The organism is Bradyrhizobium sp. S3.2.6 (assembly GCF_040546885.1).
Classification (GTDB): domain Bacteria; phylum Pseudomonadota; class Alphaproteobacteria; order Rhizobiales; family Xanthobacteraceae; genus Bradyrhizobium; species Bradyrhizobium cytisi.
Genome location: NZ_JBEPOS010000022.1, coordinates 1 through 57002 on the forward strand (window position 1 = coordinate 1; position 57002 = coordinate 57002).

Here is a 57002-nt window from a genome sequence, read left to right on the forward strand (position 1 = left end):
GCATCGGCATCCGCAACCGGCTTCGACAGGTCGGTGGTGAAGTCGAGCCGCTTGGCCTTCACGTTGGTCGCGACCAGCTCGTCGAGGCCCGGCTCGTAGATCGGGATCTCGCCGCGATGAAGGCTAGCGACCTTCTTCTCGTCCTTGTCGACGCAGGTGACGTCGTGACCGAAATCCGCAAAGCAGGCTCCGGACACCAGTCCGACATAACCCGTGCCGATCATCGCGATGCGCATGAGAATCCCTGTTCCAGCTTGGTTAACGAAACCCCAATCCGGGGGCGGTTTAGCATTTTCCCGTCGGGAAGGAAGAGCCTGCGCTTAGAAACCGGCACGCGATTTGTAGCGGTAAAGAAGTCGGAAACCACCAGGCCCCACACTGCCCCACGCCCACACAGGATCGGGCAAAGCACGGCTCGAAACGGGACACCATGGCACCAGCAGGCACAATCGACGCGAGCGAGGGCACCACGGGCCCGGCTGTCGCGCGTGTCGACTGGGTCGACTATGCCAAGGGCATTTGCATCGTCATGGTCGTGATGATGCATTCGGTGCTGGGGGTCGAGCTCGCCGCCGGCGAGACCGGTTTCATGCATGTCCTGGTGGCCTTCGCAAAGCCGTTCCGGATGCCGGACTTCTTCCTGATTTCGGGCCTGTTCCTGCCGCGGGTGATCGATCGGGACTGGCGGACCTATCTCGACCGCAAGGTGGTGCATTTCGCCTATTTCTATGTCGTCTGGGTGACAATCCAGTTCGGCTTCAAGGCCCCTGCTTTTGCGGCCGAAACCAGCTGGCGCGACGCTGGCCTGCTCTATGTCGAATCCTTCATCGAACCGTTCGGCACGCTCTGGTTCATCTACCTGCTGCCGATCTTCTTCGTCGTCACAAAACTGACACGACCAATCCCGCCGCTCGCGATCTGGCTTGTTGCCGCCGCGCTGGAGACGGCGCGCATCACAACCGGCTGGACTGCGATCGACGAGTTCTGTGCGCGCTTCATCTATTTCTATTCGGGGTATCTGTTCGCGCCTTACGTGTTCGCGCTGTCGGACCGCGCGCGCAGCCACCCCGCGCTGGCGCTGGCAGCGCTCGCGACCTGGGCACTGGTCAATACCGGCCTCGTCGCGCTCGGCGCCAGCGAATGGAAGATCGCGTCACTCATGCTCGGCTTCGCCGGCGCATGTGCCGTCATTACGATCGGCACGCTGCTGGCGCGCGCGCATTGGTGCAACTTCTTGCGCTTCTGCGGCGAGCATTCGATCGTGATCTATCTCGCCTTCTTCCTGCCGATGGCGGCGACGCGCACGTTACTCCTGCACACCGGAATCATCTCCAGCATCGGCACGGTGTCGCTGATCGTCACCATCGTCGGCGTCCTGGGGTCGCTCGCGATCTGGCAAGTTGCGTTGCGGCTGCACGCCGATTTCCTGTTCGAGCGGCCCGATGCGTTCTGGATCGTGCCGAAGAAGGCGGGACCGGTGTTGCAGGCGGCGGAGTAACTGTCATGCCCCGCGAAGGCGGGGCATCCAGTATTCCAGAGACAGCAGTCGTATACCGACAGGCCACCACGTACTGGATTCCCCGCCTTCGCGGGGAATGACAGTGAGGATGTGGAGAATGACGGTGGGGGATATTGGCGCCAACGGCCCAAAAATCCCCCACCCAAGGCTGTCAAAGTCCGTAAAAATTCATACATTGCGGCCATGCCAAAAACCTCCCCGAAGACCTCCGCCAAAGCTGACACCCAACCCGCTGCTACGACAGCTGCTGCCAAACCGGTCGCGGCGAAGGCGGCAGGAAAGGGCGACCACGTCTTCCTGGTGGACGGTTCCTCCTACATCTTTCGCGCTTATCACGCGCTGCCGCCGCTCAACCGCAAGTCCGACGGCTTGCAGGTCAATGCCGTTCTCGGCTTCTGCAATATGCTGTGGAAGCTGCTCCGCGAGATGCCCGAGGACAACCGGCCGACGCATCTTGCGATCATCTTCGACAAGTCGGAAGTCACCTTCCGCAACAAGATCTATCCCGAATACAAGGCGCACCGGCCGCCGGCGCCGGACGATCTGATCCCGCAATTCGCGCTGATCCGTGAGGCCGTGCGCGCTTTCGACCTGCCCTGCCTGGAACAGAGCGGCTTCGAGGCCGACGACCTGATCGCGACCTATGTGCGAGAGGCATGCGAGCGCGGCGCAACTGCGACCATCGTGTCCTCCGACAAGGACCTGATGCAGCTCGTGACCGACTGCGTCACGATGTACGACACCATGAAGGATCGCCGCATCGGCATTCCCGAGGTGATCGAGAAATTCGGCGTGCCGCCGGAGAAGGTGGTCGAAGTGCAGGCGCTGGCCGGCGATTCCACCGACAACGTGCCTGGAGTCCCCGGCATCGGCATCAAGACGGCGGCGCAGCTGATTGTGGAATACGGCGATCTCGAGCAACTCCTGTTCCGCGCTACCGAGATCAAGCAGCCGAAGCGGCGCGAGGCGCTGATCGAGAATGCGGAGAAGGCGCGGGTCTCGCGGCAGCTCGTGCTGCTCGACGACAGGGTCGAGCTGGAGGTGCCGCTGGACGATCTCGCCGTTCACGAGCCCGACGCGCGCAAGCTGGTTGCCTTCCTGAAGGCGATGGAGTTCTCCACGCTGACGCGTCGCGTCGCCGAGTATTCGCAGATTGATCCGGCCAACGTCGATCCCGATCCCGGCTATGCCAGCGGCGCCAGCGTTTTCTCGCCGCTGCCGCCTTCGGACGTCGTACCGGCACCAGGAGCCGGCACGCCGGCGCAGGTTCCGTCGGGCCAGCGCAGCGCATCGGCCACCAAGGAGGACAAGGCCGCGAGCCCGAAGGGCGCGCCGGTTTCTCTCGCAGTCGCGCGCGAAGAGGCTTTGCGCAAGCTTCCGGTCGACCGCAGCAAGTACCAGGCCATCAAGACGCTCGCGGAATTGAACGCCTTCATCGCGCGCATCCATGATACCGGCTATGTCGCGATCGAGATCCGAGGAAATTCGATCGATCCGATGCAGGCCGATCTCTGCGGCATCGCGCTCGCGCTGGGGCCGAACGATGCCTGCTACGTGCCGCTCGCGCACAAGCAATCCGGCGGCGGCGCCGGCCTGTTCGACGCCGGCCTCGCGCCGGATCAAGTCAAGCATGTCGATGCCATCCAGGCGCTGCGGCCGGTGCTGGAATCATCAGGCATTCTCAAGATCGGCTTCGACGTCAAATTCACTGCCGTCATGCTGGCGCAGCACGGCATCACGCTGCGTAACATCGACGATGCCCAACTGATCTCCTACGTGCTCGATGCCGGTCGCGGCTCGCATGCGCTGGAGCAGCTGTCCGAGCGCTGGTTCGGCCTCGCCATGCTGAAAGAGAGCGAGCTGCTCGGCAGCGGCAAGGGCAAGATCACCTTCGACCAGGTGCCGATCGACAAGGCCGCGCCGCTGTCTGCGGAAGATGCCGACATGACGTTGCGCGTCTGGCGCGTGCTGAAGCCGCGCCTCGTCGCCGAGCACATGACCACGGTCTACGAGACGCTGGAGCGGCCGCTGGTCTCCGTGCTCGCACGCATGGAGCGGCGCGGCATCTCGATCGACCGCCAGGTGCTGTCGCGTCTGTCCGGCGAATTCGCCCAGACCGCCGCGCGCGTCGAGGCCGAAATCCAGGAGATCGCGGGCGAGCCGGTCAATGTCGGCAGCCCCAAGCAGATCGGCGACATCCTGTTCGGCAAGATGGGACTACCGGGCGGCACCAAGACCAAGACGGGCGCGTGGTCGACCACCGCGCAGGTGCTGGATGAGCTCGCCGAGCAGGGCCACGATTTTCCGAAGAAGATTCTGGAGTGGCGCCAGGTCTCGAAACTGAAATCGACCTACACCGACGCACTGCCGACCTATGTCAATCCGCAGACCCATCGCGTGCACACGACCTACGCGCTGGCCGCGACCACGACGGGCCGGCTGTCCTCGAACGAGCCGAACCTGCAGAACATCCCTGTCCGTACCGAGGACGGCCGCAAGATTCGCCGCGCCTTCATCGCGACACCCGGGCACAAGCTGGTCTCCGCCGACTATTCGCAGATCGAGCTGCGGCTGCTGGCGGAGATCGCCGATATTCCCGTGCTCAAGCAGGCGTTCCGCGACGGGCTCGACATTCACGCGATGACCGCGTCGGAAATGTTCGGGGTGCCGATCAAGGGCATGCCAAGCGAGATCCGCCGCCGCGCCAAGGCGATCAATTTCGGCATCATCTACGGTATCTCGGCGTTCGGCCTCGCCAACCAGCTCGGCATCGCGCGCGAGGAAGCCTCAGCCTACATCAAGAAGTACTTCGAGCGCTTCCCAGGCATCCGCGCCTATATGGACGAGACGCGCGATTTCTGCCGGAGCCACGGCTACGTCACCACGCTATTCGGCCGCAAGTGCCATTACCCCGACATCAAGGCCTCCAACGCCTCGGTGCGCGCCTTCAACGAACGTGCCGCGATCAACGCGCGGCTTCAGGGCACCGCCGCCGACATCATCCGCCGCGCCATGACGCGCGTGGAGGACGCACTAGCCGAGAAGAAGCTCTCGGCGCAGATGCTCTTGCAGGTGCACGACGAGCTGATCTTCGAGGTGCCGGACGCCGAAGTCGAGGCGACGCTGCCGGTCGTGCAGCACGTGATGCAGGACGCGCCGTTCCCGGCCGTGCTGCTGTCGGTGCCGCTGCATGTCGACGCGCGCGCGGCCACGAACTGGGACGAGGCGCACTGATCTTTTCTTACCTCGCCCCGTTTGCGCCACAAGCACCATGTCTTCCGGCGAAGGCCGGGACGACGCTGAGGCGAGACGCTTCCACTCAATTGTCCTCCGTACAATTGCGCGATGGCTCCGCCGCGCTTCGCATATTAGAACCGGTGCATCCCCTGCATCGGTTCACTCATGCCCCACACCTCCGCCCTGCTCGGCTTCGCCCTCGTCTGCCTCGGTCTCGTGCTTACGCCCGGACCGAACATGATCTATCTGATCTCGCGCTCGATCACGCAGGGGCCGGCGGCCGGCATCGTCTCGCTCGGCGGCGTCGCGCTCGGCTTCGTGTTCTACATGCTGTGCGCGGCGTTCGGCATCACAGCGCTGCTGCTCGCGATTCCCTTCGCCTATGACGCGCTGCGCTTCGCCGGCGCCGGCTACATGTTGTGGCTCGCCTGGCAGGCCGTGAAGCCGGGCGGGCGCTCGCCGTTCCAGGTGAAGAAGCTCGCAATCGACAGCCCGCGCAAATTATTTGCGATGGGGCTCGTCACCAATTTGCTCAATCCGAAGATCGCGATGCTGTATCTGGCGCTGCTGCCGCAGTTCATCGATCCCGCGGCCGGCAGCGTGCTGACGCAGTCTGTGGTGCTGGGCGCGATCCAGATCGCGCTCAGCGTCAGCGTCAATGCGATCATTGCGCTTGCGGCCGGATCGATCGCGCTATTCCTGGCGAACCGGCCAAGCTGGATGCTGGTGCAGCGTTGGCTGATGGGCACGGTGCTCGCCGGGCTTGCGGTCAGGATGGCGGTCGAGGCACGGAAGGTGTGAGCGCAACGCTGTCATGCTCCGCGAAGGCGGGGCATCCAGTACGCCGCGGCTTCTCGGCTCTAACTCAACCGTCTCTGGAATACTGGGTCACCCGCCTTCGCGGGTGACGACAGCCTCCACCTCAATCCAGCTTCGCGTCCATGCCCCGCTTCACCGCCGGGCGCGCCATTAAGGCGTCGTACCAGCGCTTGACGTTGGGGAAGTCGGCGAGCTCGACCTTGTGGCGCGGATGCCGCCAGGCCCAGCCCAAAATGGCGAAATCGGCGACCGAGAGATCGCCGGCGACGAAATCGTGGCCGTCGAGGCGGCGGTCCAGCACGCCGTAGAGCCGGCGGGTCTCGGCCATGAAGCGCTTCAACCCGTAGGCGCGGTCCTGCTCGTTCTCGAGCGCGATGAAATGGTGCACCTGACCCGGCATCGGCCCGAAACCGCCCATCTGCCACATCAGCCATTCGTAGACGGGGATGCGGCCTGCGAGCGATTTCGGCAGGAATTTGCCGGTCTTCTCGCCGAGATAGAGCAGGATCGCGCCGGACTCGAAGATGCTGACGGGCTTGCCCTCGGGGCCCTCGGGGTCGCGGATCGCAGGAATCTTGTTGTTCGGCGAGAGCTTGAGGAACCCCGGCGCCATCTGCTCGCCCTTGGTGATGTTCACCGGGATCACTTTGTAGTGCAGGCCCATTTCCTCCAGCGCGACCGAGATTTTTCGGCCGTTCGGCGTGTTCCAGGTGTGCAGCTCGATGGTCATTTGCCTGTTTCCTTGGCCCAGCTTCTTGCCCGAGGTCTCGAGCATCCACCTACTCCAGAAAGTTGCACCTCCACAACCGGCGGACCGGGATGGCCGATCCCTGTTGACTGGGGACGCTCCCTCTGGAATGTCGCAGCCGTCGCGGATAGATTCCGCCACTCTCAAAACGCTTCCGAGGGACCGCCGTGTCGAAATCAGCCTCCCGCGCCCGCCTGTTCGAAATCATTCGCCGCCGCTCCTTCGGCCGGGGCGAGGTGACGCTCGCGTCGGGCCGCAAGAGCGATTTCTATTTCAACCTCAAGCCGACCATGCTCGACCCCGAGGGCGCGACGCTGCTCGCCGAGCTCACCTATGAGACGCTGAAGGACGACCAGCTCGATTTCATCGGCGGGCTCGAGATGGGCGCGGTGCCGCTGGCCGGGGCGCTGGCGCAGATCTCCTGGATCAAGGGCCATCCGATCGCGGCCTTCTTCGTGCGCAAGAAGCCGAAGGAGCATGGCGCCAAGCTCGCGATCGAAGGCCTGCCGAAGGGCGAGACGCTCGACGGCAAGCGCGTCGTGATCGTCGAGGACGTCACGACGACCGGCGGCTCGGCGATGAAGGCTGTGGAATCCGTGCGCGAGACCGGCGCCGAAGTGGTGCTGGTTCTGACCATGGTTGACCGCGAGGAAGGCGCCACCGACACATTTGGTGCGGCCGGCCTGCCGTTCCGCTCGCTGTACACAGCGTCGGAATTTTTGAAGGCTTGACGAGAGGCCACGGCCCCCTCAACCGCTCATTTACCATCCCGCTTTATGGTGAATCATGTGCTGAGACCCGAGAGGTCCCGGCCGGTTCGGTAGCGTCGGGTGGAGTAAGCGTTGCGTACAGAATTGTCCCATGCGCGCCGGCGGCGTCGCGCGATGCTAGTGGCCGCCACCGTTGCAGCACCGCTGCTTGCAGCTCCGGCCCCGGTTTCGGCCGAAGGCCTGTTCGACTTCTTCTTCGGCGGAGCCCAGCAGCGCCCGCAGCGCGACGTGCCGCAGGCGAACTCCTACGTCGATCCCTTCGCTAGTCAGCAGAACCCCGCCGTTCAGCCGCAATATGTGCCGCCAACCCGCTCGGCGGCGGCCGGGGGCTCCGGCCCGGCCTTCTGCGTGCGCAGCTGCGACGGCAAATATTTTCCGCTGATGCGCGGCCTCGCCTCGCCGGCACAGATGTGTCAGGCTTTCTGTCCTGCCAGCACCACAAAGATCTTCTTCGGCTCCTCGATCGACGGCGCCTATTCGCAGGCCGGCGAGCGCTACGCCGACAGCGAGAACGCGTTCGCCTACCGCAAGGCGTTGCGCGCGGACTGCACCTGCAATGGCCGCGAGCCAGCGGGGCTCGCTCCGGTCGACCTGACGCTGGACTCGTCACTGAAAGCCGGTGACGTCATCGCCACGAGCGACGGCCTGGTCGCCTATACCGGCGTCCGCCTCGGCATGGAACAGACCGCCGAGTTCACCCCCGTCGCCTCCTATCCCGGCCTCACCGCGCAGGTCCGCGCCCGGCTCGGCGAGATGAAGGTGGCGCCGGTTCGCGCTGAGACGGTGGCGGCAGATGCGCCGGCAGCCGAGATCGTGCGCGAGACGCTGCCGGATGTGACGGTGCCGAAAACGCCAGCGAAATCGGCGAAGCGGGCGGGATTGGATTAGAGCCCGGCTTCAAACCAAGCCGTCATTGCTGCGCTATCTCCCGATGATCACCCCGATCACATTCGGCGCCGCCAGATATTTCTCCTCGATCGCCGCGCGCGCGGCAGCACGGTTTTCGGCCGTCATCAGGCCGCGCTTCTCGGCCAGGATCATCCAGCAAAAGCCCCACCAGTCGGTCAACATACCCGTCTCGCTGACGAGGTCGTAGCCCTGCTCGGCCGCGAAGATGCGCGCATGCGATTCGTCCAGCGTGTCGAGGAAATGATGATCCTCGGGCGCGAACAGATCGTCGCTGATGTCGTCGATGGTGTAGCCCCAGATCGACTGGCACACCGCGTTGAACTCGCGGTCGAACCGGTCGTCGTCGACGGCATAGCGCCGCGCCGCCTGGTGCAGCCGCGACAGCGACCGCGCGAAATCGGCGATCCGGGTGAGGGCAAATTGATCGAAGGCAATGGTGGACATGTAGTCCTCGCGACGGCTGTCAGACCCTAGATGTTGTGTCGGCAATGCGCCGAATCACAATGATATATCAAAGACTTGCTAAAGTGTTCTTAATTTGTTCTGATGAACAATGAGGGCGGAGCAACGTCGTCCCGGCGAAGGCCGGGACCCATAACCACGACTGCCAGACGTTTTCAGAAATGGGTGCCCAGCAATGAATGCACCGGCCGCATACTACGTCTACATTCTCGCGAGCCGGCGCTACGGCACGCTGTACATCGGCGTCTGCAACAACATCAGCAACCGACTTGCATTACATCGTTCGGGACGTGGCTCGAAGTTCGTGAAGAAGTATGGCGTGACACGGCTGGTCTACGTCGAGCCGTATGCATCGCCGTCCGAAGCGATCGCACGCGAGAAAGCGCTGAAGGAATGGCAGCGTGACTGGAAGATTCGCTTGATTGAGCGGGATAATCCGGATTGGCGCGATCTCTCGCGCCTTCTCTGACAGCTGTGGTTATGGGTCCCGGCCTTCGCCGGGACGACATCGTTTTCGTTGCACAAGCCGTCCTCAATTCGCCGCCGACATCAACCGATCCCCGCACGCACTCGCATAAAACTTCCCACCGCATTGGTGCTTGATGGCGGCGCAACGCGCGGCGGGAGTTGCATTTTGCGGAACGGCAAAGCCGCAGCTGAGACCGTCGGCGCTGCGCTTGCCGGCGGCGAAGGCAGCGCTCGAAGTGGCGATGCAGATGACAAGAAGCGCTGCAGCGGCGATTTCGATCAGCAGTCTCATGGGGCGTCTCCTCCACACTGATGGCTGAATCTGTGGTCAATGTAGCACCAAATCGGCGTTCCTCCGTGCTGCTCCGGGTTCCCAAAGCGGCCCGTTCCTTGCATAATTTTGCGCCAGCGCAGTGCACGGCCGCGCCAGAGATGGTTCCGGTGCAGGGGCAAGACGCGTAGGGTTCAGTGGTGTTCTCGCGACCAGGAAGTGACGGCCTTGCAAGATCAATCGTTCCAGCCAAATTTCGCCGCCCCCGGTCAGCCCATCGACGAACTCGCGTTATCGGAGATCAAGGGCGCGATCCTGGCGAAGCTCCGCCTTGCCATCGGCAAGGATGCGGGCATGGCGACCAGGCATGACTGGTACCAGGCCGCAGCGCTCGCACTGCGCGACCGCATCGTGCATCGCTGGCTCTCGGCCGAGAAGCGCAGCTACGACGCGGGCCGCAAGCGCGTCTATTATCTCTCGCTCGAATTCCTGATCGGCCGCCTCTTCACCGATGCGCTCAACAATATGGGGCTGCTCAAGATCTTCGAGGTCGCGCTCGGCGATCTCGGCGTGTCGTTGCCTGAGCTGCGCAAATGCGAGCCGGATGCGGCGCTCGGCAATGGCGGCCTCGGGCGCCTCGCGGCCTGCTTCATGGAGAGCATGGCGACGCTGTCGATCCCCGCGATCGGCTACGGCATCCGCTACGATTACGGCCTGTTCCGCCAGATCATCAATCAGGGCTGGCAGCAGGAATATCCGGACGAATGGCTCGGCTTCGGCAACCCTTGGGAACTGCAGCGGCCGGAAGTGATCTACGACATCAATTTCGGCGGCGGCGTCGAGCATGTCGACGACAAGGGCCGCGACCGCGCGATCTGGCATTCGGGCGAGACCGTGCAGGCGATCGCCTATGACACCCCGATCGTCGGCTGGCGCGGTCAGCACGTCAATGCACTGCGGCTGTGGTCGGCACGCTCGCCCGATCCGCTCAAGCTCGACGCCTTCAACAAGGGCGACTATGTCAGCGCCAGCGCCGAGCAGTCGCGCGCGGAAGCGATCTGCAAATTCCTCTATCCGAACGACGAGAGCCCGGCGGGCCGCGAGCTGCGCCTGCGCCAGGAATATTTCTTCGTCTCGGCCTCGCTGCAGGACCTCATCAAGCGGCATCTCGCATCCGACGGCCAGCTGCGCAGCCTGTCGTCCAAGGTCGCGGTGCAGCTCAACGACACCCATCCGAGCCTCGCCGTCACCGAGCTGATGCGCATCCTCGTCGACCTCCACAATTTCCGCTGGGACGAGGCCTGGAAGATCACTGTCGCAACGCTGTCGTATACCAACCACACGCTGCTGCCGGAAGCGCTGGAGACCTGGCCGGTCGAGCTGTTCGAGAAGCTGCTGCCGCGCCATCTCGAGATCATCTACCGCATCAACGTGCAGCATCTGGCGCTGGCCGAAGCGCGCGCCCCCGGCGACATCGACTTCCGCGCCTCGGTCTCGCTGATCGACGAGAAGAGCGGCCGCCGCGTGCGCATGGGCCAGCTCGCCTTCGTCGGCTCGCACCGCATCAACGGCGTCTCGGCGATGCATTCGGACCTGATGCGCGAGACCGTGTTCCACGATCTCAACCATCTCTATCCCGGCCGCATCACCAACAAGACCAACGGCATCACCTTCCGTCGCTGGCTGATGCTGGCCAACCCCAAGCTGACCGATCTCCTGCGCGAGACCTGCGGCGAGGCCGTGCTCGACGATCCGACCCAGCTCTCGCTGATCGAGGCGCGCGCCAGCGATGTCGAATTCCAGCGGAAATTCCGCGCCGTCAAGCTTCACAACAAGACGGCACTGGCGCGCTTGATCGGCGAGCGGCTCGGCATCAAGGTCGACCCGAACGCGCTGTTCGACGTGCAGATCAAGCGCATTCACGAATACAAGCGCCAGCTGCTCAACGTCATCGAGACGGTCGCGCTATATCAGTCGATCAAGGACGATCCCAACGGCAATTGGGTGCCGCGAGTGAAGATCTTTGCCGGCAAGGCAGCGGCGAGCTACCGCTACGCCAAGCTGATCATCAAGCTGATCAACGACGTCGCCGAAATCGTCAACAACGATCCCGCGATCGGCGGCAAGCTGAAGGTCGTCTTCCTGCCCGACTACAATGTCAGCCTTGCCGAAGTGATCATTCCCGCGGCCGACCTGTCCGAGCAGATCTCGACCGCCGGCATGGAGGCCTCCGGCACCGGCAACATGAAGTTGGCACTCAACGGCGCCATCACCATCGGCACGCTCGACGGCGCCAATATCGAGATCCGCGACCAGGTCGGCGTGGAGAACATCGCGATCTTCGGCATGGAGGCCGGCGATGTGATGATCAAGCGCAAGCAGGGGCTGGACGCCTCCGACGTGATCCGGAATTCGCCAAAGCTCCAGCGCGCCATCAACGCGATCGGCACCGGCGAGTTCTCGCCCGGCGATCCCGGCCGTTTCGAATCCATCGCGCATGCGCTGCGCTATCTCGACCACTACATGGTCAGCGCCGATTTCGATTCCTATTACGAGGCGCAGCGCAGCGTCGACGCGCGCTGGCTGGTGGCGCCGGCCTGGACCCGTGCTTCTATCCTCAACGTCGCGCGCATGGCGTGGTTCTCCTCCGACCGCACCATCCGCGAATATGCCGAGGAAATCTGGAACGTGCCGGTCAATCCGGTCACGCCGCCGTTTCAGACGGCAGAGGAATTGCGTGATACGGCGAGCTGATTTGTCTGCACCGTGAAATCGGCTACCCCAGAGGTAATTGCACAAGCCGGCCACGGACGTGATATGACGTCCGTCATTGAACCCCGGACATGACAATGCACGCCAAGCTCCCGCATCCCTTCGACGACGCCACCCGCATCACTGCCGGGGACTCGAGCTGGCAGGGGCACACCAGTGACGACTACTGGGCCTTCGTCGGACCGTTCGGCGGCGCCACCGCCGCGACGATCCTGCGTGCGCTGATCGAGCATCCGCAAGCCGCCGGCGATCCGCTGGCGCTGACCGTCAATTACTGCGCGCCGATCGCCAAGGGCCCGTTCGATCTCGACATCCGGCTGGTGAAGGCCAACCGCTCCAGCCAACACTGGAGCGTCGAACTGTCGCAGGGCGGCGGCGAGGTCGCAACGCTTGCCACGGCAGTGTTCGCCGAGCGCCGGCCGTCCTGGGAGCACAAGGTGGCACAGTACCCGGACGCAAAGCCATTCGAGCAGACATTGCCGTTTCCAACAATCTCGGCGTCCTGGGCCAACCAGTACGAATTCCGCTTCGTCGAGGGCGAGATGCGGATCGGACCGCCGCAGGTGGAGCTCGCCAGCACCTATTCGAAAATCTGGATCAGCGATCGCGAGCCGCGCAGGCTCGACATGCTGTCGCTGATGTCGATGTCGGATGCCTTCTTCGGCCGCATCTTCCACGCAAGGCGCGAGCTCGTGCCGTTCGGCACGGTGTCGCTGACGACCTATTTCCACACTGACAGCGAAGAGCTCGCGGCCGAGGGCATCACACGTGTGCTTGCGACCGCCGACTCGAAGATCATGCACAAGAGCTACGCCGACCAGAACGCCGAGCTGTGGTCGCCGAACGGCAGGCTGCTGGCGACCACGACGCAAATTGCGTATTTCAAGGCGTAGGCGCTTCCACAAACTCGTCATTGCGAGCGCAGCGAAGCAATCCAGACTGTCTCCGCGGAGGGATCCTGGATTGCTTCGCTGCGCTCGCAATGACGGTGGAAATATCTCGCGAAAAAAGGCGGCCTCACGGCCACCCTTTTGCGTTTCAATCGATGCGAGATTACTCCGCCGCGAGCTTTACGTCCGGAGCGGCCGCGCGCACTTCGGCGTCGACCTGGGCCTCGAACTTGGCAAAGTTCTTCTGGAACATGCCGACCAGCGCACGCGCAGTCTTGTCGAACTCGTCCTTGTCCTTCCAGGTGTTGACCGGGTTGAGGATCTCGCTCGGCACGCCCGGCAGCGCGGTCGGGACCGCGAAGCCGAAATATTTGTCGGTACGGAATTCGACATTGCGAAGCGAGCCGTCGAGCGCGGCCGTGAGCAACGCGCGCGTCACCTTGATCGGCATGCGCGAGCCCGTGCCGTACTTGCCGCCGGTCCAGCCGGTGTTGACCAGCCAGCAGTCGACATTGTGCTGGGCAATCAGGTCACGCAGCATGTTGCCATAGACGCTGGGGTCGAGCGGCAGGAAGGGCGAGCCGAAGCAGGTCGAAAATTCCGGCTGAGGTTCGTTACCCAGACCGCGCTCGGTACCGGCGACCTTGGCGGTGTAGCCGGAGAGGAAGTGGTACATCGCCTGCGCCGGCGACAGCTTGGCGATCGGCGGCAGCACGCCGAAGGCGTCAGCGGCGAGCATCACCACGTTCTTCGGCTGCGGCGCACGGCCGGTGCGCGAGGCGTTCGGGATGAAGTCGAGCGGATAGGCCGAGCGGGTGTTCTCGGTCTTGGAGCCGTCGTCGAAATCGACGACGCGGGTGTCCACGTCGAGCACGCAGTTCTCTAGCACCGCACCGAAGCGGGTCGACGCCGCGTAGATCTCGGGCTCGGCTTCCTGCGAGAGCTTGATGCACTTGGCGTAGCAGCCGCCCTCGAAATTGAAGACGCCATTCGGACCCCAGCCGTGCTCGTCGTCGCCGATCAGCGTACGGTTCGGATCGGCCGACAGCGTGGTCTTGCCGGTGCCGGACAGGCCGAAGAAGATCGCGGTGTCGCCGTTGGCGCCGACGTTCGCCGAGCAGTGCATCGGCATCACGCCGCGCTCGGGCAGATAATAGTTGAGCGTGGTGAAGACCGACTTCTTCATCTCGCCGGCATAGTAGGAGCCGCCGATCAGCACGATCTTGCGGGCAAAGTCGATCGCGACGACGTTCTCCGACTTGCAGCCATGGCGCTTCGGATCGGCGCGGAAGCTCGGCATGTCGATGATGGTGAGCTCGGGCGTGAAGCTCGACAGCTCGACCGCCTCGGGGCGGATCAGCAGCGTGCGGATGAACAGCGAGTGCCAGGCGAGCTCGGTGAAGACGCGGGTCTTGATCCGGTAGGCCGGATCGGCGCCGCCATAGAGGTCCTGCGCAAACAGGCTCTTGCCTTCGGCGTGCTTGAGGAAGTCCTGATACAGCGTCTCGAACTGCTCCGCGGTGATCGACTGGTTGCCGGCCCACCACATTTTCTTGTCGGTGGTGGCGTCACGTACCGTGAACTTGTCCTTCGGGCTGCGGCCCGTGAACTCGCCGGTGTCGGCGCAGAGTGCGCCATCCGCGGACAGCACCGCCTCGCCCGCTGAGAGCGAGTATTGATAGAGCTGTGGTGCGCCCAGGTTCCAGTGAACCTGCTTGAGATTCTTTAAGCCGAATTTGTCGGCGCCAAAAGCACCGTTGCGCACGCCCGTCTCTTGCACGAAAAAGTCCTCCTAGAACCCGCGACACATAGCCCGACCTAACCTTGGCGCCATCGCGGTCACCGTGAATTACAGGCCGTCCGGCCTCGGTTGGACGACGTAATACTGATGAACGCCGACGTTGCCAAGCTGATCCCGCAGGATTTGGTTTATTCAAGGACCGCGCCAAACGTCGCGCATGTCAGCCCTGAGCAGGCGTGCCAAAGAATCGCAAATGATCGCGCAACCAAATGCCTGTTTCGGCGTTGTCGGATGTTTTGCGACGCACAATCCTGCGCCGGTCTATCGTACCGCACCTTCGCCGATCAGCGCGAACGGCCCCCACATCGCGGGGTAGGCATTGCGGGGCGACGAGGCGTCATCAACGTACGTTAACATCGCGCGCCGCAGAGCTTCGGCTCTGCCGATTTTTGGTTCGTTCTTGAGCAGATCGAAGGTCGAAATGGTCAAGCGGGTAGCAGCCTCCGAATCCACTGCCCAGTGCGAAACCAGGAGCGCGCGTGCGCCGGCATAGAAGAAGGCGCGCGCCAGTCCCGACAGGGCCTCGGCGCCCGGCTTGTCGCCGGCGATCGTGTTGCAGGCCGATAGCACGACCCAATCGGCATTGAGCTTGAGCTGGGCAACTTCGCTCGCCGTGAGCAGACCATCGTCGAGCTCCGAGGGCTGGTCGGGAATCGAGAGCGCAAGCGATGGCTCGCCCACGCCCTTGATGTCGCCGGCGACGAGGCCGTGGGTCGCAAAGTAAATGATGCTGTATTGAGCAAGCGGTGCACGCTTGAGCGTCGCTTCGCTGGCATCGCGGCCGAGATGAATGTCGGCATCAGTCGCACCGACATCTTTCGCCACGGCACTCAGCTCGTCCGCAGTATCGGGCAGTTGCGGCAGCGCCTGCGCAAGCCGCGCGCGATCGACACCGGCGCCGCGCCAGAAATCGGTATAGGCTGATGTCACGATGCTGCGCGCGGCAACCTTGCCGTTTGCAGCGCGACGATCGCCGAGCCCACCCTCGGCGGGATTGAACACGGGATCGCCAAAGCCGGTCATCGGCTTGACGGCCTGATCCTTGCGCGCAAAAGCGCGCAGCGATTTCAGGCTGGCCACCGATGGCAGCACCGAGACAGCTTGACGGCGCAGCAGCCAGGCGGCGCTGCGATAGCCTTCGAGCGTCTCCGGGATCGCAGCTTGCGGCGGCTCCGTGACGAGCAGATGAAACGGCAGCGCAGTGAGCGCGCCCGACGGCACAGTGAGCAGGCTGCGCTTGTCCCTGGTCAGCGCCTCGACCGGGCCGAGCAGCGTCACATAGAGTTCGTTGGCGAGCGCGAGGTCGAACAAGCCTGATTTGCCGGAGCCATCGCGCGCCTTGCCGACATCGAGACCTCGGCGGAAAGACGTGACCTTTTGCGCAAGCGCGTCTGCGCCAAGCGGAATTTCCTTCCAGTCGGCGCCCTCGCGCGTGATGGCAATGACGTAGCTGCGGTTGTCGACGGCGGAATAGAGCACCATCGCCTCATCGGCCGACAGCAGGGGCTGGACGTCCTTGACCGTCAGCGGCAGCGGGTTGGATAGCGAGGCGTAGTCGGGGAATTCAATGGCGAGCGTCTTCTGCAAGCCGGCGCGCTCGCCTGTGATGGCTGCGATCCGCGCGCGACCGCGCTGCTCGGGGGCAACATCGCGCTGCGCGGAGGGCTTCGACACGGCCGCGATGATCGCCTTGTCCAGCGCCTCGGATTCGGCTGCGAGATCCTGGTCCTTGCGCACCAGCTCGGCGAGCCGGTCGCTGCCGGCGGCGAGCCGCACCGCGAGCTTGCTCACGGCCGATGCAGCGGAGGATTGCGTGCCGCGCTGGATTGCGGCGAGCGCCTCGTCCAGGGCCTTGTCTTGCGGCAGCAGCGATTGCTGGCGCGCCGCAAACAGGACCGGCAGCACCACGCGCAGCTGCGCGCGGCTGTTCGCAAGCGTTTTTTCCGCGAGCGGCAACGCGTCCGCAGTCCGCCCGGACACAAAGAGGAAATAAGCGAGATTGCTGGTGGATGTCGCGACGTCAGGATGATCCGGGCCAAGCGCACGCTCGCGGATGGCGAGCGCGCGGCGATACAGCGGTTCGGCATCGGCATAGCGCTGCTCGTGCTCGTAGAGGCCGGCGAGATTGTTGAGCGAGCGCGCGACGTCGGGATGATCCGGTCCCAGCGCTTTTTCGCGGATCGCGAGCGAACGCTTGATCGGCGCTTCGGCATCGGCGTCGCGGCCGAGATCGCGATCGACCTGGCCAATGTTGTTCAGGACCGTGGCGACCGCAGGATGCTCGGGCCCGGCAGCCTTCTGGTAGATCGCGAGCGCGCGCTGAAGCAGCGGTTCGGCTTCGGCCTGGCGCTGCTGCCTGACATAGAGCGTGGCCAGATTGTTGAGAGCCTGGCCGACATCGGGATGCTCGCGTGACAGGTCCTTCTCCCGGACCGCCAGCGCGCGCTTGAACAGCGGCTCGGCCTCTGCAAAGCGGCTCTGCCGCTGATACAGCGCGGCGAGATTGGTCAATTCAGCCGCGACCAATCCGTTGTCCAGACCGAGCGACTTCTCCATCAATGCGATCGAACGCTTGTAGAGCGGCTCGGCGAGGTCGTCCCGGCCCTGACCGGCATAGACCTGACCGAGATTGTTCAAGGCGGCCGCAAGTTCGCGACCGCTGTCGCTCTTCTCCAGGCTCGCGACCATCGCCTGCGCCAAAGGAAGCGCTTCCGAATATCTGCCGGCCTTGGTGAGATCGTTGATCCTGGCACTCTCCGTCGCAAGATTGCCCTTCTGGGCAAGGCCTGGCGCGGCCAGCGATGCGGTGATCGCCAGCGCCAAACCCGCAACCCATACCAAACGACAACGCGTCATGAACCCTCTCGCTGCGAGACTTAAAACCATCACGGTCTTGGGTCGCGGCGATGGGCAGCGGCGTTCAATTTGTGGCTACTTCGTCTTTGCCCGCGCTTCGCCGGCCAAACGGACCAGCATCTTGCGCAGCGCTGTGCCATCAGTGACCCGCTCCGGAAAGTCCAGCCTCAGCGCAGTCTGGCCATCCTGCATGTCGAGGCCCTCAGGGTCGCAGCCGGTGCAGCGCCAGTCGCCCTCGACCGCACCGAGGAGCTTTGTGGCGTAGAGGCCCATGGCGTCGCGGTGGTCGGCATTCATGTGCTCGACCGCGCCTTCCTCGGCCGCCAGCAATTCCTCGGCGCCGGAGAGGTCCGTGAGGAATTGCTCGGGCTTGAGGTCGACGATCCGGCCAAAGCCGGCGACCAGATGGGCTGCCGTGGGCTGGATCCGGACGAACGAAAAATCCTTAAACGACACAAAGACTTCCGCCGACGGATGGGCATTGAGATACCGCCGTTGGAGAAGATCCTTCTCGGCGTCGGCCTGTTCGGCCCGGCCAGACAGCATGATCCGGGCGCCTTCCAGCGGATCGCCCGCCGCGCGCTCGTCCAGCATCAGCGAGACCCGGCTATCCGCCATGATATTCCTGGTGTGCACGGCCAATCCCGAGATCAGCAGGATCGGGGAACCGTCGGGATGGCTCGCCAGATTGACCAGGGAACAATAGGGATCGCCGCTGCCCGCCATCAACGTTGCAAGTGCGCCCTGCCGCGACCGCCTCAGCAGCGATTTGGCGAGCATTCCGGGGTCGAAATCGGGGGTCGGTTGCATCGGCTTTCTCGGCTCAGGTGGTTGCAAGGAGGGCCTTTTTTCGGGTAAACGAGGGCCGGGGTATGGGTCGACATGCGGCGAATCTGCCGTGTTTCGCGGAACTTGGTCACACTTCAGCCCAGCTTGCATTGCTCGGTGGCAAAGTTCGAATTCCAAGTTCGGGACCCATGTATGCGGCGCATCACTGGATTGCTCGCCGTTTAAGCCACGACCCAAACGGAAAGCAGAAAGCAGAGAGGCTCATGCCCACAATCGCTTTGGTCGACGACGACCGCAACATTCTCACATCCGTCTCGATCGCGCTGGAAGCCGAAGGCTACCGCATCATGACTTACACCGACGGCGCCTCCGCGCTGGACGGTTTCCGCACCACCCAGCCCGATCTCGCCATCCTCGACATCAAGATGCCGCGCATGGACGGCATGGAGACGCTGCGCCGTCTCAGGCAGAAGTCCGACCTGCCGGTGATCTTCCTGACCTCCAAGGACGAGGAGATCGACGAGCTGTTCGGCCTCAAGATGGGCGCGGACGATTTCATCCGCAAACCGTTCTCGCAGCGTCTCTTAGTCGAACGCGTCAAGGCGGTGCTGCGCCGCTCGGCGCCGAAGGATCCGACCGTCGCGCCGAAGGAGAACGACGCCAAGGCACTCGACCGCGGCCTGCTGCGCATGGATCCGGAACGTCATACCTGCACCTGGAAAAACGAGCCGGTGACGCTGACCGTCACCGAGTTCCTGATCCTCCAGGCGCTGGCGACACGGCCCGGCGTGGTCAAGAGCCGCAACGCGCTGATGGACGCCGCCTATGACGACCAGGTCTATGTCGACGACCGCACCATCGACAGCCACATCAAGCGGCTGCGCAAGAAGTTCAAGGTGGTCGACAACGATTTCGAGATGATCGAGACGCTCTACGGCGTCGGCTACCGCTTCAAGGAAGCCTGAGGCGCTCGCGCCTTCACAAAGTGCAGAGTTCAAGCCCGGTTCTGATTCCATCGGAACCGGGATGGCTCTAAAGCGCGATGTGATCGCGCTTCAGGTTATCGTTTGAGCATGATCTTTCGGAAAACTGCTGCACACTTTTCCGGATCATGCTCTAGGATGCGGGAACCGTCGCACAAGCTGTCCTAACGCGGGCGTAAGCATTGCTTGACCGAACGCAGCCTGATCGGAGTTCGAACGCCGAGGACGTTACCGCCCACGGCGCCTCGGAGCATGAGGACAAGCTGGTCGCGCGAGGCTGGGGGCCGCTGAACTGGCTCAAGCGAGCCGGCCAGTTCTTCTTCGCGTTGTCCTTCTCGAGCCTGACCCGCCGCATCGTCTCGCTCAACCTCGCGGGGCTTGTCGCCCTGGTCGCGAGCATCCTGTATCTGTCGCAGTTCCGCGCCGGCCTTATCGACGCGCGCGCGCAAAGCCTGCTGGTGCAGGCCGAAATCATCGCCGGCGCCATCGGCGCCTCGGCGACGGTGCAAACCAACGCGATCACCGTCGATCCCGAGCGGCTGCTCGACCTGAAACTGGGTGAGAGCTACGGCGGAGTGGACGATTCGCTGGATTTTCCGATCAATCCCGAGCGGGTGGCGCCGGTGTTGAGCACGCTGATCTCGCCGACCAAGACCCGCGCGCGGATTTTCGATCCCAATGGATCCGCGCTGCTCGACAGCCGCGATCTCGATAGCGTGCGGGGCATTCCACTGCCGCCGTTGTCGGAAAAGCCGGGCCTGGTCGAGCGCGGCATGGTCGCGGTGCGCACCTGGCTGAATCGCGGCGACCTGCCGCTCTATCGCGAGCTCGGGCGCGAAAACGGCAAGGGCTATGTGGAGGTGGCCGATGCGCTCCAGGGTCAGAAGCGCTCGATGGTGCGGGTCAATTCGCGCGGCGAGGTGATTGTCTCGGTTGCGGTCCCCGTGCAGCGCTCACGCGCCATCCATGGCGCGCTGATGCTGTCGACCCAGGGCGACGAAATCGATCAGATGGTCACGGCCGAGCGCCTGGCGATCCTGAAAGTCGGCGGCGTTGCCGCCGCGGTCATGATCATGCTGTCGCTGCTGCTCGCGAGCACGATCGCAGGTCCTGTGCGCCGGCTCGCCGACAGCGCCGAGCGGGTCCGCCGCCGCATCAAGACTCGCGTCGAGATTCCCGACTTCACCCGCCGCCGCGACGAGATCGGTCACCTCTCCGGCGCGCTGCGCGACATGACCAACGCGCTCTACAAGCGGATCGAGGCGATCGAGATGTTCGCCGCCGACGTCGCCCACGAGCTGAAGAACCCGCTGACCTCGCTGCGCTCCGCGGTCGAGACGATGCCGCTGGCGCGCAACGAGAACAGCCGCGCCCGCCTGCTCGAGGTGATCGAGCACGACGTCAAGCGGCTCGACCGCCTGATCTCCGACATCTCCGATGCGAGCCGGCTCGATGCCGAATTGCAGCGGCAGGATGCGATCCCGGTCGATCTCAGGCGGCTCCTGGGCACGCTGGTTGCGGTCGCCAATGAAACCAAGCTCGGCCACGACGTCGCGGTCGAGGCACGCTTCGAGGGCCGCAGCCCGACCGACATTTTCGCGGTCACTGGCCATGATTCGCGGCTCGGGCAGGTGGTCTCCAACCTGCTCTCCAACGCGCAGTCCTTCTCGGAAGCCGGCAGCAAGGTGCGCTTGACCTGCCGCCGTGTCCGCGGCGAGATCGAGATAGTGGTCGACGACGACGGCCCCGGCATCCGCGACGACGCGCTGGAGCGCATCTTCGAGCGCTTCTACACCGACCGGCCGCATCAGGGATTTGGCCAGAATTCCGGCCTCGGACTGTCGATCTCCAAGCAGATCATCGACGCCCATGGCGGGCGCATCTGGGCGGAGAATCGCGCCGGCCCCGCTGATGAAGACGGGGCGCCGACAATTGCCGGCGCGCGCTTCGTGGTGAGGCTGCCGGCGCTATGAGCGACGGCGGGCCGAGCGTTCACGCCTCCGCGGTCAAGGTCGGCCCCCTGGCGGTGCTGATCCGCGGCCCCTCGGGGGCCGGCAAATCGCGCCTTGCCTTCGATTTGATCATGGCTGGACGCTCGGGCGTGGTCGAAAGCGCCGTCCTGGTCGGCGATGACCGTGTCCATCTGGCGACAGTCGGCCAGGAAATTGTGGTCCGTCCCGCTCCGATTCTGGCCGGGCTGATCGAGATCCGGGGACTGGGAATCCGCGGCTGCGACTTCGTGGAGCATGCGACGGTCGGCCTCGTGGTCGATCTGGACGCTGACGATGCCGAACGCCTGCCGCCGTCGGAATCGCTGAAAACCACCATTTTGGGTGTCGAAATACCGCGAATCCCGGTCAGGCGCGGCTATTCGCCCCTCCCCTTGGTTGTCGCGGCCTTGACTACTACCAAGAGTTAACGTGCGGCTAACCCTTGAGACGATTGTTTGAAGGGAAATGGTAACCATATGAACCCCACACTCGCGACCGAATAGACCGGCGCAGCTCCCCTCATCCATCCGTCTAGATTCAGGGAGATACGCAACATCCCCTCTTGCGCAGGGGCTCTGGATGGTCAAAGTGGCGCGTTCGTGCGGTGCACCAAAAGCGCCCGCGGGAGTTTTCCGATGATTGGTCTAGTACTTGTGACCCACGGGCGCCTTGCCGACGAATTCAAGGCAGCGCTTGAACATGTCATGGGCCCACAAAAGCAAATCGAAGCGATTACGATCGGTGCCGAAGATGATTCCGATCTGTGCCGAAGCGACATCATCGAGGCGGTTAACCGCGTCGATTCCGGCGACGGCGTTGCGATCCTCACCGACATGTTCGGCGGCACCCCGTCGAACCTCGCGATTTCCTGCATGAGCCGGCCGAAGGTCGAAGTGCTCGCGGGCATCAACCTGCCCATGCTGGTGAAGCTTGCCAAGGTGCGGGAGGAGCGTCCGCTGCCCGACGCGATCGCGATGGCCCAGGAAGCCGGCCGCAAATACGTCACCATCGCTAGCCGAGTGCTCGCCGGCAAATGAGCGACGACGCGCCACAAGCCGGGACGGGCGTGCCCGCAGGCGCGATCTCCAAAGAGCTCCTGATCATCAACAAGCGCGGCCTGCACGCCCGCGCCTCGGCGAAATTCGTCCAGGCGGTCGAGCGCTTCAACGCGCAGGTATGGGTCACGCGCGGCGGCGAGACCGTCGGCGGCACCTCGATCATGGGCCTGATGATGCTCGCGGCAGGACCGGGCACGACGATCCGGGTCGCCGCCGCCGGCGCCGATGCGGAAGCGGCGCTCGCGGCGATTGCGGAACTCGTCGAGAGCAAGTTCAATGAAGAGGGGACCTGAAGGTCACTTCTCCGGCGGGGCGATGTAGACGTTCCACGTCATCGACGGGCCGGCCTTGCCGTGGGTGAAGCGGCGCGTCGTCATCACCATGCGCTCGGCGTTCGGCGCGATCTCGGACACCCATTTTTCGAATGCCGGCAAGCGGCCATCGGTCGGATCGAACACGCCGACAAAACCGTATTTCTTGACGTCATCGAGTGTCGTCAGCCCGGACCCCCACGCCTCGTTCGGCGTGAACGCAGCCGGATGATCGGGGCTGTAGAACACCATCGGCTGGATCGATTCCATCGTGCCGGCGACGATCGCCCAGCGCGAGACGAAGCGCGAATGCCAGGCTTGCGTCAGCTCGCGCGCGAGCTCCGAGCGTGCGCCATAGGTCGCCGTGTTGTCCGAATTCACCGCCATCTCGCGTGCGGCGATCCAGGGTGAAGCGACGAGCGTCGCGACGCTGAGCACGAGCCAGATCGCTACGATGTTGAACAGCACGGCGCTCTGCACCCGCAGCGCCGGAATCGCGACCAGTGCAAGCGGCACCAGGAAGAACAGCGAGATGCCCCAATCGGTCTTGATGTAAATGCTGAACGCGAGCGCGCCGAGCGGCGGACCGGCCGCGACGATGATCTGGATGATCCAGATGTTCAGCGCCTGGGAAACATTGACGCCCACATTGGCGCCGCGCGCCCAGGCCCGCGTGACGATGCGCAAGGGAGCGCGCATGAGCAGCGAGAACCACGGCGGCACCAGCGCCATCGCGAATGCGGCGAGCGCCACGGGAAGAGCCAGCAGCGCGGCGTTGTGCAGGACATAGCCGAGCACGAGCTGCCGTACCTGGCCCGCATCCTCGATGCTGTAGGTGTCGCCGGCATAGGTCAGCGGCACGAAATGCGCATCTGCAAGCCAGACGATGTGCGGGATCACCGCCACCGCCAGCGTCACGATCGCGACCCAGGGCGCCGGCGACAGCAGGAATCTCATCCGCTCCGGATGGATCAGTGCGGCGAGCCCGATGGCGCCGATCATGGTCAGCACCCAATATTTCGTCATCAGCGCCAGCGCGCCGGCGAGCCCAAGCCAGAGTCCGGACTGCCAGCTCCGCTTCTCGAACGCGTTGAGATAAGCGAGCACGACGAGCGGCAGGGTGACGAGCTGAAGCAGATCGGGGTTGTACTTGAAACCCTTGAAATTGAAGATCGGATAGAGCGCGACCATCACCACGACCAGGAATGCGCGGCGCGGATCGACCACACGCAGCGCCACCAGCCAGCAGATCACCATGCCGACGCTGACCGTCGCCATCGCCAGCGCATAAGTCGCCCAGTCCGCCGCCGGGAACACCTTGAACCAGAGTCCGGCGATCCAGCCCGACAACGGCGGATGCTTGCCGTAGCCCCACAGGAATTTCTGGCCCCAGCCCCAGGCTTCTGCGACGTCCATGTGAACGTCCTGCGCCGCCTTGAGATTGATCAGGATGAAGGTCCAGATCACGGCATGCAGGATGGCGAGCTGGATCACCAGCCAAAGCCGGGCTGAGGGGTGGGTCGCGTAGGCAACCAGCCAGGCCCGGAAACGGTCAAAGCTGAGGCGGGTCTTCGCGCGCGCCCGGGCGGAGGGGATCGAGGTCGCTGACATCGGCTTTGCGTAGCGCGTTTTGGCTCCGCTTGGAATCAGCTTGGCGTGAAGAAAGGCCCTGAAAATACAGCAATATGGTTGCCGCACGGGGATGTGAGTGGTATCCCGCGCCCATGACGACCGTCCCCATTTCCAACATCCGCAATTTCTCCATCGTCGCCCATATCGACCATGGCAAATCGACGCTGGCCGACCGCCTGATCCAGATGACCGGGGGCCTGACCGACCGCGAAATGGCCGGCAAGGAGCAGGTGCTCGATTCCATGGACATCGAGCGCGAGCGCGGCATCACCATCAAGGCGCAGACGGTCCGTCTCGCCTACCACGCCAAGGACGGCAAGGATTACATCTTCAACCTGATGGACACGCCCGGCCATGTCGACTTCGCCTACGAGGTCTCGCGGTCGCTGGCGGCGTGCGAGGGTTCCCTGCTCGTGGTCGACGCCAGCCAGGGCGTCGAAGCGCAGACGCTCGCCAACGTCTACCAGGCGCTCGACAACAATCACGAGATCGTCCCGGTCCTGAACAAGGTCGACCTTCCGGCCGCAGAGCCCGAGAAGGTCAAGCAGCAGATCGAGGACGTCATCGGCATCGACGCCTCCGACGCCGTGATGATCTCGGCCAAGACCGGCCTCGGCATTCCCGACGTGCTGGAGGCCATCGTCACCCGCCTGCCGCCGCCGAACGGCGATCGCGACGCGACCCTGAAGGCGCTGCTGGTCGACAGCTGGTACGACGTCTATCTCGGCGTCGTTGTTCTGATCCGCGTCGTCGACGGCGTCATGAAGAAGGGCAGCCGCGTCCGCATGATGGGCACGGGCGCGGCCTACGACATCGAGCGCGTCGGCTTCTTCACGCCGAAGATGACGCAGGTCGACGAGCTCGGCCCCGGCGAGATCGGCTTCATCACCGCCGCGATCAAGGAAGTCGCCGACACCCGCGTCGGCGACACCATCACCGACGACAGGAAGCCGGTCACCGAGATGCTGCCGGGCTTCAAGCCGGCGATCCCCGTGGTGTTCTGCGGCCTGTTCCCGGTCGACGCCGACGACTTCGAGACGCTGCGCGCCGCGATGGGCAAGCTGCGGCTGAACGACGCCAGCTTCTCCTTCGAGATGGAAACCTCGGCCGCACTCGGCTTCGGCTTCCGCTGCGGCTTCCTCGGGCTGTTGCACCTCGAGATCATTCAGGAGCGGCTGTCGCGTGAGTTCGACCTCAACCTGATCGCGACCGCGCCGAGCGTCATCTACAAGATGAAGCTCAACGACGGCAGCGAAATCGAGATCCACAATCCGATCGACATGCCCGACGTGGTCAAGATCGCGGAGATCCAGGAGCCCTGGATCGAGGCGACCATCCTCACGCCCGACGAGTATCTCGGCAGCGTGCTGAAGCTGTGCCAGGACCGCCGCGGCGCGCAGAAGGAGCTGACTTACGTCGGCTCCCGCGCAATGGTGAAATACGATCTGCCGCTCAACGAAGTCGTGTTCGACTTCTACGACCGCCTGAAGTCGGTCTCCAAGGGCTACGCCTCGTTCGACTATCATCTGACCGACTACAAGCCGGCCGATCTCGTCAAGATGCAGATCCTCGTCAACAACGAACCGGTCGACGCGCTCTCGATGCTGGTGCATCGCACCCGCGCGGAGGGGCGCGGCCGCGCCATGGTCGAGAAGATGAAGGACCTGATCCCGCCGCACATGTTCCAGATCCCGATCCAGGCGGCGATCGGCGGCAAGGTGATCGCGCGCGAGACCGTGCGCGCGCTGCGCAAGGACGTCACCGCCAAGTGCTATGGCGGCGACATCACGCGCAAACGAAAACTTCTGGAGAAGCAGAAGGAAGGCAAGAAGAAGATGCGGCAGTTCGGCAAGGTCGACATCCCGCAGGAAGCCTTCATTGCCGCGCTGAAGGTCGACAGCTGAGGCTGTTCAACGTTCGGCCCGGGATGTCCTGGGGGCCGGACACCCCAGATCTCGAAAACAACCCCATGCACAGTAGCCGACGCCTTGTCGGCGCTGTGGTTTTTCGATTTTTACGAAAATCGGTTGACGCGTCGGGCAAAACACCGGCAGGATGGCATCATGGCAGTGGTGCAGCCGGCAGGCGACGATGTCCCATCAACCCATCCCCATCACGTTTGCGCTCATCGCCCGAATACCGGCAGAGGGCGTCGCGGACTTCAGAGCCTATGAGGATGCGGTGCTGCCGCTCTTGCCCGAGTTCAACGGGCGCCTGGAGCGGCGGCTTCGAAATGCCGATGGCACGATGGAAATACACATCGTCAGCTTCGCATCCGAAGCGGACTTCCAGAACTATCGGAATGACCCACGGCGAACGGCTCAAGTCTGGCTGCTGGAAAAATCATCCGCCAAGCTGGAATTGGCTCCGATGGCGAACGTCTGACGGCTCAATGATCGCTTCATGATCTGATGAAGGCAGCGAATGCACGCCGCGCCGTTCCATTGGTTCTGGAGGATCGTCGCCATCATGGCTTGAACGCCCATGAACCCTCGTCTGAAAATTTGATCGTCATAAAAACAATCCGAAGGAGATGCCAAGGACGATGGATGCGCAACGCCCGTAGATGTACGGGGAAGCGCGCCGGACGGCAGTCTCGCTGATTGCGCCAGTTGTGCTCGAAACGCGATTTGAAGGTGCAACAGAATCGAATCGCTCTTCGGGGATGAAATTTAGTTCAGCCTCATAATCGTAATGACTCCGACGCAAAAAAAGAAAATAGGCTGCAATCAACAAGAATAAAGGGAGGAGTACATGGATACTGCGGGTCGCCTGCGCGCGATGGCAGTGTTGTGCCGTCAGACAGCCGCGCGTCATCCTGATCGAAGTTGGAAACTGCTCGCCGAAGCTGAGTATTGGGAACATTTGGCCAATGATGCAGCGCTCGATCATTTCGACCATTGCTCGGTTTGCCCACCGCTTCACGGAAGGCGCAGCATTACACAGCCGGCCGCGGCACCCGCGGAGTGATTGCGAAACCAAATAGTTTGTTAGCTTCTGTGTGCCTAACTTGATGAGTGCCGCCCACCGCCGATCGCGGCACATTGGAATGGGAATGCCGGCCCCGGCTGTTACCCCATCCTGCGGCTGGGGCCGTTTTGAACTTTCACAGCATCGTTCAACCCGGTCCACAACCATGATTAGAGGCTTCGCCATAGCGCTATTCGGAATGGGGTTCCTTTCCCAGCTTGATCGCGCGCTCTTCTACGGTCGCAATACAGAGGCCGCGCTCCGGCTCATGCGGGACATCAGCAGAGGCTTCGGACTGTAGGACACCGTCCGTGCGCCTCATTGAGCGGGCAGCGCCCCGACACGGCCGCTACTTCTTCAACAATATTCCTTTCGCTCGCGCCATTCGCCTGATTGATCCGGCATGGCGGCCCAATTCGGCGGCGATCTTCAATGCTCCAACGCCCCGCCGGGCCAGCGCGCCCAACCGTCGAATCTCCTGCTCGGTCCATTGCTTTGGCTTCGGTGTCTTCATGGTGCGGCCCCGCGACCTGCACCACTTAACGACTGCGGCTAGGGGCCAGCACTTGGGAAATTTACGGGTGGCGCACCCGGGTCGATAACCGCTTCTGGCCCGGAAGCAGACATGGCCGAACTCTCGGCTTCAGAGGCGCGCGCTTAACCTCCGCCGACATTGCCCTCACCCAATCGCGAAATCGGCCGCTGCCTCCGCGTGGATCGCTGTGGTGTCGAACGTCTCGACCGATGTATCGGCAGCACCCACCAGCATCGTGATCTCGGTGCAGCCGAGGATGATGCACTCCGCCCCGCGCTTAACGAGCGCGGCCATCACGTCCTGATAGCGGCGGCGCGAGGGTTCGGCGACGACACCAAGGCACAGCTCGTCGTAGATGATGCGGTTCACGTCGGCCCGCTCGTCGGCTGCGGGAATGAGGACATCGAGATCATGCGCGCGCAGTCGATCGATGTAGAAATCTTCTTCCATCGTGAACTTGGTGCCCAGCAGCCCGACCCGCCGATATCCCTTGGCCCGGATGCGCTGCGCCGTTGCGTCGCCGATGTGAATGAAGGGAATGGTCAGCTTCGACGTGATTTCAGGCGCGAGCTTGTGCATCGTGTTCGTGCACAGCACGATCGCTCGCGCTCCGGCGCTTTCGAGCCGCGCGGCCACCTCCGCAAGGCTCGCCGCCGCCTCGGCCCAGCGGCCGGCGTATTGCATCTCCTTGATCTCCTGGAAATCGTAGGAATACAGTAACAGCGGCGCCGAATGCAGCTTGCCCATACGGTCGCGGACGCGCTCGTTGATGAGCTTGTAGTAGAGCGCGGTGCTCTCCCAGCTCATACCCCCGATCAGGCCGATGGTTTGCATCTTGGCGTCTCCGAACAGTGATTCAACCGTATTGTAAACGAGGACGTCGAAGCTCGCCATCACGTCGTCCTGAGGTGCGAGGCCCGCGATGCGAATGCATCATCGGTCTGATACAGTTCGTAGGATGGGTTGAGCTCTTGCGAAACCCATCGCGCTGACCAGCGTACAGCGGGAATGAAATTCGATGGGTTTCGCTTCGCTCTGCCCATCCTACGAGCTATGCGATCGCAAGCGCCTTGGCTGATGCATTGGCGTGGTCTCTTTGCTCGATAAATCTACGAGCGCGAGGGATGGGATCATGCAGATACTGATCTGGTCCCCGCATCTGTCGCTTGTTCAAGTCTGCTGTAGAGAGGAGGTTGAAGTCCACCCTTCGGATTGCGCAGAGCCAACCGTCATATTGACTAGACCATACACGCTTGTGATGCTCCAGGAGCCGGTCACGGATAGAATAGCCGTGATAATCGAACGCAATGACGCCGTTGGTTAGGTAGACATGGGATCCTAAGAAACTTCCGGCCGGGATCACGCGCTCCGCATAAAAGCCAGGAAGCGGAGGCTGATCCAGGAAAACTCCAGCAAGGATATGGCAGGCGCCGTACCCGAAGAAGATACGGTCCGGCAGTGACCACCGCCGATGCGGGTCCGCCTTAACGCCTGGCTTGAGAACGTACATCGTGGTCGCTCGATACTGATTCGCAAGGCGGGAGCGTATCACCAACCGGATCGTATGCGCTGCGTGAGTCCGTTGTGCCCCGAAGCCGACAAGCTAGGCAGCCCGTGGGATTGTTGAGCTCTTGCGAAACCCATCGCGCTGACGAGCGTACAGCGGGAATGAAGTTTGATGGGTTTCGCTTCGCTCTGCCCATCCTACGAGCTAACCCGACGAATGCTTCTCCAGAGCCGCCGCGATTCTCTCCAGGGCGGCGTTCCTGTGCTGCATGTCGGCAATCTGCTGTTCGCAAACCTCGATCATTGTCCGCCCGGACCATCGGCGCGCATACACGCCTGTTCGGCTGCAAAGCCAGCCAATCACGGCCAGCAAGACAATGGTGGCGAGCCATAACAGCAGTTGTCCCGGGCCAAGGTCCGCGAAGGCACGGCGGAAATCGCCCCTGGAAAGGTACGCAGTGGCGCGACTGCTATGGGCGTCGCTATCATTCGGATCAAGCGAGATGATCTGATCGTAGTCGGCGATGGCGCGGTCGACGTCACCTTTGGCTTGATAAGCGTCGCCACGGTAGTAGTAGGCGTCCCTGTATTGCGGATAGAGCGCGATCGCCTGACTACAGTCGGCGATGGCGCGATCGAAGTCACCCTTTTCCCTGTATACGAGGCAGCGGTTGTAATAGGGGGGCGCATATTTCGGATAAAGCGCGATCACCTGATCGAGGTCAGCGATGGCGCGATCGAGATCGCCTTTGGCATGGTAGGCGCTGCCGCGGGCTGAGAGGGCGAAATAGCTGTTGGCATTGAGCTGGATGCTGTCGGTATAGTCCGCGATGGCACGGTCGATGTCACCCTTGGCTTGATAGGCGTAGCCGCGCTCGTCGTATCCGACCCGCTTTCCATAGTCCGACAGGCCGCCTTCGAACGCCCGGTTAACGTCCGCTATCGCCCGGTCGTAGTCATGCCGTTGGTTGTAGATATGCGAGCGGTTGAGCAGTGAGCTCACAGCTTCTGGTTCAAGCCGGATCGCGTCGGTGTAGTCCTTGAGGGCGCGGTCGACGCAATCGGCAAGGCTTGTCCATGACCAGAAGTCGCCGCGCTGATGATACAGGATGGACAGGTCGCGGTCATCGTAGTCTCCGCTTTCAATCGCGCGTGTACAGGCAGCGATGGTCGCGGCAGCGGTTTCCTTCGATCCGTTCAAACACTCCTGTCGATCGTCGGCTGCCGCCGGCCGGCTGACGAAAGCCACCGCTGCGAATACCAGGGCGACCAGCCAGACATGCGCGGAAATCCAAGAGCGCATCCACTTCTCCCCGCGATGCACCGATGTGCGAGCTAACCGGCAGACGGCTTTTCAAGGGCCGCCGCGATCCTCTCCAACAATGTGTTCGTGCGTTGGGTTTCGGCGACCTGCTGCTCGAAGAGATCGACCCAACTCGCCCCGGATGACGCGCGCCCATTCCTGCGCGAAAACCACAGCCAAACGCCCACCAGCGCCAGGAACGGCAACCAGGACACAATCAGACTCACCAACCAGTACGGCGCACCACCGCGTGGTGTGAGCGCAAACCAGGCGAGAAGAACTCCGACAAGAGCGATCCACACGACAACGGGCAGAAACCAAGAGCGAGGCTTGGTCATTCCAGGCACGACAGTCCCCTTGGTTGGCCTCAGGAAGAATATGCTATCATTGGTTGACTTGTCTTTCCATGCTCTCCCCTCTGCAGCCGTCGCAACGTGGTTAGCCGTTCCTTGCGAGATGCCTTGGCCATCACAAGAGGGCTCGGCGCCAGCGAGCGCGCTGGCACCTTTCGCTGCGCGCCATCCTCCTCCGTCCATGATCGGAGGAGGAGCTGTTGCATTTGGCTCCGCTTCCATCGCGTGCTCGACACGCCCTTACGACGTCTTCTGCTTCGCCTCGACGTATCGCGCAAAACTGTCGAGGATCGCCTGCCAGCCGCCTTGCTGCTGCTCGACCGAGTGCGTCTCCTCGCCATCGAACACGACGCGGACGACGACGCCCTTCGGGCCGGGGACGAACTCGACTTCGGCCTTGCGATCGCCGAACGCATATTCGATCAGCTTGTGCTCGACGATCGTCGTGTAGGTGCCGGCGAAGTCAAAACCCATGCTGCCGTCCTTGGCCTCCATGCGGGACGTGAACACGCCGCCTTCGCGCAGGTCGACCGTCGCTTTGGTCGTATGCCAGTCGTCCGACGCGGCGTTCCACTTCACGATGTCGGCAGGCGTCGTATAGGCACGCCAGACCTGATCGATCGGGGCGGCGACGCTGGTTTCGACGGTGATCCTCATGGGTATTGCTCCAGTTCGATTTTGACGGCTCGAGGTGGCGACGTCACTTCCGGTGTGCGGGGTCCATGTCCAGCACGTCCGGGAGGTGTCCACCCAAGGACGGTCGAGACCGGCCGTTGCCGACATGGCCGGGCCGTCAATACGAAAAAAATCGGATGCTGGGGAGGAGTCCTGGATGGATTAGAACCGACCGCCCTCTTACTTTCGCATGAAGCGCAGTACAGGCATTGCTCGCTGGAAAAGCGGGTCGCCGCCGACACCTCAATCAATCCCTTGAAGCCGCGGGCACGATGTAGCGATCCAGCAGGTCGAGCTCGGGCGCAACCATGTTTTTGGATTGCCGGGACGCGTTGAAGACGACGACCATGTCGAGCGCGGGGATGATGATGGTTTTCTGGGAATTGAAGCCCTGCGCAGCGATCCATTGAACTTCGCGATTCCCCTCCAGTGTTCGACCAAGCCACCACTGATAGCCGTAGGATTGCGGCTCCTCGGTCGTGATCTGCTCCGCCGTCGATTGATCCACCCAGGACGCCGGAACGATCTGCCGGCCTTCCCAAGAGCCACGGTTGAGAACGAGCTGGCCGATTTTCGCCCAGTCGCGGGGGCGTAGATTCAGCCCCGCGCTCGACATGGCAACGCCGCTGAACGGCGATTTATGCCATTCGACGTCGTTGATGCCGAGCGGTGCGAAGAGTTCTTCCTGAGCCAGGACATCGACGGTTTTCCCGGTGACCTTTTTCAGGATGGCGCCAACAAGCTCTGTTTCGCTGTCGCTGTACCGGAAGGTGACACCGGGAGCCCTGTCGGAGCCCAATCCCGCCGACATCGTCAGGAGATGGCGCAGGGTTATGGGATCCTTGTCAAGCATACGGAGATCGGCATTCTCTGGAAGATAAAAAAAGGCCGGAACGTCTACGTCCTTGATCAGGCCGCGCTCCATGGCGATGCCGACCAGCAGCGACACAACGCTCTTGGTCATCGAATTACCCCGGTGCCGCGAGGTCGCGTCGAAATTGAGCTGATGAGGATACGCAAAATAGCGCTCGTAGACGAGCACGCCATGCCTGATGACGACGATGGCGTCGACATTGGCGAGCTTGCCGCCGCTGATGCCGTCATCCATCGCGCAGAGCAGCGCCGCGTTCAGCCCCTGTTGCTCCGGCGAGGTCATCGCCCATCCGTCATGGATGTCCTGCGGAATGCCGCACCCGGATGAAGGTTGTGCGCTGACGGGACTCAAGGCGAAGGCACACACGGCTGCAACGACGGCAATCCATCTCCGCATGTCAGGCACTCCCTACTATTGCCAGGCCAATCGCATATGGCATTTTGCACGACCCGAGTGCGCGCCTCGTCCTTCGAGACGACCGCTTCGCGGTCTCCTCAGGATGAGGCTAAGCGGCATCGGTGCTCGTCAAAGCTACGGCCACACGCTCGGTCCTCATCCTGAGGGCCCGCCAGCGGCGGGCGTCTCGAAGCATAGCCACAGGGGAATCGCTCCTATATGCGCTTGCCCTGCCACCATTGCCCGTGATGAGCAACCCAAGGATGCCGTTCGGTGTGTGACCGTTTTGCGGCGTGGCAGGTTGTGAAACAGCCTTCATTGTAGGCAGACGCATGGCGGTGAGGCAGAGCCGGCGATAAAACAGCGCTTACGAGACACTGGCCACAAACCCGTTGGAAACAAGACGATGGCTTTCTGGATTGTAGGCGTACTTGGATTGGTGATCGCCTATTTCCTCGGCTCGATCCCTTCGGGCTATCTGGCGGGGAAGCTCCTGAGAGGCATCGATATTCGCGAGCACGGCTCCAGATCCACCGGCGCCACCAATGTGCTGCGGACCCTCGGCAAATGGCCTGCGCTGGTGGTGCTGATCGCCGATGTGCTGAAGGGCGTGGCGGCCATCCTCGTTGCCCGCTGGTTCTGTCCCTGGCTCACCACCGAATTGTCTCCGACGCCGCCGACGGCGTCCGATCTGCAAACCTGGGGGCCATGGGCGGTGTGCCTCGCCGGAATTGCCGCGCTGCTCGGCCATGGCCGCTCGATCTGGCTGAATTTTACGGGCGGCAAGTCGGCAGCGACCGGGCTCGGCGTGCTGCTGGCGATGTCCTGGCCGGTGGGACTGGGTGCGGCGGCCGTGTTTGGCGTGGTGCTGGCGATCGCGCGGATCGTTTCACTGAGCTCGATGCTCGCGGCGCTGACGGCCATCGTTCTCGTCTGCGGTTTCGAGCACCCTCTGCCCTATCGGCTGCTGGTGATCGCAGGCGGCCTCTACGTGATCATCCGCCATCGCGCCAACATTCAACGGCTGCTGGCGGGGACGGAGCCGCGGCTGGGACAGGGTCGCCCGGACGCGAAAGCAGAAGCGCAGCTCTGATGCGGGATCAATTCACCGCCTGAAGCGCGGCCGTGAAGGTGGCGAGGTCGGCGCGCGCCATCTCGTCGGGCGCCCATTTCGGAAGGTCGGCGAGCTCTGCGATCACGCGGGCCCGATCCTGCGGCAGCAGAAAGCCTGCCCAGACCTCGCGCGTGTCGCGCAGCGCAGCCGCCACCAGGCGCGCGTTGGCGGGCTTGCCGGCGCCCTGGATCGCCGCGCAGACCGTGGTCAGAATGTAGACGGCGCTGTTCTTGCGGAAGCCGGTAAAACCCTCCTCGCGGATGCGGGTGCGTTGCTCCGGCGCGAGCTCCGCCCAGAACAACTGGCCCGCCACCGCCTCGCGCGCCATGCCGCGGATCATGAAGCTCATCGCCACCGCGTACTGGTCGCCATACTCGGTCATGTTGCGCTGGAGCGCCGCAAGATCAGGCTCCAGACCCGGCTTCGCGCCATAAAGAATGAACAGCTTATGGGTCGCGTTGGCGGCGTTAGTCCAGTCCATCAGCCAGCCCATATCGCTGGCTTGCGCCGGCCGCAGCGCCGCGAGGGCGTCGAGATCGAAGATATGGCCGAGCAGCGTCGCGACCTCCGGCCGGGTCAGATCGGGCCGCTCGCCCTTCTTCGCGACGGCATCGACATAGACCTTGAACGCCTTCGCGGCATCGCGCGCAGCGGCCAGATCGCGTGCGCCATCCTGCGCGAGCGCGGGCCAAGTAAGCGCGGCCGAAGTGAGCGCGAGAAGAAGCAGGAGGATTCTGACGATCGGCATGGGAGACCTCAAGCGGGCGCCATTCGTGACGATGGCGGTTGTTGGTCGCCGCGCGCGCCGCCGAGGTTCAGAGCGCCGGCAGGCCGGGCGGCGGCTTGCGCATGTTCGAGGCCTGCTCATAGGCGTAGGCGAGGCGCAAAAGCTTGTGCTCGCTCCAGGCACGGCCTGCGAAGGTGATGCCGAGCGGATAGTCCGGCGTCTCCTTGTCGCCGGCCCCTGAGATGAAGCCCGCGGGCACCATGACGCTGGGATAGCCCGCCTTCGCCGAGATCACGCAGCCGCTGCTGCCGGGAAACAGCACCGCGTCGAGCTTGTGCTGGTTCATGTAGGCGTCCATGCCGCGCGTCCTGGCGGCGAGCAGGTCCATCGCGCGCGCCGATTTGTACTCGCGCTCGCTTAAGTCGCCTCTGGTGAGGTCGGCGGCGAGAAAGAGGTCCTGGCCGAAGCGCAGCGCTGTCTGCGCGTGCGCCGCGTTGAAGGCGATGATGTCGGCCATGGTCTTGATGTCGGTATTGGTCGCCCAATTCTTCAGATAGAGATTGAGACCGTGCTTCAGCTCGTAGAGGAACACGATCGGCGAGCCCGTCGGATTGCCTTTGTTGCTGCTCAGCGGGTTGCGGTTGAGCACGGCCATGCCGGTGCCGGGCCCGCCGAGCCAGCCTCGCGTCGGAATGTTGGCGCGCACGATGACGGCGCCGAGATCCTCGAGCACCTTGATCGCATCGGTCATCACCCTGGCCCATCCGGGTTGCAGCTTGCCGTAATAGCGATCGTTCAGCGGGTCGGTCGGGTCGCTCGGCACGCCGATGCGCGCGCCCTTCATCGTATCGCGCGAGAGGCTCGCGGTGTAATCGGCCGGCCGCTTCTGCCGCTGTGTCGCGGGATCGCGCGGGTCCTGAGCCGCCAGCACATTCAAGAGTATCGCTGCGTCGCGCACCGTGCGTGTCATCGGCCCTGCGGTGTCCTGGCTGTGCGCGATCGGCACGATGCCGGCGCGGCTGATCAGGCCGACGGTTGGCTTGACGGTGACGAGCCCGTTCATGCTGGCGGGGTACAGCAGCGAACCCGACGTCTCGGTGCCGATCGAGGCGGCGCACAGGCCGGCCGCCACGGCGACCGCCGATCCCGCGCTCGAGCCGCCCGGAGACACCAGCGGGATGTCGTGATCGCCCATCAGCGCCGGCGCATAGGGATTCTTCACCTGACCGCCCAGCGAGGAATAGCCCGCGGGCATCTCGATCGCGAGGATGTTGGCGAACTCGGTCAGGTTCGCCTTGCCGAGGATCACCGCGCCGGCCTTGCGCAGCAGCTTGACGACCGTGGCATCGCGCCTGGCGCGCGCGCCTTCCAGCGCCAGCGAACCCGCCGTGGTCGGCTGCTGGTCGGAGGTCGCGATATTGTCCTTCAGCAGGATCGGCACGCCGGCCAGCGGCCGCCTGGCCGACGGCCTGATGCCGTCGAGCCTGGCTGCGATCGCAAGCGCATTGGGATTGAGCGCGCGGATCGCGTTCAGCGCCGGCCCGGCACGATCGTAGGCGGCGATCCGCGCGAGATACGCCTTGGTCAGCGCCGTCGCGGTGACCTGCCCGCCGGCGAGGGCATCGATGATGTCGCTCATCGGCGCGTGCTCGAGCCTCAGCTCGGGTGGCGCCGTGCCGCGGACGGCAGCCGCGGCGCGACGGGCAGGCTTCTTCATGACGTGCCTCTTGGACGGAGATATGCTACAGCATGTAGCATTTATCTCGCTTGCGCGACAAGCAGATCACCGAGTCTGACACGAGCGGAACGATGCGTCGCCGTCCCACCGCCTTGATCGTCCCCACCAAATAGACCACCATCGCGTGATCGACCGCTCACAGCAAGAATGGGCGAGGAAACGCTGACATGAACGCAACTCCGGGGTTTGACCTGGTCGAGCGGGCGCGGGCCATCGTGCCGCTGATTGCTGACGAGGCCGACCAGATCGAGCGGACGCGGCGGCTGACGCCTGATGTCGTCAACGCGCTGATCGAGAACGGGCTCTATCGTGCGCTGCTGCCGCAGAGCCTGGGCGGGTCGGAAGCGCCGCCCGACATCTTCATGCAGATGCTGGAGGAGATCGCGAAGGCCGATGCGTCCACCGCCTGGTGCCTCGGCCAATGCAGCGTCTGCGCGATGATCGCAGCCAGCCTCGACCACGACACCGCGCACGAGATCTTCAACACGGCCCCGGGCATCCTCGCCTGGGGCGCGGTGGCGCACGAGGCGCGCGCGGTCGAGGGCGGTTACCGCGTCACCGCGCGCTGGGATTTTGCCTCGGGCTCGCGGCAGGCGAGCTGGCTTGGCGCGCATGTCCGCATCGTCAATGCCGACGGCACGCCGCGCAAGAACGCCGACGGCTCGCCGGAGATGCGCACCATCCTGTTCCCGCTCGCGAGTGCCGTGATGCACGACGTCTGGCAGGCGATCGGGCTCGCCGGCACCGGCACCGATTCCTACGAGGTGCATGATCTCTTCATCCCCGATCGCTTTGCCGCGTTCCGCGACGTGGCCGAAGCCTTGCGCGAGCCGGGCCCGCTCTACCGGCTTCCGACCGGCTCGACCTTCAGCCTCGGCTTTGCCGCGGTCTCGCTCGGCGTCGCGCGCGCGACGCTGGATGCGGCGATCGCACTGGCGCGCGCAAAGCACCAGTCATTGGCGGCAAGCGCGATGCGCGACAACCAGGCTGTCCAGGGTCTGATCGGCCGCACCGAGGCGGATTTGCGCGCCGCGCGCGCCTATCTCTATGCGACGGCACATGCGATGTGGCGCGACCTCTCCGCGACCAAACTGTTCAGCCCAGCGCAGCGCAGCGCCGTCCGCCTCGCCGCGACCTGGACCATCCAGCAATCGGCAAAAGTGGTCGACACCGCCTATCACATGGCCGGCGCCACCGCCGTGTTCCGCAGCAATCCGTTCGAGCGACGGTTTCGCGACATGCATGCGATCACCCAGCAGATCCAGGCCCGCGACACCCATTACGAGGATGTCGGCAAGATGATCCTCGCCGAAAACCGCTAGTCGCCGCCGCGCGAAGCTGCAGCGCTTTGTCCCTGCTTGCGACAAACGATCAGCCTCTCCATGCGCTTACCGCATTGAGTCATGCAAAAGGATGGTAGCGAATCCGTTGAAACACGGAGGCGATGCTGCCCTGTTGTTAAGCAATTTCTGAGACCGTTCGGCAAAACCAAGAATCAATCTTTTGGAATGCCCGGGAATTTTCGATGTTCATGCTCAAGTCGATTGCGGCCCGCCTGATTCTCACCATCGCGCTCACCGTTGCGGTGGCCTGCGCCATCCTCTCCGGTTTCTCGATCACCCAGCAGCGGGCGCTGACACGGCTGGCGCTCGATCAGCAGCTCAAGCTGCAATATGAGAGCGTGATCGCGGCGATCGACTATGAGGGACGTTCGGCACTCGCCGTCTCCGCCGTGATCGCGGCGCTGCCGCCGGTCGGCGACGCCATCGCCAAGGGTGACCGCGACGCGCTCGCCAATCTGCTCGGCGACGCCAACAGGGCGCTGAAAGCGCAGGGCATCCCGCTGATCACCTTCCAGCTGCCGCCGGCGCTCTCGTTCTATCGCGTTCACGCGCCCAAGACCTTCGGCGACGACGTCTCCGGGCGCCGCGCCACCGTGGTCGAGGCGCTCAAGACCGGCCGCCAGATCGTCGGCGTCGAGCCCGGCCGCGAGGCGCTCGGCATCTTCGGCATGACGCCGATCGTGCGCGACGGCAAGACCCTCGCCAATGTCGACGTCGGCGCCGCCTTCGGCAAGGAATTCGTCGACCGCGCCAAGAAGCGGTTTGGCATCGACCTCGCGGTCTATTCCGTCGACGGTTCGTCGCTGAACAAGCTGTCGTCGACCTTCGGCGAGAACGCCGTCGCCAAGCCGGACGAGCTGAGAACCGTGATCAACGGCCCGCCGCTGCTGCGCGAGGCCGAGCTCGACGGCCATCCGGCCGAGGTCTATGCCGGGTCGATCAGGAACTACGCAGGCCAGCCGGTCGGCGTGCTCGAGATCATCAAGGACACGAGCGAATACGAGGCCGCTTTCGCCGCCTCCGAACGCAATCTGATCCTCGGCACGGTCGCGATCCTCGCCGCCGCCATCGTGCTGGCGTTCCTGCTCGGGCGCGGATTGTCGCGACCGCTCACCGCGATCACGGCGGTGATGAACCGGCTGTCGAGCGGCGACACCAGCGTCACCATTCCCGGCAGCGAGCGGGCGGACGAGCTCGGCACCATGGCCAAGGCGGTCGAATTGTTCCGCCAGAGCATGCTCGAAGCGGGCTCGCTGCGCGAGGCGCAGGAGGCCGACAAGGCCAAGGCGGAGATCGAGAAGCAGGCGCTGCAGCGCCGGATGGCTGATCGGTTCGAGGCCGACGTCAAGGGCGTGGTGTCCGCCGTCGCCGAGGCCACCGAAGGCATGCAGCATGTCGCCGGCGAGATCACCTCCAGCGTCACCGGCACGTCACAGCGCGCAACCGCTGCCGCCGCAGCGTCCGAGGAGGCTTCGACCAGCGTCAATGCGGTCGCGGCTGCGACCGAGGAGCTCGCCTCCTCCGTCACCGAGATCGGCCGCCAGGTCACCCATTCCAGCCAGGTTGCGAGCAACGCGGTGGTCAAGGCCGCCGAGACGACCGAGATGGTCACGAGCCTTGCAGCTTCCGCCGAGCGGATCGGCGACGTGCTGCGCCTGATCAGCGCGATCGCGAGCCAGACCAATCTGCTCGCCCTCAACGCCACGATCGAGGCGGCGCGCGCGGGCGAAGCCGGCCGCGGCTTTGCCGTGGTGGCATCCGAGGTGAAGGAGCTGGCAAGCCAGACCGCAAAGGCGACCGACGAGATCGCGAGCCAGGTTGCCGCGATCCAGGCGGCCACCGGCAATTGCGTCACCTCGATCTCCGACATCAGCAACACCATCCGCGAGATCAGCGGCATCGCCACGACGATCGCCGCAGCCGTCGAAGAGCAGGGCTCGGCGACGCGCGAGATCGCCCGCAGCGTGCAGCAGGCCTCCACCGGCACCACCGAAGTCTCGGCCAACGTCGCCGGCGCAAGCCAGGCCGCCGACCAGTCGCGTGCGCTCGCTGGCAACGTCATGGTTGCGTCCGGAGAACTCGGCCAGCATGCGACCGCGCTGATAAAGAGCGTGGATACGTTCCTGGCGGGGCTGCGGGCGGCGTAAGAAGGTTGAGCCGCGAACTCGGTGCACCTCTCCCACACGCGGGAGAGGGAGCGCACCTGCTTCGTAGCGGCAAGGTCTAGGCCACCAGCGCGGCGTCCTCATCCGCGGCATCGATGCCGCGCTGTGCTTGCAGCAGGCTGATGATCTCGATATTGGGCCGAGCCTTGCTGAACAGATAGCCCTGGCCTTCGTCGCACCCTTCGGCGCGGAGGCAGCTCAGCTCGGCCTCGGTCTCGACGCCTTCGGCGGTGATGATGACGCCGAGGCCTTTGCCGAGGCTGACGATGGAGCGGATGATCGCCTGCGCCTCGCGGTTGGCGCCGAGATCGCGGACGAAAGACTGGTCGATCTTGATCTTGTCGAACGGGAAGCTTCTGAGATAGCTGAGGCTGGAATAGCCGGTGCCGAAATCGTCCATCGAGATGCGGACGCCGAGTGCGCGCAGCGCATGCAATGTCGCCAGTACCTGCGCGCTCTTCTCCAGCAGCAGCGTCTCGGTGATCTCGAGCTCGAGCCGCCGCGACGGCAGGCCGGAATGTTTCAGCGCGTCCGTGACCATCGAGAGCAGATTGCCGCTGCGGAACTGGAGCGGCGACAGGTTGACGGCAACGCGGACGTCGTCGGGCCAGGTCGCAGCATCCAGGCAGGCGCGGCGCAGCATCAGTCCGCCGAGCGGATTGATCAGACCGGTTTCCTCGGCGACCGGAATGAACTCGGCCGGCGAGACCATGCCGCGCTCGGCATGCGGCCAGCGCACCAGCGCCTCGAAGCCGGTGATGCGGCCGCTCGAGAGATCGACCAGCGGCTGGTAATAGGGACGCAGCACGTCGTTCTGGATCGCGTCGCGCAGCTCGACCTCGATCTTGCGGCGGCTCTGCGCTTTCGCGTCGAGCGCGGCCTCGAAGAAGGCGAAGGTGCCGCGCGCATCGGATTTGGCGCGCGACAGCGCCATGTCGGCGCTCTTGAGCAGCTTTTCGGACTCGTCGCCGTCGGCCGGCGCCGTCGCAATGCCGATCGAGGCGCCGATCACCACGGAATGGCCGTCGAGCAGATAGGGATCGGCGATGGCCTCCAGCAGGCGTTTTGCCAACCCCACCGCATCTTCCGGTCGGGCCAATCCGCCCTGCACGATCGCGAACTCGTCGGAATTGAGCCGCGCCAGTGCATCCTCTTCGCGCAGCGTCGAGCGCAGGCGCTTGGCGACGCCGCGCAACAGCTTGTCGCCGACCGCGTGACCCAGCGTGTCGTTGACGGCCTTGAAATTGTCGAGCCCGAGCATCAGCACCGCGACCTTCTCGGGGCTGCGCCGCGAATGCTGCAGCATCTCGTCCATGGTCTGGCGCAAGCGATTGCGGTTGGGCAGGCCGGTCAGCCCGTCATGCTGGGCCATGAAGGCAAGCCGCGCCTCGGCGCGCTTGCGTTCGGTAATGTCCATCAGCGCGAGCAGCACCGCGGGCCGCTCGTCATAGGTTAGTTCGCGGGAATAGATCGCAAGATCGATCAGCGCGCCGTCGGCCTTGACGTGCTTCCAGGTCCGCGCGGCCTGCTCTTCGCTGGACCGGTCGGTGGCCCAAGGCGGCTCGCGATCGAAAGCCTGCAGGGAGCGGATCTTCAGCTTCTCGAATTCGACGCGGCTATAGCCGTAATGCGCGACCGCGGCGTCGTTGACGCCGAGGATGCGCTCGTCATCCAGCGCGCAGACGATCATGGGGACGGGATTGCCGTCGAACAGCAAGCGGAACGAGGCCTCGCGCTGCTTCAATTCGGTGATGTCTACGCGCAGGCCGACCACGCCGCCGTCATCGGTGCGGCGCTCCTCGATCAGGATGACGCGGCCGTCGGACAACGTCTGCTCGTGGCGCTTGCCGGGCTCGTAGAGCTTCTTCAGCCGCTCCTCGATCCATTCGTCCTCGTGACCGGCCGCTTCCGGATAGTCGCCGCGGGCAACGCCGATGCGCAGCGTGTCTTCGAGCCGCGCGCCTTCCTGAAACAGATCAGCGGTCTTGCTGTAGATCTCCGCGTACTGCTTGTTCCAGAGGACGTAGCGGCCTTCCGGATCGAGGATCACGATGCCTTGCGGCAGCATGTCGACGGCCTGACGCAGCCGCTCATGCGATTTGCGCGCCTCGGCGATGGCCGCTTCGGCTTCCGCACGGCTCTGCACGAGTGCGTCGTGTGCAACGGGCGGATGCAGCGCGCGCGCGAATCGCGGCTTGCGCGGCCGTCGGCCGCCCCGGGCAAGCACGTTGCACTTCCGCTTTCCTGTTTTCTTGGACCCCAAACTCAACTTCACACGCCCTAGCCGCACCCAGCGGACGCAAGTCTTGGGGCAAGTCTATGAAAAGAAAGTAATCCTGGCCGACGCCGTCACGGCAGTGCCGACCGGGCGCCGGGCCGGTTTGCCTGTTTGCGAGGCGCGGCTGGCGTCCACGGGCGCGTCGAGCCTGCTCCCGCGTCGCGATCGGCGGGAGAGGAGATGCAAAAACGCGCAATCTCCTTGAATCAGTTCCGGACCGCAGGCCGCTTGCATGCAGGAGCCAGGCGCCTCTCGTTCCGCGCACGAATATTGGTCAATGCAGGATACGGTTATCGAGCCGTTAAAAATCGAGGCTAGGCGGCCACGTCGAAAGCCTAATTCTTAACCCAGACGCGGCGTTCGGCTATAAGAGGATCAGCATGAGTCCCCGCCGCATCGCCCCTCTCCTGCTTATGATGACGCTCCTGGCCGCCGGCTCAGCGCTGGCCCAGGACAAGGGCAGCGTGAACCCGAAGCCGCTGCCGCCGCTCGCCAATCCGAACGATCCCAAGATCGGCGCCAGGGAGCTGTTCGCGCGCAAGCTGCTGCCCTCGACCGGGGCGGCACATGTCATCGGCTCCTATGTGAAGGGCTGCATCGGCGGCGCCCAGCAGATGCCGCTCAACGGCGACGATTGGCAGGTGATGCGGCTGTCGCGCAACCGCAATTACGGTCATCCCGACATGATCGCGCTGATCAAGCGCTTGGCTGCCAAAGCGCACAAGGACGCGGGCTGGCCGGGCATTTTGGTCGGCGACATCGGTCAGCCGCGCGGCGGGCCGGCGCTATCAGGCCATGCCAGCCATCAGATCGGGTTAGATGCCGACATCTGGCTGACGCCGATGCCGGACCACCGGCTCTCGCGCGAGGAGCGCGAGGAGATGTCGGCGGTGATGATGGTGCGCGAGGACCGGCTCGACATCGACCCGAAGGTGTTCACGCCGAGCCATGTGCTGGTGCTGCGCGATGCCGCGCAGGAGCCGGCGGTGCAGCGCATCTTCGTCAATCCCGCGATCAAGAAGGCACTGTGCCGCGAAGCCAAGGGCGATCGTTCCTGGCTGTCAAAGATCCGGCCGTGGTGGGGCCACGACTATCATTTCCACATCCGCATGCGCTGCCCGGCGGGCGCGAGCGAATGTCAGGGCCAGCCGTCGCAATCCGAGGACGAAGGCTGCAAGCCCTCCGATCTGGCCTATTGGTTCAGCGAAGGCGTGCTGCACCCGAAGCCGCCGCCGGAGCCGCCGAAGCCGAAGCCGCCGATGACGCTGGCCCAGATGCCGGCGGCCTGCAAAGCCGTGCTGCGCGCGGCCGATGCGAAGCGGTAGGGCGCGCGGTCGGGCAGGATGGCGCCTCACCCACTGCTGTCGTCCCGGACAAGCGCAAGCGCAGATCCGGGACCCAGAACCACAGGGAGCGGTTGTGGCGCGAGCTGATAACTCGGAGTCTTCGCCAAACACAACCCTGTGGTTATGGATCCCGGATCTGCGCTTCGCTCCGCTGCGCTTGTCCGGAATGACGAACAGGTGGTTGGTTCGTGCCACCCAAATGCGCTAGGATCGCCATGCCGCGCGGCCGTAAGCCCGCGGCATTCCGGGATGCGCATCCCTTTCGCCAACGAAACCTGACCGCACGCCCCGCGTCCTTGCGTGGCCAACGATGAGATTTGACATGCGCGTCCTCGCTTTTCTTGCCGTGCTCTCGCTCGGCGCGACCTCCGCTCTCGCCGCCGAGGAGCCCAGCGGCTGCGACAAGTTCAAATGGCCGATCGAGCGCGACCGCGCAGCGTTGACGGCGCCGGACCGCGCCAGGCTCGCATCGGGCAGCGAACAGGCCGCGGTCCCCTCGTCGGCGATCACGCTGGGCCTGGTCGCGCCTCAGGAGGCAAAACTGCCCTCGCCGCCGGAGCGAGCGCCGAAGGACGGCACCTTTGCCGGCTTCACTGGCATCAAGGCGGCGAAGGCCGGGCTCTATACGATCAGCCTGTCCAGCGGGGCCTGGGTCGACGTGGTCCAGGACGGGCATTTCCTCAAGCCCATAGCCTTCAGCGGCGCCACCGATTGCGACGGCATCCGCAAGACTATGAAATACGAGCTCTCGGACAAGCCGTTCGTGCTGCAAATCAGCGGCGCCAAGGACAATTCGCTCTCGATTTCGATCCTGCCGGCGCAATAGGCTGTTTGGTTAGACGCCTTTGACCTGTGGGCGCAGCCTGCTATCTTCGAGAGTTGCGATATCCCTGCCGGCCGTAAGCCGTCGCAAGGTCCCGTGGAACAGCGCTTCCGCCCGTCGCGATCTGACCCAACCAACGCCAGATTTGCGCGTGCATTTGCGCGCGCGATCTCGCACGGAGCGCCATCCATGTATCGCATTGCCGGACTTTTCACCGCCTTCGTCATGCTCGCGGGCGCGAGCCTCTCGCCGGCTGCCGCCGAGGACAAGACCATCACGGTCTTCGCCGCGGCGTCGATGAAGAACGCGCTCGACGAGATCGATGCCGCCTACACCGCCAAGACCGGCGTCAAGTTCAGCGTCAGCTATGCCGCAAGCTCGGTGCTCGCCAAGCAGATCGAGCAGGGCGCGCCGGCCGACGTGTTCGTCTCCGCCGACACTGACTGGATGGACTACGCTACAGCCAAGAAGACCATCAACGAGCCGACCCGCGTCAACCTGCTCGGCAACAGCATCGTGCTGATCGCGCCGAAGGACTCAGAGATCAACAACGTCACGATCGCCCAAGGTTTCGACCTTGCAAAGCTCGCCGGCGACGGCAGGATCGCGACCGGCGACGTGAAGTCGGTGCCCGTTGGCAAATACGCCAAGGCCGCGCTGGAGAAGCTCGGCGCCTGGCAGGCGGCGGAGCCGAAATTCGCGATGGCCGAGAGCGTGCGCGCCGCGCTGACGCTGGTGACGCGTGGTGAAGCCAATCTCGGCATCGTCTATTCCACCGACGCCAAGGTCGAGCCCGGCGTCAAGATCGTCGGCACCTTCCCCGCGGATTCGCATCCCGCGATCATCTATCCGGTGGCGGCGACCACGACCGCGAAGCCCGAGACCAACGACTATCTCGCCTTCCTGCGCACCTCAGCCGCCAAGACGATTCTGGAGAAATACGGCTTCAGGTTCCTGATCTCTCCCACGACTTAGGTTTTGCGACGTGATGATCACGACTTGATGCTCGATATCTCTCCCGCCGAATGGACGGCGATCCTGCTCTCGCTCAGGGTCGCCGTCATCGCAACGCTGGTGGCGACGCCGTTCGGCATTGCGCTGGCCTGGCTGCTCGCCCGCAGGGATTTTTGGGGCAAATCGGTGCTCGATGCGCTGGTGCATCTGCCGTTGGTGCTGCCGCCCGTCGTCACCGGCTATCTCCTGCTTCTGACCTTCGGCCGCCGCGGCCTGGTCGGCGCCTTCCTCGCCGATCATCTCGGCGTCGTCTTCGCCTTCCGCTGGACTGGAGCTGCGCTCGCCTGCGGCGTGATGTCGTTTCCACTGCTGGTGCGCCCGATGCGGCTGTCGATCGAGGCGATCGATCGCAAGCTCGAGCAGGCGGCCGAGACGCTCGGCGCCGCGCCTTTCAAGGTGTTCTTCACGGTGACGTTGCCGTTGGCGCTGCCCGGCGTGCTCGCCGGCATGGTGCTGGGCTTTGCGAAGGCGATCGGCGAGTTCGGCGCCACCATCACCTTCGTCTCCAACATTCCCGGCGAGACCCAGACGATTTCGTCCGCGATCTATTCGCTGATCCAGACGCCGGACGGCGACGCCGCCGCAGGCCGGCTCGTCATCATCTCGGTCGTGATTGCGCTCGGCGCGCTCATCGCGGCCGAATGGTTCGCCCGCCGCGCCACCGCGCGGCTGCACGGGAACTGACCATGCTGCACGTCGATGTCGAAAAACAGCTTGGTGAGTTTTCGCTGCACGCATCTTTCGCAAGCGAAGGCCGCGTCACCGGCCTGTTCGGCGCATCCGGCGCCGGCAAGAGCTCGCTGATCAACATGATCGCCGGCCTGCTGCGGCCCGACCGAGGTACCATCGTCATCGACGGCGAAACCGTCGATGACACCGCCGCCGGCATCCATGTGCCGACTTATCGCCGCCGCATCGGCTATGTGTTCCAGGATGCGCGGCTGTTTCCGCATCTCAACGTCGCGCAAAATCTCGACTATGGACGGCGGATGAACGGTCTCGCGCCCGATCCGGCGCAGCGCACGCGCGTCGTCGAGCTGCTCGACATCGGCGCGTTGCTCGACCGCCGTCCGGGAAAGCTCTCCGGCGGCGAACGCCAACGCGTCGCGCTCGGCCGCGCGCTCTTGTCAAAGCCGCGCCTGCTGCTGCTCGACGAACCGCTCGGCGCGCTCGACGAGGCCCGCAAGCTCGAGATTTTGCCTTATCTGGTGCGGCTGCGGGACGAGGCCAATGTTCCCATGGTCTATGTCAGCCACGACGTCGCCGAGCTGCGCCAGCTGGCGACCCAGATCGTGATGCTCAGGCAGGGACGCGTGACCTCGTTCGGCGGGGTAAAGGTGCTGACGTAAGGCGCGGCGGATCGCGGTTGAGGACGACCCGCCTCGCGCATCACTTACCAGCCACGATCGACGTTGCGCACGTCGCCGGTTCGGGCGTCGACATCGACCTCCATCCAGCGGCCGCTGCTGTCGCGGCCCTCGATCTGCCATTCGTCGCCGAGGAACTGGGTATGCGAAATCGTCATGACGCCGATGTCGGTCGCGACGTCGAGCGCGGCCTGCATCGAGATCTGATCGCCCGTGTCGTAGGCCATCGCCGGCGCCGCCGCTCCCAAACCGATCGCGACAATGGCGGGCAGGATGAGTTTGCGCATGGGTTGCTCCTGTCAGATGCATTGACCGTTACGTGGCTAGAACGGACTACGCAGCAGAGCGTTCCGGAACCGGAAGTCACGAAGCCGCGCAAATCTTCCATGGTTGCGGCGATTTCGTGGCGGTTCCGTGCGAACCGGGTCCTGCATCGGCTCGCCGTCGCAGGGCATGGCGCTTCAACAAACACCGTCATTGCGAGCGCAGCGAAGCAATCCAGAATCTTTCCGCGGTGGCAGTCTGGATTGCTTCGCTGCGCTCGCAATGACGGAGTGTGTAGTTGGTTCCGTCCTGCAAAACTCAAGGCGGACCGCGTGAGAATTAAACCCCCGCCACCGAGGTCCACAGCTCCGCGAGCTTGCGGCGCAGCGCCTGGCTGCGCGTCAGCGGCGCCGGCGTCTCGTCTTCTTCCGGCAGGCGAAGGCCGACGACGTTGACGCGGCCGCCGGAGATGCTGCGCGCCACGAGCACGATCTCACCCAGCGCCAGCTCGGCACCTTCCTTCGGCGCACGATCGAGATGGACGTCGAAATAGTCGGCCAGCGTCAGCTTGCTCTCGTCGTCACTCGCCTTGACGCCGTAGATCTCGGCGAGCTCGGCGAGCGTGTGCTCGCCGGAGACCATGAAGTCGCCGAGCAGATGCGGATCGGGCTCCGAGCTCGGCTGCATGTCGACGAAGAAACGGTCGAGGGCTTCGGCCTTTTCCGGCGGCGCCAGCAGATAGATGTAATCGCCGGGCGCGATCGGATCGGCCTCCGCCGGCGTCAAGATGCTCTCCTTGCGGATCACCAGAGTCGGCTTGGACCAGGACGGGATCAGGCCGCGGCGGAAATACAGGCTCTTGGGCCGCACCGGATAGCCGACCAGCTGCTGCTCGAGCTGGCCGGGCAGATCCAGTTCGACACGGCGCGGGCCGCGCTCGGCGCGCGGCAGCGCCACATGCAGCTTTCGCGCGGCAGGTGCGAGCGTCCAGCCTTGCAGCAGCAGCGAGATGATCACGACGACGAAGGCGACGTCGAAATAGAGATAGGCCTTTGACAGGCCGACCAGCATCGGGATCGACGCCAGGAAGATCGCCACCGCGCCGCGCAAGCCGGTCCAGGCGATGAATATCTTTTCGCGCCAGTTGAAGCGGAATGGGGCGAGACACACGAACACGGCGATCGGCCGCGCCACCAGCATCAGGACGAACGAGACGCCGATCGCCGGCAGCACGCTGGAGCCCAGCCGGCTCGGCGAGACCAGCAGGCCGAGCAGCACGAACATCACGATCTGCGCCAGCCAGGTTGCGGCATCGAGAAACGCTACGACCGAATTATGCGCGCGCGTCGGCCGGTTGCCGATGATGATGCCGGCGAGATAGACGGCGAGGAAGCCCGAGGCATGCATGATCTGCGAGCCGCCGAAGATCACGAGCGCGGCCGTGGTCACGAACGGCGCGTGCAGGCCCTGCGGCAGCGCGACCTTGTTGAGCCCGATGACGACGAAACGTCCGCCGAGGAAACCGACGACGGCACCCAGCACCGCCTCTTGCAGGAACTCCATCACCACATGGCCGGGCGAGCTCGAGCCCAGCGAGATGTATTCGACCAGCATCAAGGTGAGGAAGATGGCGAAGGGATCGTTGGTGCCGGATTCCGCTTCAAGCGTCGCACCGACGCGCGGGCGCAGGCGCAGGCCCTGGGTGTGCACCAGCAGGAACACCGCGGCCGCGTCGGTCGAGGCCACCACCGCGCCGACCAGCAGCGACTCCGTCCAGTTGAGGTCGAGCGCGTATTTCGCGAACGGCGCCGTGATCAGCGCGGTCAGGAGCACGCCGACGGTCGCGAGCATCACCGAGGGCGCGAGCACGGTGCGGATGCTGGCAAAGCGCGTCTTCAGGCCGCCGTCGAACAGGATCAGGGCCAGCGCCACCGAGCCGACCAGATAGGTCGTGCCGACGTCGTTGAACTGGAGCTGGCCGGGGCCTGAATCACCCGCCAGCATGCCGATCGCGAGGAAGACCAGCAGCAGCGGCGCACCGAAGCGCAGCGCGAGCAGGCTCGACAGAATACCGGCCATCACCAAGACGGCGCCGAGCAGAATGGCGATGCTGAAAGAGTCGAGGGAGGCCATGCGGTGCTGCGGTTACTCCGGGAGATCGACGAGTTCAGTCAGGGGGCCACCGGCCGGGCACTCCCTCGCCCCGCTTGCGGGGAGAGGGTGGGGTGAGGGGGAGCCTCTGCGGTGCCGGTGATAGTGGGACTCGCGGAGAGTCCCCCTCACCCGAAATTCAAGCAGCGCTTGAATTTCGACCTCTCCCCGCAAGCGGGGCGAGGTGAAGTGTGCCGGGACCGACAGATTTGCCCATCTCAAAAACATGTGCTCATGCATCCTTATCGTCGCCGCACCGGCGCGCCAACCCATTTTCTCCCGCTCGCGGCAATCTGCCCGTATTTTGCGGCCTTAACGCGCTTCATTTAGCGGTGTATCGATGGCCGGGCCGCACCCTTTGTGGGATTCTGCGGCACTTTCGAATCAAACCGCCGCCCGCTTCCCGAAGAGACCTGCCCGATGGACCTCAAAGACTTCATGGAGTTCGTGCAGACCACCGCGCGCAGCGTCGGGGCGGAAATCGCCTCGCCATGGTTCTACCTGCAATTCGGGCTCATTCTGGTGGCGGCCGGGATCGCCTATGCGGCGGAAGCCGCCATTCGCATCCGGGTCGACATGACCTCGCTGGCGATGCGCTGGCCGCTGCCGCTGCGCCACTTCGCCCGCGTGATGGTCTCGAGCGCCTCGACGGCAATGTTCACCCTGCTCGTGATCATCTCGCGCGTGGTGATGTATCACGCGACCTGGCCGAGCCGCAGCTATCTGTTGATGGTCGCCGCCAAGCTGGGGCTCGCCTGGCTCGCGATCCGGCTCCTCACCTCGGTGCTGCGCAACGCCTTCTTCGTCAAGCTGGTGTCGGTTGCGGCGTGGTTCGTCGCCGCGCTGTCGATCCTCGGCCAGCTCGACACCACGGTCGATCTGCTCGACTCCTATGCGATCGTGCTCGGCGGATTGCGGCTGACGCCACTTCTGGTGCTCAAGGCCGGCGCGCTGTTGATCCTCGCGCTCTGGCTCACCAACATCGCCAGCAATTTCGCCGAGAGCAAGATCAACTCGGCGACGGACCTGACACCGTCGGTACAGGTGCTGCTGGTCAAGATCATCCGCATCGGGCTGCTCGCAATCGCAATCGTGCTTGCGCTCGGCACGGTCGGCATCGACCTCTCCGCGCTTGCGGTGTTCTCCGGCGCGGTCGGCGTCGGCATCGGTATCGGCCTGCAGAAGATCGTCGCCAACTTCATCTCCGGCATCATCCTGCTCGCCGACAAATCGGTGAAGCCGGGCGACCTCGTCACCATCGGCGACAACACCGGGCGCATCAGCGCGATGAAGACGCGCTATATTTCCGTGGCCGCCGGCGACGGCCGCGAATTCCTGGTGCCGAACGAGGATCTGGTGACGCAGAAGGTCGTCAACTGGACCTATACCGACAAGAACACGCTGGTGAAGATCACCTTCGGCACCAATTACGACGCCGATCCCAGGCTCGTCTGCAAGCTCGCAATCGAGACCGCGGCCGCCCACCCGCGCGCGCAGAAGGCCAAGCCGCCGAACTGCATCCTGACAGAATTCGCCGAAGCCGGCATGAAGTTCTCGCTCACCCTCTGGCTTGCGGACCCCGACGGCATGGACAACGTCAAGAGCGACGTGATGCTGGCGCTGTGGGACGTCTTCAAGCGCGAGGGCATCCGGGTTCCCTACCCGGTCCGCGAAATCCGCATCCGCGGCGGCGCGCTGCCGGTCGAAACCACCGTAGAAGTCCCGAATTGAGCCTGCTTTCGGGCGCATGGCAGGCTCTCGTCTTGATTTGACGCGTTTTCTTGACGCGAACCGGTACCCACTTCGCTCGAAAGCGCTCTTGCCAAGCTTGCGCGAAGGCCCGCAATCATTAGATTGGGCCTGAAATCAAGCCTTTCCGCCCGTATCGGGCCCGAGCCAGAAGAACCAGACCCGCATGAGCTACGTCGAAGCCACCGATACCTCCCTGCGCAAGACCGGACAGATCAAGCTGCATGGGCCGGCCGCCTTTGCCGGCATGCGCAAGGCGGGTGCCCTGGTGGCGAAGTGCCTCGACGAGCTCACCGACGTCGTCGGCCCCGGCGTTCCGACCGATCGCATCGACGAATTCGTCCGCGAGTTCGCCTTCAGCCATGGCGCCTATCCCGCGACGCTGATGTATCGCGGCTACCGCTACTCGACCTGCACCTCGCTCAACCACGTGGTCTGCCACGGCATGCCCGGCGACCGTCCGCTGAAGGAAGGCGACATCGTCAACATCGACGTCACCTTCATCGTCGACGGCTGGTACGGCGATTCCAGCCGGATGTATGCGGTCGGCCCGATCGCGCGCAAGGCCGAGCGGCTGATCGAGGTGACGTATGAAGCGATGATGCGCGGCATCGCCGCGGTGAAGCCCGGCGCCACCACCGGCGACATCGGCCACGCCATCCAGAGCTTCGTCGAGCCGCAGGGCATGAGCGTGGTGCGCGATTTCTGCGGCCATGGCCTCGGGCGCATGTTCCACGACGAGCCGAACATCATCCATATCGGCCGGCCCGGCGAAGGCGTGCAGCTCAAGCCCGGCATGTTCTTCACCATCGAGCCGATGATCAATCTCGGCAAGCCGCATGTGAAGATCCTGTCCGACGGCTGGACCGCAGTCACCCGCGACCGCTCGCTGTCGGCGCAGTTCGAGCATTCGGTCGGCGTCACCGCCACGGGCGTCGAGATTTTTACGCTGTCGGAGCGGCACGGCGAGAAGCAGATCGGGTGATTGCAGATCGTCTCGGTTATCGCCGGCGCCGGAAGGACGACGGCGGCCGCTTGTAGGTCGCGGCAAAGGCGTCGTTGAAGCGGCGAACGCTGCCGAAGCCAGCGGCGAAAGCGATCTCCGCCAAGGTCATGTCAGTCCGGTCGATCAGGCGCTTGGCTTCCTGGACGCGCCGGGTCGCCGCGATGTCGCTGGGGCTCGCGCCGGCATGGCGCAGGAACAGACGAAGCAGATGGCGCGGCCCGACGCCAAGAGCCTCGGCGAGCGCCGTCATGGTGGCGCGATCGAGAAAGCCGTCGTCAATCAGCCGCATCCCGCGGGCGACGGTGGTCGCCGTCCCCAGCCAGGCCGGAGAACCAGGCGCGGTTTCGGGCCGGCAGCGCAGGCATGGGCGAAAGCCGGCCCGCTCGGCGGCGGCAGCCGTCGCATAGAAGGTGACATTCTCGGAGCGTGCGGGGCGAACCGGACAGACCGGCCGGCAATAGATGCGCGTCGAGCGAACGCCGGAGAAGAACAGGCCGTCGAACGCGCGGGCCCGTGCCAGTCGTGCGCGGTCGCAGGTCTCCCAGTCGAGATGCGGTGGCAGGGTTTGCCGTTGCGCCGGACCCGTTGTCATGCCGCGACATTAGTTTCGATGCGGCTCGCCGAGTAGCTGAAATCGGACTCGATCGGACGATGAGGTCCGAATTCGGCCAGCCCGCGCCGCCGCTTCCTGATCATGCTGCCGGCAAATCCCGGAGCACACCGCATGAGCACGCAGGCCGAGCAGGCAACATCAGAACAAGCCACCCTCGCCTCCGAGATCGCCCTGTTGCTGCTGCTTTCGTTGATCTGGGGCAGCTCGTTCACGCTGATCAAGGTGGCGATCCCGTCGATTCCGCCGTTCACGATGGTCGCGACGCGCGTGACCCTCGCGGCAGGTCTTCTCCTTCTCATTGCGACGGCGCAGGGACACGCTCTCCCTCGCCAGGGATCGGTCTGGGCTGCCTTTCTCGTGCAAGGGGTGCTGCCAAGGGGTGCTGCAAAGCGCGCTGCCATTCACCCTGATCAGTTGGGGCGAGGCGCATATCACAAGCGGCCTCGCCGGCGTGCTCAATGCGACACCACCGATGTTCGTGCTTGCGATTGCCTTGATGACGGGGCGCGGACGACAGGCGACCAGCGGCCGGACAATCATCGGCGTCGGTCTCGGCCTCGCCGGCGTCGCCATGACCGTGGGGATCGACGCGCTGTCGGGGATCGGCACGGCCGCGCCGCTGGCGCAGGCGGCCGTGCTCGGCGCGAGCCTTTGCTACGCGCTCGCGCCGCTATGGGGGCAGCGGTTCAAGAAGCTTCCTGCGATCGTCACGGCGGCGGGCGCCATGAGCTGCGCCGCAATCCCGATGCTGCCCGCGGCCGCGATCCTCGAGCGGCCATGGATGCTGGCGCCGCCGCCGGCGCAGGCGATCGCGGCTGTCATCGCGCTCGCAATCATCTGCACAGCGCTCGCGATGGTGATCTATTTCCGGCTGATCCGCACCATCGGCCCGCTCGGCACCACCAGCGGGAGTTATCTGCGGGCGGGATTCGCGGTGATGCTCGGCACAACCCTGCTCGGCGAGAGCTTTGCCTGGTCAATTCTGGCCGGAATGGCGCTCATTCTTACCGGGGTGATCACGGTCACGCTGCCGCCGCCGGCGCGACACGATCAGAAACCGCCGGGCTGATTGTCGTCACCTTCAAAGCCTGATCTTGCCATCCTGTTTGTCGATGACGATCTCATAGGCTGAACGGCGCGTCCTGCGGGCGGCAGCAAGACTGTCCGCGGGACACCATGACACTTCATGGTTGCAAAACGCGCCGGGTGCGGCATGGTTGTGCGCGATGCCCGCCAAAACCAAGGCCGACGACAGCAACCCCGAGGACGCGCCGCATTATCTCGGCCATCGCGAACGGCTGCGCGAGCGCTTCTACAGCGCCGGGGCCGACGCGCTCAGCGACTACGAGCTATTGGAGATGGCGCTGTTTCCGGCGCTGCCGCGGCGCGACACAAAACCTCTGGCGAAAACACTGATCAAGATCTTCGGCTCGTTCGCCGAGGTCGTCCATGCGCCGGTGGCGCGCCTGCGCGAGATCGACGGCGTCGGCGAAGCGGCCATCAACCAGCTCAAGCTGATTGCGGCGGCCGCGCACCGCGTCGCCAAGGGCGAGGTCAACAGCCGCAATGCGCTGTCGTCCTGGAACGAGGTGATCGCCTATTGCCGCACCAGCATGGCCTTCGCCGACAAGGAGCAGTTTCGGCTGCTCTTCCTCGACAAGCGCAACCAGCTCATCGCCGACGAGGTGCAGCAGACCGGCACCGTCGACCACACCCCGGTCTATCCGCGCGAGGTGATCAAGCGCGCGCTGGAGCTGTCGGCAACCGCGCTGATTCTGGTGCACAACCACCCTAGCGGCGATCCCTCGCCCTCGCAGGCCGATATCCAGATGACCAAGGCGATCATCGAGATCGCCAAGCCGCTCGGGATTGCCGTGCATGATCACATCATCGTCGGCAAGAACGGGCATGCCAGCCTGCGGGGGATGCGGCTGATCTGACGAGCTTCCGGGCAAATGATGAGATGACATGAGCGATTGGCTGCATAATTTGCCGGTGCCCGCGATGGCGCTGGTGATCTTCGGTTTCACCTATCTTCTGGCCGCGACGGTGTTCGCCGCGATCGCGCTGGTCGCGACAGAGGAACGCGCGAAAGCGCTGAAGGCGATCTCGCCGGGCATGCTGCCGGTGCTCGGCATCATCTTCGGCCTGTTCGTCGCCTTCACTGCGGCGCAGGTCTGGGGCGACAGCGACCGCGCTGGCGCGGCGGTGAGCCGCGAGGCCAGCGCGCTTCGCAGCGCCGTTCTGCTCGCGGCCGGACTGCCGGCGGAGCAGGAAGCCAAGCTGCGTGGGCTGGTGCGTGACTATGTCAGTCAAGCCGTCACGGTGGAATGGCCCGAGATGGCGCATCAGGAGGCTTCCCTGAAGGCGACGCCGCCGGCGCTCGCCGAGGCCTTGCAGCTGGTTGTCGCGACGACGCCGCAGGGTCGCGGGCAGGAGACCGCGCAGCGCGAGATCGTCGCCGCGCTGGAGCAGGCGCTGGATGCGCGGCGGCAGCGGATCATCGTCAGCCTGGCCTCGGTCAACTCGGTGAAATGGTGGTGCCTGTATCTCCAGGCCTTGTGCGAGCTGCTGGTGATCGGCTTCGTTCATTGCGACAACCGCCTGGGATCGGCGATCGCGATTGCGCTGTTCGCGACCGGCGTCGCCACCTCGGCGCTCCTGATCGTGGCGCATGATCGTCCGTTCACGGGCCAGATATCGATATCACCGGAGCCTCTGCGCCAGATCATGCCGGAGGCCTCCGCCAAGCCCTGAGGCGCGATGTCAGTCGAAGGCGGCGAGCAGCGACTTCAACGCGGGCAGGTGCTCGGGTATCTGTTTCCTGAGCTCGCGTTCACAAATGGCGTCAAAGTGCTGCGATCCAACATCGAGCCGCATGTCCAATTCGCCGTTGTAGTAGAGCGGGCAGTGCTTGCCGCCGCCGGCCTTCCGTTTGTGCGTGCCGCGGTCTGCCAGGATACCCGTCAGCCCCTGCACGATTGCGTTTGCGATCATATGGTCGGCCGCAGGTCCCTGCGTCGGCTTGTCCTCGTAGACGGTGCCGAAGATGATGATGTTTTCCTGGCCGGGATCTGACCACCAGCACATATAGCCGGTGTGCGTATCGCCGCCTTCCTGATACATGATCGGCTTGTCGATGATGCAGAACAGAAAATCGACACCGAATTCCTGGCGCTTGTTGTTCAACCCGCTTGCTGCGAGATTGGCGTTGAGTTGCAGGCCCTCTCCCTCCACGCGCTGCCAGGCTCCGAGCGGAACGGACATGTCGACAACCTCGAAGCCGAACTCGCCCTGGGCGACGTTCAAGCGCTGGACCGTGCGCTCGAGCTCCGGAAAGACATGGTTGACGTCCCACACGGCGACACGGAACTTGTGCAGCATGGTGGCGCGTCTCGCCGTGGTCGAGACCAGCGGTGTCAGCAATGCTTCCTTTGGCAGTGTGCGCCGCTCGCAAATGCGGCCCTCGGGATCGCGGGCGTAGACAACCGGAACGGCCCAGTCGATCGTGTCATGGCTGGTCGCGTAGTTGACCGCGATTCGCGCTTCCCGTGCCGCGCTTCCGTAGGAGTCCCCCTGCGCCAGCGACCAGTAGAAATGCTGTGAGAATTCGGTTGCGGCCTCGTCGCGGACACTGAACTGGTTCGCAACAACGGCCGGAACGCCGTTCGCCACCAGCGCCGGCGCGATGCCGCGGTTGAAGTCCGCCTTGCGCTGTTTCGTACCCCTCGCCTCGCCGCGTCCGGTTTCGCACGCATTGAGGAAGATGAGCTGGATTCCACGCTTGCAGAGGATCTCGCAAATATTTCGCGCGCTGACCTCGCACACGGCGCCCTTGTCATCCTCAAAAACAAGGAAGCCCTGTCCGGTCTCGGTGTCGAAGGTGCCATGGCCGATGAAGTGCACGACGTCGTAGGGTGTCGCCGAGATCCACCGATGCAGCCGCGTCGGCGTCGTCGCACGCAGCACGTCGACCTTGACCAGGCCGGCATCGATCAGCGGCTGGAAGCTGCGCATGATAACGGCTTCTTCCTGCTCCGTAGAGAGCTTCGCGGTCCCGATCGGCTGTGCAACGGCCACCAGAATCCGCAACGGCCCCGACTTGGGCTTCGCAACCTCCACCGGCATCGCCGTCAGCGCATTGCGGACGAAATGCAGCTCCTGGGTCGCGAGGAACGTCTTGCGGTCCGGGTCGAACGCGAACTCCCAGGGCTTGTCGGCGATCCACGGAATCATCGACGTGAAGATCACGTTCAGATGGCCGTTGCGCTCCTCGCGCGATCGCGCCACGTCGTAGAGGCGACGCACCTCCCGCGGAAACAACGTGTCGAACAGCAGCGTCCCGTATTTGATGAGCTCTTCGTCGGTCGGCGCGTCGAAGCCGAGCTTGCCGTCGACGTAATTCT

Annotated in this window: 51 protein-coding genes and 2 pseudogenes (1 of these 53 running past the window's edge); 29 read left to right on the forward strand and 24 right to left on the reverse strand. The window is 64.2% G+C overall.

Going from position 1 to position 57002, the window contains the following annotated elements:
• The coding region (locus ABID58_RS29295) for a 2-dehydropantoate 2-reductase N-terminal domain-containing protein (protein WP_354036303.1) at positions 1-236 on the reverse strand (236 nt) is incomplete at its 3' end.
• A gap of 194 nt (positions 237-430) precedes the next feature.
• On the opposite strand from ABID58_RS29295, the gene ABID58_RS29300 reads away from it, so the two are divergent.
• The 3 genes from ABID58_RS29300 to ABID58_RS29310 all read left to right on the forward strand — a co-directional run bounded on the left by ABID58_RS29300 (position 431) and on the right by ABID58_RS29310 (position 5557).
• A complete protein-coding gene (locus tag ABID58_RS29300; RefSeq protein WP_354036305.1) occupies positions 431-1498 on the forward strand; it encodes an acyltransferase family protein in 1068 nt (355 codons plus the stop codon).
• 204 nt (positions 1499-1702) lie between these two features.
• Positions 1703-4753: a DNA polymerase I gene (polA, locus tag ABID58_RS29305; protein ID WP_354036307.1), complete on the forward strand. Its 3051-nt coding sequence runs from the start codon at positions 1703-1705 to the stop codon at positions 4751-4753.
• A 168-nt stretch (positions 4754-4921) separates the two neighbouring features.
• A complete protein-coding gene (locus ABID58_RS29310) occupies positions 4922-5557 on the forward strand; it encodes a LysE family translocator (protein WP_148751625.1) in 636 nt (211 codons plus the stop codon).
• 121 nt (positions 5558-5678) lie between these two features.
• On the opposite strand, the gene ABID58_RS29315 is transcribed toward ABID58_RS29310, so the two are convergent.
• The gene (locus tag ABID58_RS29315) at positions 5679-6305 is read right to left on the reverse strand and encodes a glutathione S-transferase family protein (RefSeq protein ID WP_354036427.1); all 627 of its coding nucleotides are present in this window, start codon (positions 6303-6305) and stop codon (positions 5679-5681) included.
• 185 nt (positions 6306-6490) lie between these two features.
• Here ABID58_RS29315 and pyrE point away from each other — a divergent pair, with 185 nt between their 5' ends.
• Both pyrE and ABID58_RS29325 read left to right on the forward strand, forming a co-directional pair.
• Positions 6491-7054 (forward strand): orotate phosphoribosyltransferase, encoded by a 564-nt coding sequence (pyrE, locus tag ABID58_RS29320; RefSeq protein ID WP_148751624.1) that lies wholly within the window; start codon positions 6491-6493, stop codon positions 7052-7054.
• Positions 7055-7207: 153 nt separating this feature from the next.
• A complete protein-coding gene (locus ABID58_RS29325) occupies positions 7208-7981 on the forward strand; it encodes a DUF2865 domain-containing protein (protein WP_354036309.1) in 774 nt (257 codons plus the stop codon).
• A 33-nt stretch (positions 7982-8014) separates the two neighbouring features.
• On the opposite strand, the gene ABID58_RS29330 is transcribed toward ABID58_RS29325, so the two are convergent.
• On the reverse strand, positions 8015-8446 hold the full coding sequence (locus ABID58_RS29330) for a hypothetical protein (protein WP_354036310.1): 432 nt from the start codon (positions 8444-8446) through the stop codon (positions 8015-8017).
• A gap of 193 nt (positions 8447-8639) precedes the next feature.
• Between ABID58_RS29330 and ABID58_RS29335 the strand changes: the two genes are divergently transcribed.
• Positions 8640-8933: a GIY-YIG nuclease family protein gene (locus tag ABID58_RS29335; protein ID WP_354036312.1), complete on the forward strand. Its 294-nt coding sequence runs from the start codon at positions 8640-8642 to the stop codon at positions 8931-8933.
• 63 nt (positions 8934-8996) lie between these two features.
• Here the strand turns inward: ABID58_RS29335 and ABID58_RS29340 are convergent, their stop codons facing one another.
• Positions 8997-9224 carry a hypothetical protein gene (locus ABID58_RS29340; protein WP_354036314.1) on the reverse strand — a complete coding sequence of 76 codons (228 nt, stop codon included), beginning with the start codon at positions 9222-9224 and terminating at the stop codon, positions 8997-8999.
• Positions 9225-9431: 207 nt separating this feature from the next.
• On the opposite strand from ABID58_RS29340, the gene ABID58_RS29345 reads away from it, so the two are divergent.
• Complete coding sequence (locus ABID58_RS29345) at positions 9432-11957, forward strand: glycogen/starch/alpha-glucan phosphorylase (protein WP_354036316.1); 2526 nt, start codon at positions 9432-9434, stop codon at positions 11955-11957.
• 95 nt (positions 11958-12052) lie between these two features.
• Positions 12053-12868: an acyl-CoA thioesterase gene (locus ABID58_RS29350; protein ID WP_148751619.1), complete on the forward strand. Its 816-nt coding sequence runs from the start codon at positions 12053-12055 to the stop codon at positions 12866-12868.
• Positions 12869-13028: 160 nt separating this feature from the next.
• Here ABID58_RS29350 and ABID58_RS29355 read toward each other — a convergent pair whose 3' ends face one another.
• The 3 genes from ABID58_RS29355 to ABID58_RS29365 form a co-directional block, all read right to left on the reverse strand.
• The gene (locus ABID58_RS29355) at positions 13029-14645 is read right to left on the reverse strand and encodes a phosphoenolpyruvate carboxykinase (protein ID WP_354036318.1); all 1617 of its coding nucleotides are present in this window, start codon (positions 14643-14645) and stop codon (positions 13029-13031) included.
• A 282-nt stretch (positions 14646-14927) separates the two neighbouring features.
• Positions 14928-17522: a CHAT domain-containing protein gene (locus ABID58_RS29360; RefSeq protein WP_354036319.1), complete on the reverse strand. Its 2595-nt coding sequence runs from the start codon at positions 17520-17522 to the stop codon at positions 14928-14930.
• A gap of 75 nt (positions 17523-17597) precedes the next feature.
• Entirely contained in the window at positions 17598-18332 is a 735-nt protein-coding gene (locus ABID58_RS29365; RefSeq protein ID WP_354036320.1) for a HugZ family pyridoxamine 5'-phosphate oxidase, read from the reverse strand.
• Between the two features lie 242 nt (positions 18333-18574).
• On the opposite strand from ABID58_RS29365, the gene ABID58_RS29370 reads away from it, so the two are divergent.
• The 5 genes and pseudogenes from ABID58_RS29370 (at position 18575) to ABID58_RS29390 (ending at position 22636) form a co-directional block, all read left to right on the forward strand.
• The gene (locus ABID58_RS29370) at positions 18575-19276 is read left to right on the forward strand and encodes a response regulator transcription factor (protein ID WP_027535781.1); all 702 of its coding nucleotides are present in this window, start codon (positions 18575-18577) and stop codon (positions 19274-19276) included.
• A gap of 200 nt (positions 19277-19476) precedes the next feature.
• Positions 19477-21267 (forward strand): sensor histidine kinase, encoded by a 1791-nt coding sequence (locus ABID58_RS29375; protein WP_148751616.1) that lies wholly within the window; start codon positions 19477-19479, stop codon positions 21265-21267.
• Positions 21264-21731 (forward strand): annotated as a pseudogene (locus ABID58_RS29380) (HPr kinase/phosphorylase). The gene ABID58_RS29375 and the pseudogene ABID58_RS29380 overlap by 4 nt, the downstream one beginning before the upstream one ends.
• A 189-nt stretch (positions 21732-21920) precedes the next feature.
• Complete coding sequence (locus ABID58_RS29385; protein ID WP_007597752.1) at positions 21921-22322, forward strand: PTS sugar transporter subunit IIA; 402 nt, start codon at positions 21921-21923, stop codon at positions 22320-22322.
• A complete protein-coding gene (locus ABID58_RS29390; protein WP_354036321.1) occupies positions 22319-22636 on the forward strand; it encodes an HPr family phosphocarrier protein in 318 nt (105 codons plus the stop codon). The genes ABID58_RS29385 and ABID58_RS29390 overlap by 4 nt, the downstream gene beginning before the upstream one ends.
• A 3-nt stretch (positions 22637-22639) precedes the next feature.
• Here the strand turns inward: ABID58_RS29390 and ABID58_RS29395 are convergent, their stop codons facing one another.
• A complete protein-coding gene (locus ABID58_RS29395; protein WP_354036323.1) occupies positions 22640-24265 on the reverse strand; it encodes a glycosyltransferase family 39 protein in 1626 nt (541 codons plus the stop codon).
• Between the two features lie 113 nt (positions 24266-24378).
• On the opposite strand from ABID58_RS29395, the gene lepA reads away from it, so the two are divergent.
• The gene (gene lepA / locus ABID58_RS29400; protein WP_148751824.1) at positions 24379-26190 is read left to right on the forward strand and encodes a translation elongation factor 4; all 1812 of its coding nucleotides are present in this window, start codon (positions 24379-24381) and stop codon (positions 26188-26190) included.
• A gap of 187 nt (positions 26191-26377) precedes the next feature.
• On the forward strand, positions 26378-26671 hold the full coding sequence (locus ABID58_RS29405) for a hypothetical protein (protein WP_354036325.1): 294 nt from the start codon (positions 26378-26380) through the stop codon (positions 26669-26671).
• Positions 26672-26797: 126 nt separating this feature from the next.
• Here the strand turns inward: ABID58_RS29405 and ABID58_RS29410 are convergent, their stop codons facing one another.
• The 8 genes from ABID58_RS29410 to ABID58_RS29445 all read right to left on the reverse strand — a co-directional run bounded on the left by ABID58_RS29410 (position 26798) and on the right by ABID58_RS29445 (position 32898).
• Positions 26798-27187 (reverse strand): hypothetical protein, encoded by a 390-nt coding sequence (locus ABID58_RS29410; RefSeq protein WP_354036326.1) that lies wholly within the window; start codon positions 27185-27187, stop codon positions 26798-26800.
• 418 nt (positions 27188-27605) lie between these two features.
• Positions 27606-27770: a hypothetical protein gene (locus tag ABID58_RS29415; protein ID WP_354036328.1), complete on the reverse strand. Its 165-nt coding sequence runs from the start codon at positions 27768-27770 to the stop codon at positions 27606-27608.
• Positions 27771-27935: 165 nt separating this feature from the next.
• On the reverse strand, positions 27936-28625 hold the full coding sequence (locus ABID58_RS29420) for an aspartate/glutamate racemase family protein (RefSeq protein WP_354036428.1): 690 nt from the start codon (positions 28623-28625) through the stop codon (positions 27936-27938).
• Positions 28626-28842: 217 nt separating this feature from the next.
• Complete coding sequence (locus ABID58_RS29425) at positions 28843-29301, reverse strand: hypothetical protein (protein ID WP_354036330.1); 459 nt, start codon at positions 29299-29301, stop codon at positions 28843-28845.
• Positions 29302-29502: 201 nt separating this feature from the next.
• A complete protein-coding gene (locus ABID58_RS29430) occupies positions 29503-30600 on the reverse strand; it encodes a tetratricopeptide repeat protein (protein WP_354036332.1) in 1098 nt (365 codons plus the stop codon).
• Between the two features lie 32 nt (positions 30601-30632).
• Entirely contained in the window at positions 30633-30938 is a 306-nt protein-coding gene (locus ABID58_RS29435) for a hypothetical protein (protein ID WP_354036334.1), read from the reverse strand.
• A 255-nt stretch (positions 30939-31193) separates the two neighbouring features.
• On the reverse strand, positions 31194-31610 hold the full coding sequence (locus tag ABID58_RS29440; protein WP_187434913.1) for an SRPBCC family protein: 417 nt from the start codon (positions 31608-31610) through the stop codon (positions 31194-31196).
• A gap of 265 nt (positions 31611-31875) precedes the next feature.
• Positions 31876-32898, reverse strand: a complete 1023-nt coding sequence (locus ABID58_RS29445; RefSeq protein WP_354036335.1) for a serine hydrolase domain-containing protein — start codon at positions 32896-32898, stop codon at positions 31876-31878.
• A gap of 406 nt (positions 32899-33304) precedes the next feature.
• Here ABID58_RS29445 and plsY point away from each other — a divergent pair, with 406 nt between their 5' ends.
• On the forward strand, positions 33305-33991 hold the full coding sequence (plsY, locus tag ABID58_RS29450) for a glycerol-3-phosphate 1-O-acyltransferase PlsY (RefSeq protein WP_354036337.1): 687 nt from the start codon (positions 33305-33307) through the stop codon (positions 33989-33991).
• Positions 33992-33998: 7 nt separating this feature from the next.
• On the opposite strand, the gene ABID58_RS29455 is transcribed toward plsY, so the two are convergent.
• Together ABID58_RS29455 and ABID58_RS29460 are read right to left on the reverse strand one after the other, a co-directional pair.
• Entirely contained in the window at positions 33999-34760 is a 762-nt protein-coding gene (locus ABID58_RS29455) for a hypothetical protein (RefSeq protein WP_354036338.1), read from the reverse strand.
• A 67-nt stretch (positions 34761-34827) separates the two neighbouring features.
• Positions 34828-36456 carry an amidase family protein gene (locus tag ABID58_RS29460; protein ID WP_354036339.1) on the reverse strand — a complete coding sequence of 543 codons (1629 nt, stop codon included), beginning with the start codon at positions 36454-36456 and terminating at the stop codon, positions 34828-34830.
• A 188-nt stretch (positions 36457-36644) separates the two neighbouring features.
• On the opposite strand from ABID58_RS29460, the gene ABID58_RS29465 reads away from it, so the two are divergent.
• Together ABID58_RS29465 and ABID58_RS29470 are read left to right on the forward strand one after the other, a co-directional pair.
• Positions 36645-37799, forward strand: a complete 1155-nt coding sequence (locus ABID58_RS29465) for an acyl-CoA dehydrogenase family protein (RefSeq protein ID WP_354036340.1) — start codon at positions 36645-36647, stop codon at positions 37797-37799.
• A 203-nt stretch (positions 37800-38002) separates the two neighbouring features.
• Positions 38003-39967 (forward strand): methyl-accepting chemotaxis protein, encoded by a 1965-nt coding sequence (locus ABID58_RS29470; protein WP_354036341.1) that lies wholly within the window; start codon positions 38003-38005, stop codon positions 39965-39967.
• A gap of 76 nt (positions 39968-40043) precedes the next feature.
• Here the strand turns inward: ABID58_RS29470 and ABID58_RS29475 are convergent, their stop codons facing one another.
• Entirely contained in the window at positions 40044-42212 is a 2169-nt protein-coding gene (locus ABID58_RS29475) for a putative bifunctional diguanylate cyclase/phosphodiesterase (RefSeq protein WP_354036342.1), read from the reverse strand.
• A 431-nt stretch (positions 42213-42643) separates the two neighbouring features.
• On the opposite strand from ABID58_RS29475, the gene mepA reads away from it, so the two are divergent.
• From mepA to modC, 5 genes are all read left to right on the forward strand, one after another.
• Positions 42644-43588, forward strand: a complete 945-nt coding sequence (mepA, locus tag ABID58_RS29480; protein WP_354036344.1) for a penicillin-insensitive murein endopeptidase — start codon at positions 42644-42646, stop codon at positions 43586-43588.
• Positions 43589-43931: 343 nt separating this feature from the next.
• Complete coding sequence (locus ABID58_RS29485) at positions 43932-44435, forward strand: hypothetical protein (protein ID WP_354036346.1); 504 nt, start codon at positions 43932-43934, stop codon at positions 44433-44435.
• A gap of 186 nt (positions 44436-44621) precedes the next feature.
• Positions 44622-45407: a molybdate ABC transporter substrate-binding protein gene (gene modA, locus ABID58_RS29490; RefSeq protein WP_354036348.1), complete on the forward strand. Its 786-nt coding sequence runs from the start codon at positions 44622-44624 to the stop codon at positions 45405-45407.
• 27 nt (positions 45408-45434) lie between these two features.
• Complete coding sequence (gene modB / locus ABID58_RS29495; RefSeq protein ID WP_148751840.1) at positions 45435-46130, forward strand: molybdate ABC transporter permease subunit; 696 nt, start codon at positions 45435-45437, stop codon at positions 46128-46130.
• 2 nt (positions 46131-46132) lie between these two features.
• Positions 46133-46795, forward strand: a complete 663-nt coding sequence (modC, locus tag ABID58_RS29500) for a molybdenum ABC transporter ATP-binding protein (protein ID WP_148751841.1) — start codon at positions 46133-46135, stop codon at positions 46793-46795.
• Positions 46796-46839: 44 nt separating this feature from the next.
• On the opposite strand, the gene ABID58_RS29505 is transcribed toward modC, so the two are convergent.
• Positions 46840-47100 carry a PepSY domain-containing protein gene (locus ABID58_RS29505; protein ID WP_148751842.1) on the reverse strand — a complete coding sequence of 87 codons (261 nt, stop codon included), beginning with the start codon at positions 47098-47100 and terminating at the stop codon, positions 46840-46842.
• Positions 47101-47416: 316 nt separating this feature from the next.
• Complete coding sequence (locus tag ABID58_RS29510) at positions 47417-49210, reverse strand: potassium/proton antiporter (RefSeq protein WP_354036349.1); 1794 nt, start codon at positions 49208-49210, stop codon at positions 47417-47419.
• A gap of 438 nt (positions 49211-49648) precedes the next feature.
• Between ABID58_RS29510 and ABID58_RS29515 the strand changes: the two genes are divergently transcribed.
• Together ABID58_RS29515 and map are read left to right on the forward strand one after the other, a co-directional pair.
• Positions 49649-50959: a mechanosensitive ion channel family protein gene (locus ABID58_RS29515; protein ID WP_354036351.1), complete on the forward strand. Its 1311-nt coding sequence runs from the start codon at positions 49649-49651 to the stop codon at positions 50957-50959.
• Between the two features lie 184 nt (positions 50960-51143).
• A complete protein-coding gene (gene map / locus ABID58_RS29520; protein WP_148751847.1) occupies positions 51144-51962 on the forward strand; it encodes a type I methionyl aminopeptidase in 819 nt (272 codons plus the stop codon).
• Between the two features lie 16 nt (positions 51963-51978).
• Here map and ABID58_RS29525 read toward each other — a convergent pair whose 3' ends face one another.
• Together ABID58_RS29525 and ABID58_RS29530 are read right to left on the reverse strand one after the other, a co-directional pair.
• On the reverse strand, positions 51979-52575 hold the full coding sequence (locus ABID58_RS29525) for an Ada metal-binding domain-containing protein (RefSeq protein ID WP_148751848.1): 597 nt from the start codon (positions 52573-52575) through the stop codon (positions 51979-51981).
• A complete protein-coding gene (locus ABID58_RS29530; protein ID WP_354036353.1) occupies positions 52572-52847 on the reverse strand; it encodes a hypothetical protein in 276 nt (91 codons plus the stop codon). Before ABID58_RS29530 ends, ABID58_RS29525 begins: the two co-directional genes overlap by 4 nt.
• Here ABID58_RS29530 and ABID58_RS29535 point away from each other — a divergent pair.
• From ABID58_RS29535 to ABID58_RS29550, 4 genes and pseudogenes are all read left to right on the forward strand, one after another.
• Positions 52819-52911 (forward strand): annotated as a pseudogene (locus ABID58_RS29535) (EamA family transporter); the annotation flags it as partial. The gene ABID58_RS29530 and the pseudogene ABID58_RS29535 sit on opposite strands and share 29 nt — an antisense overlap.
• Positions 52912-52975: 64 nt before the next feature.
• Complete coding sequence (locus ABID58_RS29540) at positions 52976-53665, forward strand: DMT family transporter (RefSeq protein ID WP_354036355.1); 690 nt, start codon at positions 52976-52978, stop codon at positions 53663-53665.
• 157 nt (positions 53666-53822) lie between these two features.
• Positions 53823-54536: a RadC family protein gene (gene radC / locus ABID58_RS29545; RefSeq protein WP_148751850.1), complete on the forward strand. Its 714-nt coding sequence runs from the start codon at positions 53823-53825 to the stop codon at positions 54534-54536.
• 28 nt (positions 54537-54564) lie between these two features.
• Positions 54565-55353: a bestrophin-like domain gene (locus ABID58_RS29550; RefSeq protein ID WP_354036357.1), complete on the forward strand. Its 789-nt coding sequence runs from the start codon at positions 54565-54567 to the stop codon at positions 55351-55353.
• 9 nt (positions 55354-55362) lie between these two features.
• Here ABID58_RS29550 and ABID58_RS29555 read toward each other — a convergent pair whose 3' ends face one another.
• Positions 55363-57002: the 3' end of a DUF7379 domain-containing protein gene (locus ABID58_RS29555; protein WP_354036358.1), read on the reverse strand. Its footprint extends 1840 nt past the window's final position; only the last 1640 of its 3480 coding nucleotides appear in the window; its start codon lies off the right edge, out of view; the stop codon is at positions 55363-55365.

What these genes read in the sequence shown, in the direction of transcription:
- ABID58_RS29300 (WP_354036305.1), top strand. Translation starts at nt 431, where the DNA reads ATGGCACCAGCAGGCACAATCGACGCGAGCGAGGGCACCACGGGCCCG.
- polA (WP_354036307.1), top strand. Translation starts at nt 1,703, where the DNA reads ATGCCAAAAACCTCCCCGAAGACCTCCGCCAAAGCTGACACCCAACCC.
- ABID58_RS29310 (WP_148751625.1), top strand. Translation starts at nt 4,922, where the DNA reads ATGCCCCACACCTCCGCCCTGCTCGGCTTCGCCCTCGTCTGCCTCGGT.
- ABID58_RS29315 (WP_354036427.1), bottom strand. Translation starts at nt 6,305, where the DNA reads ATGACCATCGAGCTGCACACCTGGAACACGCCGAACGGCCGAAAAATC.
- ABID58_RS29325 (WP_354036309.1), top strand. Translation starts at nt 7,208, where the DNA reads ATGCTAGTGGCCGCCACCGTTGCAGCACCGCTGCTTGCAGCTCCGGCC.
- ABID58_RS29330 (WP_354036310.1), bottom strand. Translation starts at nt 8,446, where the DNA reads ATGTCCACCATTGCCTTCGATCAATTTGCCCTCACCCGGATCGCCGAT.
- ABID58_RS29335 (WP_354036312.1), top strand. Translation starts at nt 8,640, where the DNA reads ATGAATGCACCGGCCGCATACTACGTCTACATTCTCGCGAGCCGGCGC.
- ABID58_RS29340 (WP_354036314.1), bottom strand. Translation starts at nt 9,224, where the DNA reads ATGAGACTGCTGATCGAAATCGCCGCTGCAGCGCTTCTTGTCATCTGC.
- ABID58_RS29350 (WP_148751619.1), top strand. Translation starts at nt 12,053, where the DNA reads ATGCACGCCAAGCTCCCGCATCCCTTCGACGACGCCACCCGCATCACT.
- ABID58_RS29360 (WP_354036319.1), bottom strand. Translation starts at nt 17,522, where the DNA reads ATGACGCGTTGTCGTTTGGTATGGGTTGCGGGTTTGGCGCTGGCGATC.
- ABID58_RS29365 (WP_354036320.1), bottom strand. Translation starts at nt 18,332, where the DNA reads ATGCAACCGACCCCCGATTTCGACCCCGGAATGCTCGCCAAATCGCTG.
- ABID58_RS29370 (WP_027535781.1), top strand. Translation starts at nt 18,575, where the DNA reads ATGCCCACAATCGCTTTGGTCGACGACGACCGCAACATTCTCACATCC.
- ABID58_RS29385 (WP_007597752.1), top strand. Translation starts at nt 21,921, where the DNA reads ATGATTGGTCTAGTACTTGTGACCCACGGGCGCCTTGCCGACGAATTC.
- ABID58_RS29390 (WP_354036321.1), top strand. Translation starts at nt 22,319, where the DNA reads ATGAGCGACGACGCGCCACAAGCCGGGACGGGCGTGCCCGCAGGCGCG.
- ABID58_RS29395 (WP_354036323.1), bottom strand. Translation starts at nt 24,265, where the DNA reads ATGTCAGCGACCTCGATCCCCTCCGCCCGGGCGCGCGCGAAGACCCGC.
- lepA (WP_148751824.1), top strand. Translation starts at nt 24,379, where the DNA reads ATGACGACCGTCCCCATTTCCAACATCCGCAATTTCTCCATCGTCGCC.
- ABID58_RS29405 (WP_354036325.1), top strand. Translation starts at nt 26,378, where the DNA reads ATGTCCCATCAACCCATCCCCATCACGTTTGCGCTCATCGCCCGAATA.
- ABID58_RS29410 (WP_354036326.1), bottom strand. Translation starts at nt 27,187, where the DNA reads ATGGTCGAAATGATCGAGCGCTGCATCATTGGCCAAATGTTCCCAATA.
- ABID58_RS29415 (WP_354036328.1), bottom strand. Translation starts at nt 27,770, where the DNA reads ATGAAGACACCGAAGCCAAAGCAATGGACCGAGCAGGAGATTCGACGG.
- ABID58_RS29420 (WP_354036428.1), bottom strand. Translation starts at nt 28,625, where the DNA reads ATGCAAACCATCGGCCTGATCGGGGGTATGAGCTGGGAGAGCACCGCG.
- ABID58_RS29425 (WP_354036330.1), bottom strand. Translation starts at nt 29,301, where the DNA reads ATGTACGTTCTCAAGCCAGGCGTTAAGGCGGACCCGCATCGGCGGTGG.
- ABID58_RS29430 (WP_354036332.1), bottom strand. Translation starts at nt 30,600, where the DNA reads ATGCGCTCTTGGATTTCCGCGCATGTCTGGCTGGTCGCCCTGGTATTC.
- ABID58_RS29435 (WP_354036334.1), bottom strand. Translation starts at nt 30,938, where the DNA reads ATGACCAAGCCTCGCTCTTGGTTTCTGCCCGTTGTCGTGTGGATCGCT.
- ABID58_RS29440 (WP_187434913.1), bottom strand. Translation starts at nt 31,610, where the DNA reads ATGAGGATCACCGTCGAAACCAGCGTCGCCGCCCCGATCGATCAGGTC.
- ABID58_RS29445 (WP_354036335.1), bottom strand. Translation starts at nt 32,898, where the DNA reads ATGCGGAGATGGATTGCCGTCGTTGCAGCCGTGTGTGCCTTCGCCTTG.
- plsY (WP_354036337.1), top strand. Translation starts at nt 33,305, where the DNA reads ATGGCTTTCTGGATTGTAGGCGTACTTGGATTGGTGATCGCCTATTTC.
- ABID58_RS29455 (WP_354036338.1), bottom strand. Translation starts at nt 34,760, where the DNA reads ATGCCGATCGTCAGAATCCTCCTGCTTCTTCTCGCGCTCACTTCGGCC.
- ABID58_RS29460 (WP_354036339.1), bottom strand. Translation starts at nt 36,456, where the DNA reads ATGAAGAAGCCTGCCCGTCGCGCCGCGGCTGCCGTCCGCGGCACGGCG.
- ABID58_RS29465 (WP_354036340.1), top strand. Translation starts at nt 36,645, where the DNA reads ATGAACGCAACTCCGGGGTTTGACCTGGTCGAGCGGGCGCGGGCCATC.
- ABID58_RS29470 (WP_354036341.1), top strand. Translation starts at nt 38,003, where the DNA reads ATGTTCATGCTCAAGTCGATTGCGGCCCGCCTGATTCTCACCATCGCG.
- mepA (WP_354036344.1), top strand. Translation starts at nt 42,644, where the DNA reads ATGAGTCCCCGCCGCATCGCCCCTCTCCTGCTTATGATGACGCTCCTG.
- ABID58_RS29485 (WP_354036346.1), top strand. Translation starts at nt 43,932, where the DNA reads ATGCGCGTCCTCGCTTTTCTTGCCGTGCTCTCGCTCGGCGCGACCTCC.
- modA (WP_354036348.1), top strand. Translation starts at nt 44,622, where the DNA reads ATGTATCGCATTGCCGGACTTTTCACCGCCTTCGTCATGCTCGCGGGC.
- modB (WP_148751840.1), top strand. Translation starts at nt 45,435, where the DNA reads ATGCTCGATATCTCTCCCGCCGAATGGACGGCGATCCTGCTCTCGCTC.
- modC (WP_148751841.1), top strand. Translation starts at nt 46,133, where the DNA reads ATGCTGCACGTCGATGTCGAAAAACAGCTTGGTGAGTTTTCGCTGCAC.
- ABID58_RS29505 (WP_148751842.1), bottom strand. Translation starts at nt 47,100, where the DNA reads ATGCGCAAACTCATCCTGCCCGCCATTGTCGCGATCGGTTTGGGAGCG.
- ABID58_RS29510 (WP_354036349.1), bottom strand. Translation starts at nt 49,210, where the DNA reads ATGGCCTCCCTCGACTCTTTCAGCATCGCCATTCTGCTCGGCGCCGTC.
- ABID58_RS29515 (WP_354036351.1), top strand. Translation starts at nt 49,649, where the DNA reads ATGGACCTCAAAGACTTCATGGAGTTCGTGCAGACCACCGCGCGCAGC.
- map (WP_148751847.1), top strand. Translation starts at nt 51,144, where the DNA reads ATGAGCTACGTCGAAGCCACCGATACCTCCCTGCGCAAGACCGGACAG.
- ABID58_RS29525 (WP_148751848.1), bottom strand. Translation starts at nt 52,575, where the DNA reads ATGACAACGGGTCCGGCGCAACGGCAAACCCTGCCACCGCATCTCGAC.
- radC (WP_148751850.1), top strand. Translation starts at nt 53,823, where the DNA reads ATGCCCGCCAAAACCAAGGCCGACGACAGCAACCCCGAGGACGCGCCG.
- ABID58_RS29550 (WP_354036357.1), top strand. Translation starts at nt 54,565, where the DNA reads ATGAGCGATTGGCTGCATAATTTGCCGGTGCCCGCGATGGCGCTGGTG.